The organism is Cupriavidus sp. UGS-1 (assembly GCF_021213615.1).
In the GTDB taxonomy this organism is placed as follows: domain Bacteria; phylum Pseudomonadota; class Gammaproteobacteria; order Burkholderiales; family Burkholderiaceae; genus Cupriavidus.
Genome location: NZ_JAJQJF010000020.1, coordinates 56,666 through 102,071 on the forward strand (window position 1 = coordinate 56,666; position 45,406 = coordinate 102,071).

Consider the following 45,406-nt stretch of genomic DNA (forward strand, 5'->3'; position numbering starts at 1 on the left):
GCGCTGTGCACGCATCCCGATGTCAAGGCGGTGTCCTTCGTCGGCTCGACTGCGGTCGGCACCCATGTCTACAACCTGGCCGGCAGCCACGGCAAGCGCGTGCAGTCGATGATGGGCGCGAAGAACCATGCGGTGGTGCTGCCCGACGCGCACAAGGAGCAGACGCTGAACGCGCTGGTCGGCGCCGCCTTCGGCGCGGCGGGCCAGCGCTGCATGGCGACCTCCGTGGCGGTGCTGGTCGGCGCGGCGCGCGACTGGCTGCCCGACCTGATCGCCAAGGCACGCACGCTGAAGGTTGGCGCCGGCGCCGAGCCCGGCACCGATGTCGGACCGGTGGTGTCGGTCGCGGCGAAGCAGCGCATCCTGGGGCTGATCGAGGCCGGCGTGCAGGAAGGCGCGACGCTGGCGCTCGACGGCCGCGATGTCAGCGTGCCGGGCTATCCGGACGGCAACTTCATCGGACCGACCGTGTTCACCGACGTGACGACCGGGATGTCGATCTACACGCAGGAGATCTTCGGGCCGGTGCTGGTGGTGATCGGCGTCGACACGCTCGACGAGGCGATCGCGCTGGTCAACCGCAATCCCTTCGGCAACGGCACCGGCGTGTTCACGCAGAGCGGCGCCGCGGCGCGCAAGTTCCAGAGCGAGATCGACGTGGGCCAGGTCGGCATCAATATCCCGATTCCCGTGCCGGTGCCGTATTTCAGCTTCACCGGCTCGCGCGGCTCCAAGCTGGGCGACCTCGGGCCCTACGGCAAGCAGGTGGTGCAGTTCTATACGCAGACCAAGACCGTGACGGCGCGCTGGTTCGATGACGAGACCGTGAACCAGGGCGTCAACACCACCATCGCGCTGCGCTGAACCAGCCCAACGGACCCAACGGACCCAACGGACAGGAGACCTCGATGCATATCGCCTTTATCGGCCTGGGCAACATGGGGGCGCCGATGGCGCGCAACCTGCTGAAGGCCGGCCACACGCTGACGGTGTTCGATCTCAATGCGCAGGCGCTTGCCGCCTTGCGCGACGCCGGCGCCAGCGGCGCCGATTCGCCGAAGCAGGCAGCCGCCGAGGCCGACATCGTGATCACGATGCTGCCGGCCGCGGCGCATGTGCGCGGCGTCTACACCGGCGAAAACGGCGTGCTGGCCGGCGTGCGTGCCGGCGTGCCGCTGATCGATTCGAGCACGATCGACCCGGCGACGGTGCGCGAGCTTGCGGCGCTGGCCGCGCGCCAGGGCAATCCGTTTGCCGACGCGCCGGTGTCGGGCGGCACCGGCGGCGCGCAGGCCGGCACGCTGACCTTCATGGTCGGCGCCGACGCGGCGCTGTTCGAGCGGCTGCAGCCGGTGCTGGCCGGCATGGGCAGGAACGTGGTCCGCTGCGGCGACACCGGTACCGGCCAGGTCGCGAAGATCTGCAACAACCTGATCCTCGGCATTTCGATGATCGGCGTGTCCGAGGCGATGGCGCTCGGCGCGCGGCTCGGCATCGACGCCAAGGTGCTGGCAGGCATCGTCAACACGTCGACCGGGCGCTGCTGGTCGTCCGACACCTGCAACCCCTACCCCGGCGTGATCGACACCGCCCCGGCCGCGCGCGGCTACAGCGGCGGCTTCGGCGCCGAACTGATGCTGAAGGACCTGGGCCTGGCCAACGACGCCGCCCGCGCGGTGCGGCAGCCGCTGTTCCTCGGCGCGCTGGCGCAGCAGCTGTACCAGGCGATGTGTCAGCGCGGAGACGGGCAGCTCGATTTCTCGGGCGTCATTCGGCAATACCTCGACGCCGATGGAGGCGCGGCGTGAACGCAAGAGTCGAATCGCTGCCGCCGCGGATCGAGGCCGAGGGCACCGATGAAGTCCGCTTCGAGGTCATCAACCGCGTCGGGCTGGTGACGCTGAACCGGCCGCGCCAGCTCAATGCGCTGTCGTATCCGATGATCGTGGCGCTGCGCGAACAGCTGCGGCGCTGGGCAGCGCAGAAGGATATCGTTGCCGTGGTGCTGCGCGGCGCCGGCGACAAGGCGTTCTGCGCCGGCGGCGATATCCGCGCGCTGTACGACAGTTATCGCGACGCCGCGGCCGGACGTGGCGGCGACGATGGGGAACCGCTGTACCGGCGCTTCTTCGTCGACGAATACCAGCTCGACTTCGAGCTGCACCGCTATCCGAAGCCGGTGGCCGCGCTGATGGACGGCATCGTGATGGGCGGCGGCATGGGGCTGGCGCAGGCGGCACCGCTGCGCCTCGTCACCGAACGCTCCCGCGTCGCAATGCCCGAGACCGGCATCGGCCTGGTGCCCGATGTCGGCGCCAGCCACTTCCTGTCGCGGATGACGCCCGAGCTGGCGCTGTATGTCGGCCTGACCGGCGTGACGCTCGGCGCGGCCGATACGCTGCTGTGCGGACTCGCGGATGTCGCGACCGACAGCGCTTCGCTCGTGGAGTTGGAGACGACGCTGGCCAGCATCGACTGGCCGGCCAGTGACCGTGACACGGTGCTGGCAACGCTGCGCCGGGCGCTGGTTCCGGCGTCGCCGACCACCGCGGCCGATGCCCCGCTGCTGAAGGTACTGCCTGCGCTGCTGCGACACTTCCGCGCCGACGCGACGCCCGCGGCGATCCTGCAAGGCCTCGCCGGTGAACAGGATCCATGCTGCGCCGACTGGGCCGCGAAGACGGCGACGCTGCTGCGCGGCCGCTCCCCGCTGATGACGGCCGTCACCCGCGAACTGCTGCTGCGCGGCCGCCGGCTGGATCTGGCCGACTGCTTCCGCATGGAGCTCGACGTGGTCAGCCACGCCTTCACCGACGGCGACTTCATCGAGGGCGTGCGCGCGCTGATCGTCGACAAGGACCAGACGCCACGGTGGCGGGTGGACAGCCACGATGCGGTCGCTCCCGATACGGTACGCGGGTTCTTCGTGTCGCCGTGGGAAGGCGAGCGGCATCCGCTGTCGGCACCAGCACTGAAATAGGAAAGGGCGCTCCGAAGAGCGCCCTGTATAGCCGACAAGTCTGTCGTCCCCGCGAAGGCGGGGACCCAGCGGCTTGGTCATCCCGCTCCGGCACAGGTGGAAACACCGTTCTGCCGTCCTACCGGTTACGATTCCCGCGCCTTGAAGGAAAAAGGGCGCTCCACGGAGCGCCCTTCAAGGAGGAAGTTGGGGGTCCGCTTGCCTATTCAGGCAGCTGCCGACACTGATCCCGACCTATCGCCAGCGAATATAGCCACGCTCACAGCTCGAGTCAATGGACCACCTGTCCGAACCAGAATTGGCTAGCGTCGCAGCCCTTCTCTCGGACGAACGGCTTGGAACGTTCGAGCGCTTCACCGGGTCTCGCCGCAGCGCCATTGCGCTCCATCAGGCAATGCTCAGACTTGCCGCCTCGCTGATGACGGTCACCGCCGTGGTAGAGATTGCATTGCGCAACGCCGTCTGTGCCCAGCTGACGGACCACTTCCAAACCCCGGACTGGCTCCGCATGCCGCCCGCTCCCTTTCAGTGGGACAACGAGTTGAAAGCGAAGATCCTGCAGGCCGACGCCAGCGCGCGAAAGACTGCGTACGCAAAGATGAACCTGGACGTACGGCAACAACTGGATAGACGCGCGTTCTGCGGCGGCATTGCACCGCACGGTCTTGCATATGAGCACATCCTGAGGGCCCGGCAAAAGGTCGTCAGCGTATCGATGGGACAACTGGTGGTACAGCTGACTCTGTACTTCTGGAAGCGGCTGTTTTCAACGAGCTACGAGCACACGCTATGGCGACCCGCGCTGAAGCACGTCTTCCCGGACAAATCGGTGTCGCGCGCATTGGTTGCCAGCCATCTTGAAGCGCTTTATCAGACCAGGAATCGCATTGCGCATCACGAACCTGTCTACGGACACAGGCTTCAACAAGCCGAAGCCGCTATCGACTTCATTGCACGGTGTCTGTGGCGAGGTGACATCAAAGGTGCCACCCCGCTGGAGAAGCTGCTTCAAGCAGAAATGACAGAGCTGAGAACGCGCGCCGAGTCAGCAAACCGCATCCTCGCCATGCGTGTTCCGCCGGCGCGGCCGCATTGAAGCAAGAGAGGCGCTGATGAGAGCGCCCAAGCTTGCCAACGGAGATTGTCGTCCCCCAAAGCGGGGAACCCAGCAGCTTTCAAAGACGCTGGATTCCCGCTTTCGCGGGAACGACATGCGGTACGCGAGCCTGCTCAGGGCTTTGGCGCCGTTGCGGAAGCCGCCGCCGGTGCGACCAGCCCATCGGCGCGGAACATCGCCTTGATGCCCCGCACCGCCTGCCGGATGCGCGATTCGTTTTCGATCAGCGCGAAGCGCACGTAGTCGTCGCCGAAGTCGCCGAAGCCGATGCCCGGCGATACCGACACCTTGGCTTTCTCCAGCAGCTGCTTGGCGAATTCCAGCGAGCCCAGCGCGCGATACGGCTCGGGAATCCGCGCCCAGATGTACATCGATGCCTTCGGCAGCTCCACCGGCCAGCCGGCCTCGTTCAGCCCGCGCGCCAGCACATCGCGGCGCGACTGGTATTGCGCGGCGATCTCGCGCACGCATTGCTGGTCGCCCTCGAGCGCGGCGATCGCGGCAATTTGCAGCGGCGTGAACGTGCCGTAGTCGTGATAGCTCTTGATGCGCGCCAGCGCCGTCACCAGGTCGGCATTGCCCGCCATGAAGCCGATGCGCCAGCCCGCCATGTTGTAGCTCTTCGACAGCGTGAAGAACTCCACTGCGATGTCCTTGGCGCCCGGCACCTGCAGGATCGACGGCGCCTTCCAGCCATCGAAGACGATGTCGGCATAGGCGAGGTCATGCACGACCAGGATGTCGTGCTTGCGGGCCAGCGCGATCACGCGCTCGAAGAAATCGAGTTCCACGCATTGCGCGGTGGGGTTCGACGGGAACCCGAGCACGATCATCTTCGGCTTCGGATAGCTGCCGCGGATCGCGCGTTCGAGCTCGGCGAAGAAGTCGACGCCGGGAATCAGCGGCACCGAGCGGATATCGGCACCGGCGATCACCGCCCCGTAGATATGGATCGGATAGCTCGGGTCGGGCACCAGCACGGTGTCGCCGCGATCGAGCGTGGCGAGCATCAGGTGCGACAACCCCTCCTTCGAGCCGATCGTCACGATGGCCTCGCGCTCCGGATCGATGTCGACGTCGTAGCGCTCGCGATACCAGTGCGAGATCGCGCGGCGCAGCCGCGGAATGCCGCGCGAGGTCGAATAGCCGTGGGTATTGGGACGCTGCGCCGCCTCGGTCAGCTTGGCCACGATATGCGCGGGCGTCGCGCCATCGGGATTGCCCATGCTCATGTCGATGATGTCCTCGCCGCGGCGGCGCGCGGCCATCTTGAGCTCGGCGGTGATATTGAAGACGTAGGGGGGAAGACGATCGATGCGCGCGAAGCGGCGCTGGCTCGACTGGCTCGAGCCGGGGGATGCCGGAATGGCTGACATGGTTGTCCTTGTACGTAAGCGCCCGGAACCGTCCGAGCGACGTTGGCGGTTGTCAGTGCCGCCGGCGACGATGTTAATCGGGTTACGGGCGCGCGTCCATCGCCGTCGTGCAGGCGCGATCTCGCGTTGATCGGCCCGCTTCCGTGGGAAGGAGTCCGCCGCACGTCGCGCCACGCGTATATCCCCTCTTGCTCCCAGCGTGCTTCGGCGTTAAGCTTCGCACGCTTTGTATGCAAAACTTGAACACAAAAAAAGGAGACATAGCGCGATGGATCTCGCTGCCGCCCAACTGCCGATGGTGCTCAATGGTCTGGAATGGTCGGGCTGCGCGCTCGCGATGAGCGGCTCGCTGCTGGTCGCGCTGCACAACAAGGCGTCGCGCTGGGGCTGGATCTCGTACCTGTGCTCGAACATCGTGTGGAGCGTGTTCGCACTGGTGACCGGCACCTATGGCCTGTTCGTGCAACAGCTCGGCTTCACCGCGACCAGCCTGTACGGACTCTACCGGCATACGCAGTTCCATCGGCAGGGCGGACACGCCGGCTCGCACTGAGCCGGACGCCCTCTCCGCCCTCCCCACTCCGGCCTCTTTACGCGGCTCAGTCGTCGAGCGTTTCATGCACGCCGACGGCGCCGTGCTTCCAGTAGGCCGACGCGCGGATGCGGCGCTTGTCGATGCCGCGCTCGTCGACCAGGCAGGCGCGCACGGCGCGCATCGCGGCTGCCTCGCCGGCCGCCCAGACATAGCCCTCCCCGGCAGGCAATTCCAGCCAGCGCAGCGTCGTCAGCAGTTCGTCGCCTTCGGCGCGATACAGCCAGTGCAGTTCGCAGGCGGCGTCGCCGCGCAGATCGACACGCGCCTCGCGATCGTCGACCTGGACGACCACCACCACGCGCTTGCCGGCCGGCAGTTCCTCGACCCGGCGCGCGATCGCGGGCAGCGCCGCTTCGTCGCCGATCAGCAGGTGCCAGTCGAACGCCGACGGGATCACGAAGGAACCGCGCGGCCCGCCGATGCCCAGCCATTGTCCGGGCTGCGCCTGCGCCGCCCAGCTGGCGCCCGGGCCATCGCCGTGCAGCACGAATTCGATATCGAGCTCGCGCGCCGCGGCGTCGTAGCGGCGCGGCGTGTAGTCGCGCGCGATCGGGCGCGGCTGTCCTTCAGGAAAGATCGGACCGTCGGGCCCCATCTCCGGCAGCACCGGGCGCTGCTGTCCCGGCGCCGGCAGGAACACCTTGATATGGTCGTCGAACGAGGCCGACACGAAGTCGGCGAGATCGTCGCCGGTAAAGGTCACGCGCAGCAGCGCGGGTGCGATCCGCTGCGTGCGGACCACCTGGATATGGCGGAACTTCAGCGGATGGCGGACGCGCTCGACGGTGAGCGCGGCGTCGCGGCGATCGGTGGCGTCGAAGGATGTGGCACGGTCGGTTGCGGACATGCATTACCTCGGATTGCGTGGTCGGGCGGGATGCGGCGGCACGGCGGCCGCCTCGGTGTTTTCGATATCGGCGACGGCGCGCAGCAGGATGTCGGCGATGCGCCGCTGTTCGTCAGGGGAGGCATCGGTGCGCAGCAGCAGCGCCCGCTTGAGCGCCATCCGCGCCTGCACGAATTCCGGCAACCAGCCGTTGCCCTGATCGTCCGGCTCCGGCGGCGGCCCGCCGGCCAGGGCGCGGCGCACCCATTCCATCTTGCGGGCGGCATGACGCAGCCCGTTCCACAGCAGCGCCAGCCGTTCGCGGTTGGCCTGCAGGAACTCGCGGCCCGGCCCGGCCAGCCGGTAGCACTTGCGGTTGCCGTCGACGTCGACGGCCGCGTGGCCAATCTCTTCCAGGTACGTCAAGGCGGGATAGATCACGCCCGGGCTAGGCTTGTAGAAGCCGGCACTGCGCGCTTCCAGCGCCTTGATCAGTTCGTAGCCGTGGCTGGGCTGCTCGGCCAGCAGGTCGAGCAGCAGCAGTTGCAGGTCGTCGGCGCCGAGCTTGCGGCCGCGGCGCAGGCTGTCGGCATCGGAGCCGAATCCTCCGAAAGGACCGCCGGGGCCGTGGCCGTGCCGGCCGTGATGATGGCGAGGGGGCATGGAACAGTCGCCCGTTATATCGAAAAACATATCTTACGATATAGATCGCCGCACTGAAGGTCAACCCTTGGCCCTGTTTGCGGCAGGGTCTTGTCGGCTCGGCCCTACTCCCCGAGGAACTCGGCCATGAATTCCAGCCCTTCGATATGGTCGGCCACCACCTTGGCGATCACGGCCAGCGGAATCGCCAGCAGCATGCCCCACGCGCCCCACAGCCACGTGAACAGCAGCAGCGCAACGAATACCGCCACCGGATTCATCTTGGCCATCCGGCCGGTCATCCAGGTCTGCACCACCGAGCCGATCAGCGTCGCGATCAGCAGCGACCCGCCCGCGGCCGCGGCGGCCAGGCCCAACGTGCCGAACTGCATGAAGGCCGCCACGCCGAGCGCGATCGCGGTCGCGCCGGAGCCGAAATACGGAATCAGATGCAGCGCGGCCGCCGCCAGCGCCCAGGTGCCGGCGTGCTGCAGCCCGATCGCCTTCAGCAGAAACCAGGTACAGACGCCCAGCGCGGCATTGGTGATCAGCAGCATCAGCATGTAGCGCTGGATCTGCCGATTGATCTCTCCCAGCATATGGACGTTGACCTTCTTCTGCGTCAGCGTGCGGCCCGTCATCTTGACGAACTTGCGCTTGAACATGTCGCCCGACACCAGCAGGAAGAAGGTCAGGAACAGCACCACCACGGCCTGCCCCGCCGCGGCAAAGGCGCTGACCGAACCGGCCAGCACCATGTCGTGCAGCGCCCCGGCCGGCTTCTCGATGACGACCGGGGCGCCGCGCGACAGCTGGGGCGTGCCGCCGGTCAGCACGGTCGCCGCGCGCTGGATCTTCTGCCACATCGAGTCGTCGCCGCTGAGCAGCGCCGACAGGCTGCGCGACAGCTTGCGCGCGATCTCCGGCAGCCGGTCGACGATGGCCTCGACCTGGCCCTGCAGCAGATACGCACCGCACAGCAGCACCGCGACCAGGCCCAGCAACACCAGCGTCGCGCCGATCGGGCGCGGCAGCCGCTGGCGATGCAGAGCCGATACCAGCGGATCGAGCAGATAGGTCAGGATCACGGCCAGCACCACCGGGATCACGAACGCCTTGGCGACATGCAGCGCGTACAGGCAGGCCAGCGTCGCGAGCACCACCAGTGCGAGGCTGCCGCGCTGGATCGCGACCGGCAGCGCGCGGGCGCCGGCCGGACCACGGGCCGGCTCGGCGGCCGCCGAGGATGCCGAGGCCGCCGCCGCAGGCTCGTCATCGCGCGCGTCCGCGGCGATGGCCGGGGTGCCCGGCGCCGTGTCCACAGCATTGTCCGCGGCAGCCTGCGCTGCAGGGCGCGCTGCGGATGGCGCACCGGACTGCGCAGACGGGGTGGGCGTGGCATGCATGGCGAGGGGACGGTGCGGGGGTGGCGAGTGCCGCGCGAGAGGCGCGGTACATCACTGTCAGCATAGTCGGCGGCTTGCGCGTCCCGCAGTCGGACGGCCGCCGCAAGCCGTGTAGGACAAGCGCGACAGCGTTCTCGCCGCAGCGGGGGCGCCGGGTCGCGGCGGCGGCACGGTTTGACAGTCCGTCCCGATCGGCCGATGATCCCCCGCGCCCTACGCCATTCGGCCCACCGCCTCATTTGGAGACATCGCCGTCATGCCCGACCACCGCGCCGTGCCTTCCGCTCCCTCCGACCTGCCCGTCTTGCGCGATCCGGCGGGACTCCCCACGCTGCCCCCGATCGCCGAGCCCGGCCAGCCCTGGCAGGCGATCGACACGCCGGCGCTGGTGCTGGTGCTCGATGCCTTCGAGCGCAATCTGCAGCGGATGCAGCAGGCCGCGGACCGGGCCGGCGTCGCGCTGCGGCCCCATGCCAAGGCGCACAAATGTCCGGACATCGCGCTCGCGCAAATGACGCGCGGCGCCGTCGGCATCTGCTGCCAGAAGGTCAGCGAGGCGCTGCCCTTCCTGCGCGCCGGCGTCGCCGACATCCATATCAGCAACGAGATCGCCGGCCCGGCCAAGGCCACGCTGCTGGCACGCATGGCCCGCCACGCGCGCATCAGCGTCTGCGTCGACGCGGTCGTCCAGGTGCGCGCGCTGGCCGAGGCGGCCGAACGCGAGCAGAGCGGGCTGACGGTGCTGGTCGAGCTCGACATCGGCCAGGGCCGCTGCGGCGTCGCCGACGCCGACGCCGCGCTGCGGCTGGCCGAACGGATCGCCGCGCAGCCGCGCCTGTCGTTCGGCGGATTGCAGGCCTACCATGGCGGCATCCAGCATGTGCGCGACCATGCCGCGCGGCGCGAGGCCGCGGCGCGCGCCGCCGAGCGTGCCGGCGCGGTGGCGGCCCGGCTCGCGGCGGCCGGGGCGCCCTGCCAGGTGATCACCGGCGGCGGCAGCGGCAGCGTCGAATTCGATCTGGCCAGCGGCGTCTTCACCGAGATCCAGCCCGGCTCGTACGTCTTCATGGATGGCGACTACGGCAGCAACGAGGGCGTCGCGGCGGGCGGAATCGGCGGCGGGATCGAGGGCAGCGGCGCGGCCGAAGCGCTGCGCTTCGAGCACAGCCTGTTTATCGCGACCACGGTGATGAGCACCGCGGCACAGGGCCAGGTCGTGGTGGACGCGGGATTGAAGTCGATGGCGGTCGATTCGGGGCTGCCGTGGGTATGGGAACGCAACACCGGAGAACGCAACGCCGGGGAACGCAACGCCGGGGAACGCCACGGCGGCCAGTTCGGCGGCGGCAGGCGCAGCACGCGGCTGGCCTACGTCGCCGCCAATGACGAACATGGCATCGTGCGCCCGGTGCCGGCTGCCGGCGGCGAGCTGCCGGCGCTGCCGCAGCTGGGCGAACCGCTGTGGCTGGTGCCGGGACACTGCGACCCGACGCTGAACCTGTACGACACGCTGGTCGGCGTGCGCGACGGCAAGGTCGAGTCGCTGTGGCCGATCTCGGCGCGCGGTCTCAGCCGGTAGCACCGAGCCAGCGAGGCCCGCGGGCGGGACGGCCGAGCGCAAGGAGGAGCAACATGATCGATCGCAGCGAAGCCGCCATCTCGCCCTCCCCGTGGCGCCGCAAGGCGTTCGCCGTCGCGGCCCGGCTCGCCTGCTGGACCCTGCTGGCGGCGGCCATGCCGGCGGGCATGTCCAGCGCCCTCGCGCAACCGATCCCCACACTACCCGTTTCGGCGCTCGCTCGTCCCAATGTGGTCGTGTTGCTGCGCCATGCCACCGCCCCGGGCGTCGGCGACCCGCCCGGCTTCGACCTGAACTCCTGCCCGACGCAGCGCAATCTCGATGCGAGCGGGCGCGCCCAGGCCCAGCGTCTCGGCGCGGCCTGGCGCGCCGCGGGCTTTCGTCCCAGTGCGGTGTGGGCCAGCGCCTGGTGCCGTTGCCAGGACACCGCGCGGCTGATGGACCTCGGCCCCGTCACCGTGCTGCCGCTGCTGAACTCGTTCTTTGGCGACGCCGGCGCCCGCACCGAGCAGACCGCAGAACTGTCGCGCTTCATCGATCGGCTCGATCCGCGCGGCGGGCCGTATCTGATGGTGACTCACCAGGTCAATATCACCGCGCTGACCGGGCAAGGGGCCGACAGCGGCGGCGGCGTCGTGTTCGAACTGTCGCCGGACGGACAGCCACGGCGCCTGCATCGGCTGCCCGCCGGCTGAGCCCCGCCCTACAACGTCGACCCGTGCTGATGGCGGTATTCCTGCGTGCGGCCGCCATAGCCGTACGCCGCCGCGCGGGCATCGATCACATGGATGTACGAGCAGTCGTGCACATTGCCGATCAGCTCGGACAGCGCATGGTGCACCGCTTCGAGGTAGCGCGCCTTCTCCGCCTTGGTATTGGTCTCGTCGGTGACGCTGATGTCGAGATGAAAGGCGTTGCGCCCGAGCGCGGAGAGCGGCTGGCCATCGATAAACCAGGCGTCGTGCGGCACGTACTGGACCGCCACCGCCATCACCTCGGGCTTCTTGCCGAGCACGGTACGGGTCAGTTCGGCGACGGTGGCGGCGGCCTTCGCGGTCAGCGCGGCGTTGGGGTGACCGGAAATCTGCAGTTGAAGATGGGGCATCGCGGTTTCCTCTTCGAATGGTCGTTGCATCAAATGGAAGGTGGCATGGGCCGGCCCGATACCGCCGTGCCGACCCGCCACTGACTCGATGCTAGTGTCCGCCCTGCCATCGGAAAAGCGGGAAGATGCGATACCATCCATCGGTATCGCCGAAACCAGAAGCGAACCTGGAGCAAGACATGCGCGGCTTCGATCTCGAACAATTGCGTACCTTCGTCGCGGTGGCCGACAGCGGCAGCCTGTCGGCCGCCGCGCCACGGCTGTTCCTGTCGCAGTCGTCGGTCAGCGAGCAGCTGCGCAAGCTGGAGGAGCGCGCCGGCGTGCCGCTGCTGCTGCGCGGGCGCCGCGGCGTGCAGCCCACCCCGGCCGGCGAACGGCTGCTCGGCCACGCGCGCCGCATGCTGGACCTGGACGCGCTGGCGATGCAGGACATTCGCGGCGAGACGCTGGCGGGCGAGCTGCGGCTTGCCATCACCGATTACTACCGCACCGCCGAGATCGCCGGCATGCTGCGCCGCCTGCGCGAGCGCCACCCGCAATTGCGGCTGCACGTGACCGTGATGAAGAGCGCGGCGATCGACGCCAGCGCCGACGACGACGCTTTCGATATCGGCCTGACGATGCGCGTAGCGGGAGCGCGCGGCGGCACCGGCGAGCGGCCACGCGCCGGCTTGCGGCCGTTGCGACGGGAGCCGCTGGCCTGGGTCGCCGCGCGCGGCGAAACGGCGCAGATCGGCATGCCGCTGCCGCTGGTGCTGCTGCCGGACACCTGCTCGCTGCACCAGTACGTGGTACGCATGCTCAAGCGCGCCCGTGTGCCCTACCGGGTCTCGCACTCCGCCTCCGGCGTGGCGGGATTGCAGATGGCGCTGGCGGCCGGACTCGGCATCTCGTGCCTGAACCAATCGGCGATTCCGGCCGGCGTGGCCACGCTCGATGCTGCGACGGTGTCGTCGCTGCGGCTGCCGGCACTGCCCGACGTCGAGTTCTGCCTGCTGCCGCCCCGCCGCGGCGAAGCGCCGGTGGTGCAGGCCGCGCGCGAGGTGCTGGCCGAGCAGCTCGGCTGACCGAAGCGGCGGTCTGGCGCGGCACGATGACAGTCCCGTGTCGTCACAAGGCACTGTCATATTGCACGAGTAGACTCGCAACATCGTTCCGTCATACGGACCGGCGCCGTCGCGGCCCGGCCGCTTCCCTTTCCGCCCAGCCGACCCGATGCCCCTTCCCGCCTCCGACAGTTTCGCCGAGCTCGATCTGCTGCGCGCGCTGCTGGAAGTCGGCGCGGAACATTTCGATATCGACGTGGTGTGCGAGGCCAGCAGCCATGGGCGGCGTTTTCCGGTGTATCTGGCCGGCATCGGCTCGCGCGATCCCCGCGCGCCGGCGATTGGCCTGTTCGGCGGCATCCACGGCCTCGAACGGATCGGCACGCAGCTGCTGCTCGACTATATGCGGGCGCTGCTCAAGCGCCTCGAATGGGACGAGCTGCTGCACCTGCAATTGCGCCAGGTCCGCCTGCTGTTCATGCCGATCGTCAACCCGGCCGGCATGTGGGCCGGCCGGCGCGCCAATCCGAACGGCGTCGACCTGATGCGCAACGCGCCGCAGGATGCCGAGGGACGCGTGCCCTTCCTCGCGGGCGGCCAGCGCATCGGCCCGTGGCTGCCGTGGTACCGCGGCAAGGCCGGCACGCCGATGGAGGCCGAGAGCACGGCGCTGCTGCGCGTGGTGCAGGCGCAATTGCTGACGCGGCCGCTGAGCTTTGCCGTCGATTGCCACTCCGGCTACGGCTGGCGCGACAGCATCTGGTTTCCCTACGCCCGAACGCAGGCCGCGATGCCCCATCTGCCGGAGATGTACGTGCTGAAGACGCTGTTCGAGCAGGCCCATCCGCATCACGGCTACGCGTTCGAGCCGCAGAGCCACCAGTACCTGGTGCACGGCGACCTGTGGGATTACGCCTATGACCGCACGCCCGCGCCGCATATCTTTCTGCCGATGACGCTCGAACTGGGCTCCTGGCTGTGGATCAAGAAGAATCCGCGGCAGCTGTTCTCGCGCGACGGCTTCTTCAATCCGGTCAAGGCGCATCGCACCGCGCGCGTGCTGCGCCGCCATGTCAGCCTGTTCGATTTCCTGGCGCGCGCCGCCTTCGCGCCGGCGCGCTGGCTGCCGACCGGCGCCGCGCGGCAGGCGATCTGGCGCGAGGCCAGCGAACACTGGCGCGCCCCCGCCAGCAGGCCGGCACGATGAGCGACTGGATCCTGCTGCGCGGCCTGACGCGCGAGGCGCGCCATTGGGGCCAACTGCCGGCGGCGTTGCGGCGCCGCGGCGCGCTGCGCGACGACGATCGGCTGACGATGCTCGATCTGCCGGGCAATGGCGAGCAAGCGGGCCGGCGCTCGCCGGCGTCGGTGGCCGACGTCGTGGCCGAACTGCGCGCCGATGCGGCACGGGCTGGGCTGCGCCCGCCGTACCGGCTGCTGGCCATGTCGCTGGGCGGCATGGTGGCGACCGCGTGGGCGCAGCGGCATGCCGACGAGATCGAACGGCTGGTGCTGATCAACACCAGCATGCGGCCGTTCGGCGCGCCGCATCAGCGCATGCGTCCCGGCGCATGGCCAGCAGTGCTTGGCCTGATGCGTTCGTGGCACGACGGCGCCCGCTGCGAGGCGATCATCCATCGGCTGACCTGCGCCCGCACCGATGCGCTCGAATCCGATCTGGCATGCTGGACCGCGATCCGTGCCGACGCCCCGGTCAGCCGCGCCAATGCGCTGCGCCAGCTCGTGGCGGCGGCCCGCTTCCAGGCCGGCACCGCGCCGCCGCGCTGCGCGACGCTGCTGCTGTCGTCGGCGGCCGACCGGCTGGTGTCCCCGGCCTGCTCGGCGCGCCTGGCGGCGGCGTGGTCGGTCCCGCATCGCGTGCACCCCTGGGCGGGACACGACCTGCCGCACGACGATCCGGATTGGGTCGCACGCGAGGTCGCCGGCTGGATCGGCTTCCAACGAGGCTAGGCATCGCTCCCGGCGCCGACCTCCGGGGCGGCCGCAACGGAGCCGTCGGCGTGCATGTCGTCGAGCAGCGCCATGCCCGCGGCGACGAACGACGGCAAGTCCGGCACGCGGCATTGTCGACCGAGTGCTTGCAGCAGGCCGTCGGCGGTCAGCGCGCCGCCCGCCTGCCCGATCTCGTGCAGCAGCTGCCAGGCAAGCGGACTCAGCTCCGAGAATCGCACGTCGTCGTCGGCCGTCCTGCGCACCAGCAGAAAGGTCCCCAGTGCCGGCGGCTGCGACGGCCGATACGCCGGTCCGAGCCGATGCACCGGCCAGCGATACGCCAGGGGCCAGGCCAGCGGGCACAGTTGCAGCGGCCGGTCCAGCGCCGGAGTGCGGGTCGCGGCCGACGGATCCGCCGCGAGCGGTCGTGCGTCGCTGTGGAGCAGCGCCATTTCCACCCACTCGTAATGCGCGAGCTCGGCGAGGAACGGCCGCCGCATCGGCGCCGGCAAGGCTTCGATGTCGAGCGTATCGACGAAGGCGACGAACTCCTCGGCAATCTCGCCGAAGCGCGGCGTGTGCGAGCGGTGGTCGCGCAGGAAGCGCTCCACCAGCCAGCGCCAATGCTCGGCTCCCAGCAAGGACACCAGTACCGGAAAGGCCCCGCCCAGCAACGACACCAGGTTGCCGGTCACCAGTTCGCGATAGATCCGCACGCGGGCGGGGTCCATGCCCGCCGGCGACGGATGGCGCGACGGATCGCGCAGGTGGCGCGCCAGGTCCATCTGCTGCTGCATCGAAGTGCGGGCGATCTCAGCCATGGGCCATTCTCCTCGCTGCGCCACCGGCGCGGGCCTGCAGTTCGCGGATATATCGCAGCTCGCTGGCCAGCTCGGCATAGTCGGGGAAGTTGAAGTCGCGCTCCAGCACGGTCGGGTGCACGCCGAAGCGGGCATAGGCGTATTCCAGCAACGCCCATACCTCGCTCTTGACCGCGGAGCCATGCGTGTCGATCTTCAAGTCATCGGCTTCGTCGTAATGACCGGCCACGTGATAGGCGGCCACCCTGCCCGGCTCCAGCGCATCGAGGAAGGCATAGGGATCGAAGCCGTGGTTGATCGCGTTGACATGGACATTGTTGACATCCAGCAGCAAGGCACAGTCGGCCTCGCGCAGCACGGCGTTGGTGAAGGTCGCCTCGTCCATGTCCTGCCGCGGGGCGGCGTAGTACGACACGTTCTCGATCGCCATCGTCCTGCCGAGGATCTGCTGCGCACGGCGAATGCGGGCGGCGACATGTTCGATGGTCTCCGCGGTGAATGGCAGCGGCAGCAGATCGTAGAGATGCGCGTCGTCGGTGCAGTAGCTCAGGTGCTCGCTGTAAAGCGGCACGCGGTGGCCATCGAGAAAGCTGCGGATCTCGTTCAGCAGCTCTTCATCGAGCGGCGCGATGCCGCCGAGCGACAGCGACAGGCCATGGCAGTAAAGCGGATACCGCGCGGCCAGACGGACCAGCGCCTTGCCATAGGCGCCACCGACGCGCAGCCAGTTCTCGGGAGCCAGCTCGAGGAAATCGAAATCGCCGAGCGGCGCCTGCTCCAGCTGCGGGATCAGGGCCCTGCGCAGTCCCAGGCCGACGCGGGCGGATGCGGAGCGAGGTGAAAGGACGGACGAACGGATCGGCACCGACACGGTGAATCTCCTTGGCAATCGATAGAGGACACGGGGCCGCCGAGACCCCGTTGCCACGCTTGCGCATCCGCGCCGCACCGGTTCGCGTTCCGGCCCGGCGCGGCGCGGCGCCGCTACATGCGACGACTACTTCTTCAGCTTGGCAAACAGGTTCTTCGGTACCGGCTTGCCGTTGGCCTGGTAGGTGGCGCGCAGATACTCGTAGGCCTCGGCCTCCGAGATATTGCCGTCGTGGCTGATGTCGATCTTGTCGAACTCCGCGGCACGCGTGGGCGCCACCGCCAGGAACTCGGCGCGCGAGACCAGGCCGTTCTTGTCGGTATCGGTGCGCGAGAACGAGGCATCGCCGCACTTGCCTTCGCCGCATTTACCTTCACCGCACTTGCCTTCGGCTTGCGCACCCTTGCTGGCGCCGCGCGACACGCGCGTCGTTTCGGCACCGCACTTGCCCTCCCCGCACTTGCCTTCGGCCTGGGCACCCTTGCTGGCGCCGCGCGGTGCACGCTTCGTTTCGGCACCGCACTTGCCTTCGCCGCATTTGCCCTCGGCGGCCTTGCCGTCGGCCGCGGCGACCAGATAGCCCTGCGCCAGCGGTTGCACGGCGAAGACCGGTCCGTTCAGCAGCACGCTGCCTGCCAGCGCGGCACCAAGCAGGCCGAGCGTCGTCTTGCGGGAGGAATGAGCATGTGACATGGTGGATCTCCTGAATCAATGCACGCGGACGTGCGGGTCTGTGCCACGGGATGTGGCGAACAAAATCGGTTCGATTGGGGTGATGCTGTGTACGGCGGGCTTTGCGTATCGAAGCGCCCCGTATCGATCGGCGGGATGGGGAGACCGTCAGCGCCTGGCCCGGCACAGGACAGCCAGCGCAATGCCGATGGCGATCAGCGCGCCACCGGCCCACGGCAGCAGCAGCGCAATCGGCAGCCCGAGCAGGATCAGCAGGGCGGACCAGACGGCATGGCCGGCATCGCTCGTCGCGACGGCCGGCAGCGCTTGACCATGCGTCCACCGGTGCATCAGCAGGCCGTCCAGGCTCAGCGGGCCGGCTCCGCGCAGCAGCAACGGCAGCAACATGATCAGATACAGCAGCGGCAGCTTGAAGTTGCCATAGCCGTTGTCGGTGACGGCGTAGCCCTGCCACAGCTCGGCGAGGCCTGCCCACTCCGTCGGCCAATGCACGGCATAGGTGGCGACCACGGTCAGCACGATCAGCGCGTAGGCGACGAACCGCGTGCCCAGGCCCAGCAGCAGTGCGGCGGCGCCCAGCAGTTCGAGCCAGGTCGCCAGCGTCCAGTTGAGATTGGCGCTCAGCAGCGAGAACGGCGGCGGGAACTGCCCGGCAAGCTGGTCGAACCAGTTTTCTCCCAGCAGCTTTTCGCGGCCCGATTCGAAGAACTCCCAGGCGAGGATCGCTCGCAGGCCCAGCGGCGCGAGCCAGTGGCCGGCCGCATCGATGCGGGTCATCAGAGGGGTGGGAACAGGCCGGTCTTGCACAGTGCGCTCCTTGAAATGGCGTCGTGGATTCGATGTCGCTATTTCAGGGTGGGTGTGTATCGCCGATGTGTTTGTCGCAGCGCGGGATTGTCACGAAGTTGCATCGCAAGCCGTGCCAGATACAGTGCAATACAAAGCGCGGGCCTTCCCTACAGCTCGCGCGCATCCACCCTGGTGCCGTTGCGCTTGCCGAGCTCAAAAAAAAACCGGATCGGCCTGCCAGGCGACAGGTCGATCCGGATCGGGCACCGCAGGACGCAGCCAACGCCGCCGCTATGGCGCGAAGCGCGTGAACACGTAGTCGCGGTCCTTGACGCGGGCCGCATGGCAGGCGAAGCAGGTCTGATGCTGGGCCGCGTCCACCGCCACGCCGTTGACGAAGCGCCCGAAGCCCCAGCCTCCGGTCGACGCATACCGGCGCGAGTCCTTGACCATCACTTGTACCGTGGTCGGCTGTCCCGGTATCGTCGCGGGTTCGAAATCGGGCGATGGCTTGCGCTTGTAGGCCAGCTTGACCAGCACGGCCCCGTCGGGAAAGCGTTTCGCGGACCGTTCGATCGCCTCCATCGCTTCCGGATTGCCGAGCACCACGCGCAATTCATCGAGCGGAGCCGCCTCCTCGGCCGGCGCGATCAGCTGCCATTTTCGGTAGCCCGGCGGGATCGTCACGCCGTAGATCGGCGATGCCGACGGCCTGGCGCTCTGCTGCCCGGTGGACGGCTGCGGGGCCGGCTGTTGCCTGGGCACCGTTTCGCTTGCGCCGTGGACCGGTGGCTGCGCCAGTGCATGCTGGCCCAGGGCGGCGCAGGCCAGCAGCGCGAGGCCGGGGATAGCCGCTGCGATTCGGAGTCGTTGCATGCACGTTTCCCCGGCTCAAAGCTTGACAACCTGCAGCACCGCGTCGGCGAACGCGCGCGGCGCTTCCTGCGGCAGGTTGTGGCCGATGCCGCCACCAACGTCCCGATGTTGATATTTGCCGGTGAACATGCCGGCGTACGCGGCGGGCTTCGGATGCGGCGCACCGTTGGCGTCGCCTTCCATCGTGATGGTCGGCACCGAGATCTTCGGCGCGGCCGCCAGGCGCTTCTCCAGCGCATCGAATTGCGGCTCGCCCTGCACCAGGCCGAGGCGCCAGCGGTAGTTGTGGATCACGATGGCGACGTGATCGGGGTTGTCGAACGACTGCGCCGACCGGCGGTACGTCGCGTCATCGAACTTCCACTGCGGCGAGGCCAGTTGCCAGATCAGCCGGTTGAAGCCGTCGAGGTTGGCCGCGTAGCCGGCGGCGCCGCGTTCGGTGGCGAAGTAGAACTGGTACCACCATTGCAGCTCGGCCTCCGGCGGCAAGGGCTTGCGGTTGGCTTCCTGGCTGCCGATCAGATAGCCGCTGACCGACACCAGCCCGAGGCAGCGCTCCGGCCACAGCGCGGCGACGATATCGGCGGTACGGGCGCCCCAGTCGAAGCCGGCGATGATGGCCCTGTCGATCTTCAGCGCATCCATCAGCGCGATGACATCGACCGCGAGCGCGGCCTGCTGGCCGTTGCGCGGCGTGTCGGCCGACAGGAAGCGGGTCGAGCCGTAGCCGCGCAGGTAGGGCATGATCACGCGATAACCGGCCTTCGCCAGCACCGGCGCGACGTCGACGAAGCTGTAGATGTCGTAGGGCCAGCCGTGCAGCAGGATCGCGACCGGGCCGTTGGCCGGACCGGCCTCGGCATAGCCGATGTTCAGCGTGCCGGCGTCGATCTGGCGAATCGCGCCAAGCGAAGCGCTGCCGGGGAACTGGCCCGCAACGGCGGCGGCTTGCCGTGCCGGCCCCGCGTGGGCCACGCTGCCCAGGCCCAGCTCCAGCAGGCCGATGCCGGCCAGCGCCGTGGTCGAGCCCAGCAGGCGGCGGCGTTGTGCGTTCACGGTGTTTGACATGGTCGTTTCTCCGATCAGGTGGGTGAGAAACGCCAGTAGACCGCCGCGCGGTATCGGCGACGTGTCGGCAACCGGCCCGCCGCGCATCGCCGTGTATCGCCCCGCTGCGTCGATACACGGCGATACAAACCCGCTGCTTGACGGCGGAATCGTCAGACCGCGCAGGGCTTAGCGCAGGGCCTGGCGGAGGGCGGTGCCATCGCCCGGCGTCGCGCCGGAGAATCCGGCCTCCCGCGCCACCTCGGCATCGACCAGCCCGATGCTGCGCCAAATCTGCTGCGCCTGCTCGCGTACCGCAAACTGTCGCGCCCGCACGCCGGCGATCCCCGCCATCGCATCGCGCAGGGCCTGCGTGCCGGTGTCGTACAGCGCCTCGCGGATGTCCAGCAGCTTGCGGCACACGGTCCACGCTCTCAGGCCGGCCCGCTGCAGCGCGTCCCCGAGGCGATGCAGTTGCGGCTCGGTCAGGCGAGCTCCGGCACGCGTCAGCAGTTCGTCCAGGCGGGCCGCGATTGCCGCGGGAAACGCCTCGCGCTCGCGCTGCCGCGCCACGGTGCGCAGGTTGTGTACCAGCGAACCGACCGCGGCATCGATCTGCCCGGCTTCGCTGCCGCGGTCGAGCAGCAGTTCCGTCAGCGTCTTTGCGGCGATCGGTTGCGAGCCGTGCTTGCGTGCGTTGCCGGCGGGACTCGGCGCGGTGCCGGCGGCCTCGTCCGGCCCGGTGTCATGGGACAGGCTCGACCGCGGTGCCGGCCGCGCGATGCCAAGCTGCGCGCAGATCACGACCAGCGCCGTGTCTCGCTCGCGCAAGCGCAGTGCATCGGCATGCTGCGCCATCACCGCCCCGGTCAGCCTTCCTGCCTCCAACGCCTCGCACAGCGCTGCGGCGGCGTCGACCCATTGCGCCGCCAGGGCGTGCGTGACCGCGGGATCGCCGTTGGCCATCTCGAAACGGCACAGCGCCTCGATCGAGCGGCGGAACATGTCGAAGGCGTTGGCGGCATGGCAGCCACCGGCGACGAACTGGCGATCGCGCGGGCGCCGGCTGACCCAGTCGTCACGCAGTCGGGCCAGGTCGAGGACGCCCTTGCCGTCGCGAACCTTTGCCAGCGCGTGGTGCAGCTGCGTCAGCACGTGCCGGATGCCGGCCGGCGGAACGATCCCGTCCGGCTCGAACGCACGCAATGCTTCCCTGGCTTTCGTCTCGATCATGTCCTTCGCCAGGATCACGTCCGTATCGCCCGCCGCGTGGGCGTTGCCGGCTGCCTGGCACCAGCCCACCATCGCCAGCAGGGTGTCCCTGGAGCAGCCGCGGCAAAATGCCTCGAGCGCGTCCGGCGCCAATGGCGCCAGGCTTTCGACGATCGACTTCGTGGTGTCCCGTTCCGACAACGGCGGTGGCGTGGAAACGTAGGTGATCCGAGGCGACGGGTGGGTGCGGGCCCGTTCCGTACGCGGGCCGCGCCAGAAGAACAACGTGCGGACAAGCCGCGACCAGAGGCTGGTTCGCGGGCTCTGGGTATCCCGCGTCAAGCGTACGGCTGCGGCGGCTGCGGGCCGCGGCTTGTACCTGACGCCCAGGCACTGGCCGATGTATCTGAATACGACTGGCAACAACATCCGATCCCCCATACACAACTCCGTTAAAAAAAGCTCCGCGCGCGGCATAGGCCGATGCCGCGTCGTTTCCACATGTCCTGGCATTGGGCTTGGGGTCAGGCTCGGACCCAATCGAGCTGCAAGCCGCTGCCGCCGTCAGGCGCGGGGTCGGTTGCAAAGAGTCGCCGGAACAGGTCGGCCGCCGCGGCGGCCTCGGCCGCTTGTCCGGATGCCGGCGACGCTGCGGCTTTGCGCTTCGCCGCGGACTCCGCTTGCGGGGGCATGCGCACGGTCAGCAAGGCAGCCAGACCGTCGTAGGCCGCGACCCAGTCGCGCAGCAGCCGGCGCTGCGCGGCGAGCGCGCTGGCGGCGCGGGAGGTGCCCTCGTCCTGCGGCAGGTTGGCCCGCGCGGAGCGATCCACCATGGTGCGCAATGCGAGCAGCGTTGGCGTCGTGATCCACCGATGCAGACTGGCAATGTCGCTCGGCTTCGACGCAGTGAGCCGCGTCGCCAGCGCGTCCTGCAGCAGGCCGTCGCGCGCGGCCTCCGAGGCCTGCCGGTCCAATGCGCCGCCCGCGGACGGCGCGCTTTCCACGAGCTTGCGTGCGCAGGCGCCGAGCGCAGCGAGTTCCGCGAGAAGGACCGCATCGTCGGCGTGCCGGTTCGCGTCGGCCGCACAGTGCCTGGCATGCCGGCAAAGCCTGTCGAGCGTGTTCGCTGCCACGCTCGACAGCGTACTGCCCGCGTGCAGCACCGGAGCCAGTTCCGGGCCGAGTCCCGGGCACTGGCGCAGAGCGATCCGCTGCGCGGGGCTCAGCCCGTGACCGCCCTCGAGCGCCAGCCGGTATAACGCCGCGCGCAGTGCGGGCGGGAAGGGATCGGCAGCCGACGTTGGCTCGCAGGTGCGGGCCAGCATTTGCAGATGCGCCAGCAGGAGGTCGACCTGGTGGACCGCGGCCTGACGATCCGGCAGGCGGTCGCTGTTGATCATCGCGACGAGGTCCCATGGAGGGCCGCCGACGATCGCGCGAAGCGCGGCGTCGGCCCGTTCCCGCATCGACGCATGCTCGCGGCCGTAGGGCGTCGCCTCCAGCGCGCCGATCAGTGCTTCGACCGCGCGCTGCAGCGTGGGGACGTCCGCGTCTGCCGATGCCCCGCTCCGCAGGCGATCGCGCAGCGCATGCGCCTGTGCAATGGCGCTGCTGCCCTGTGCCGAAGCGGCAAGCGGGCTCGACGAGGCGAGCGGGCCGGCGGGCCTGCCATCGGCCAGCAGCTCGTCGAGCAGCGCAATCGCAGCGGCGCGATCGCCGGGCAGCCCCGTGGCGAGACGTTCGGCGAGCGGCACGCCGGTACGCCGGCGCAGCAAGCCCAGTGCCGCGTCGACATGGCTGGCGGGATCGGGTGCATCGAGCGGGACGCGCGTCAGCACGGGTTCGGCTGTCAGCGGCGGCTGGAGCAGCGCCAGCGCGGCGCATGGATGCATTGGGTCCAGCGCGGGATCGGCGCGTCGGCCATCAGGGTGGAATTGCCCGGGTTCGGAACGCAACAACGGCTGACCGGGCGGACGGCCGAGGGAGGAGAAGGAAGATGGAAACACGATGACGGTCGCCTCGGCGGTCGAGCGGAAAGGCGCAATCTAGCGCTCCCGTGCGGGCCTGCTGTCGAAGCGGATCCGACGCTGTAGAAACTCGCCGACGTACCGCGATCCATGTTTCAGAATCTATACGGACAGCCTCGGTGCGCCAATTCGCAGCGCATGTCGGTGCCGTAGCGGACTGACGTTTGGCATTGAGGCCGGGCGCTGGCGCTCGCCCCTATCGCTGCGCCGTCGCAAGCCGCAGCGCGAGGCCGGCGAAGACCGTGCCGGCGAACCAGTTCAACGCCCGTCGCGCCCGCGGCGAGCGCAGCAGCAAGGTGCCGAACAAACCCGAGAACCACGCGATCGCGCCGAATACCAGCAGCGTCGCGAGCATGAACACCGCGCCGAACACTGCGATCTGCATCGCGATCGGTCCCTGCGCCGGCGAGACGAATTGCGGCAGGAAGGCGAGGAAGAAGATCGCGACCTTGGGATTGGTGACGTTCATGACCACACCACGTCGATACATCTGCCAGCCGTCGCCCGCCCGCTCGCCCGCCTGCACCGGCGCATCGACCGGCGCGCGGAACGCCTGCCACGCCAACCACGCCAGATACAGCGCGCCGCAGATCTTCAGCACGGTGAACGCGGTGGCCGACGCCGCGAACAGCGTCGCCAGTCCGAGCGCGACCGCGGTGGTATGGACCAGCAGGCCGGTGCACAGGCCCAGCACCACCGTCAAACCGGCGCGCGGGCCGCGCATGGCCGACTGCAGCAGCACGAAGACGTTGTCGGGACCGGGCGCCAGGCCAAGCAGCACTGCAATGCCGAAGAAGGCGATCAGCGTATCGAGCGTGGGCATCTTGTCTCCTGGCAGGCTGGAAGGCTGGCGGGCCGGTAGCGCGGTCAGACCAGCGGGCGGGATGGATCGGCGCTATCCGCGCTATCCGCGCTATCCCCGTTGTCCGCGTCATCTGCGGACATCGGCGCGCTCGCCTGGCCGCCGGCCATCACCAGCCGGTTGCGGCCGCCGCGCTTGGCCGCGTACAGCGCGACATCGGCCGCCGCCACCAGCTCCTCGATCAGCGGCGAGTCGGGAACGCGCGACACCGCGCCGACGCTGATGCTGAGGAACGGGTGAGAGGGATCGGCGCCGACATGCGGCATCTGCAGCGACCGCACCGCCTGCAGCATGCGCATGCCGATGGCGCGGGTACGCTGGGCGTCCGCCTGGTGCAGCACCACGGCGAATTCCTCGCCGCCGACGCGCGCGCAGAAACTGGCGGCCTCGTCCAGCGTCTGCGCCAGCGTGGCGCCGATCGCACGCAGACATTCGTCGCCGCGCAGATGGCCGTAGATGTCGTTGTACTGCTTGAAGAAGTCGACGTCGATCAGCATCAGCCCGAGCGGCGTGCCACTCTCCTGCGCGGCGGCCAGCAGCACACCGGCCTCGCGCTGGAAGAAGCGCCGGTTGAACAGGCCGGTCAGCGGGTCGCGATACAGATCGCCTTCGATGCGCAGCAGCTTGTCGACGGTCTCGTTGAGCCGCACCGCCAGATTGGAATTCTCCTCCACCAAGGCATGCTCGCGCGTGCGAAACGCGCTGACATCGCGCACGAAGACGATGCGGCCGATGACCCGGTCGTCCAGGTTTCGGACCGGTTCGACCGTCAGCTCGTAGTCCGGGACACCGGCCACATAGGGCCTGGTCGCCATCCATGAAGCGGGCGCCGGGTCGCCGCGCCGCAGCCCCGGCAACATGCGCTGCGCGGTGCGGTTCAGATCCGCGATCCGCTCGCGGTCGTCGACGATGACGCAGCCTTCGCGCAGCGCATCGAACACGCGCAGCCGCGCATAGTGACCGACGTCCCCCAGATGCGGCCGAAGCGCGCACAGCCAGACCAGCAGCGCCATCACCGAGAACGTCGCGGGCGTCAGGTCGCCGCCGAGCGCAGTCGTCCAGCCGCGCAGATAGGCAACGTTGGCAAGCACCGGCAACAGCAGGCCGGCGATCAGCAGCGCCCTGCCGCCCGGCGGCAGCTTGCCGCGCGGGCGCGCCTTCACGAGGAAATACAGGCTCGCCAGCAGCAGTCCGTAGCTGTAGGCGGCCAGCGCCCAATAGGCCGGGCCGTGCGAGAACACGGCGCGCGTATGCAGGCCAACGCCACCGAACCACTGGACCTGCGGCCAGACCAGGCCGTGGCGTTCGTTGGTCAGCACCAGCACCATGCCGGCGACGCCGACCGCCAACGCCAGCGTCATCCAGCCGCGGCCGATCACATGGTCGGGACGCGTCAGCCGCACGACCGACAGCAGCCAGCCCACCGGCACCATCAGGATGCCCGGATACTGGAGCTTGGCCCAGAGGATGCGTTCGGCGACGTTGGGAGCCTGGATTTCCAGCATGCGCCCGGCGCACCAGATGCCGGCGCCGACCGCCAGCAGCAGGAAGGCCCGCACGGTGGGATCGTCGCGCCGCGGCCAACTGGCGATCGCGATCGCGGCGCACACCAGCAGTGCGCCGGCCATCAGCAGAATCAGCAGGGAGATCGCCATCGGGCAGGATTGCAGCATGCATCGCCCGGGCGGGCAACCGCTGCAGCACAGGAGTGGGTATCGGGGTCCGCGGGATGGCGGACCGGAGGCGGCGCCGAACTGCCGGTCGAGATCGACCGGCGGCGGGAATGGAGATCGGGGTGCGGCGCCGCCGCGCTCAACCGGCCGCGGCTTCTGCCGGCAGTGGAGCGGCGGATGCGGACGCGCCGGCCGGCTTGCCCACCGCGGCCAGCAGCATCTGGGCCGCCGCCTCCCAGCGTTCGGGCGAGCGGAACAGGCGTGCCGAGATCAGGCCGCTTTGCAGTGCGCCGAAGATCACCATGGCCAGCTCGGAAGCCGGGATCGGCTGGGCCGGCGCACCTTCGGCACGGGCCTGTTCGATCATGCCGGTCAGCAGGCGTTCGTGCAGCAGGAAGAAGTCCTTCAGCACCGCATGGACCGCCTCCGGCAGGCACTCGGTTTCGGTCGCCAGCATGCCGCACATGCAGATCTGGTCCGGGTCGAGCTTGCGGCGCCAGCCGTTCAGGTAAAGCTCGGCGCGCTCGACCGGGCTCAGCGCCGGGTCGATATGGCTCAGTTCCTCGGCGATCTTTGCCGTGTATTGCTTGGTCGCTTCCAGCGCCAGATCTTCCTTGCAGGGGAAGTAATAGTGGATGCTGGACGTCTTGACGCCGACCAGGTCGGCGAGGTCGCGATAGCTGAAACCATTGAAACCGCGCCGGCGGATCAGGGCGAAGGTGTGGTCGAGCAGTTGCTCGCGGACGGATTGCGCTTTCATGACGCCACTTTATCTACCAACAGATAGGTTAGCAATGAGGGATAGCCCCGGATTGCCGGCATGTCTGCCGTGCTGGCGTCATGCAAGATGCGAGCCCATGCGCGCCCTCAAGCAGGCAACACCTGCGCGATCGCCGTGACGAGCCAACCACTTGCCCCGCAGAGCAACAGCCAGCCGGACACAATCAGAACACTGTCGCGAATTCCCATGATCGACTCCTGAAAACAAGCCGGACCGCGGTACGGGGGCCCGGCCACGATGATGGCCGCGGGCCTGACGCCCGCCGCGGACTCAGGCGCGAGCGCCGTCGGTGTAGGTATCGACGCTGCGCGCACCGTCGGTGTACGAGTCGAAGCGGCGCGACGGCGAGGCCGACACGCCAGTGCGATCCAGGCCGGCGCTGCGGAAGCTGTCGGTGAACGGATCGGTCTTGCCGACGCGGGCGCCTTCGGTGAACGGGTCGAACTTGCCCGCACGCGCGCCCTCGCTGTAGACGTCGAACTTGCCGGTGCGGGCACCCTCGCTGTACGGGTCGAACTTGCCGGTACGCAGTTCGTAGCCGTAGCGGTCGGCCGGCACGCTGCCCGCGGACGCGGCGGTGGCCTGGCCCGCGACGGTTGCGGCGGCCACGGTGGCGATGGCGATCAGGGTCTTGGCGAACTTGGCTTGCATGATGTTTCTCCTGGCTTCGTTGGACCGGCGGGGTTCTCGTTCAAGGTTCCGCGTCAGTCCTGGCAACGGTGACACCGGCGCTTTCCGTGACAGTGATTATCTACTCGTAGATAGACAACCATTGTCAAAAAAATAGCCTCGGCGGCTCGGTAATGCTGCTGGACCTGCAATGCGTTGAGCATTCAGGGCTTCAACGGACTGCGGCTTCCATGCGTTGCATGTTATCTATCGATAGATAGATAGTCAAGAAAAATATTGTGGCGCCCCCTAGCAGTCGCATCGAGAGGTGCGCCACGTGAAGCCAAGCTCATAAATTGGCGTGTCCCGCTGCGGCACACCGGACAATCTACCCCGCTCCGCCGCGATCCGACAATCGGGCCGGGCGCGCGGTTGTGGGCGATCCGCGACGGATGCGGTCCGCCGCACATGGCCGACGTGCATTGGCGTCTATATTGGATCGCATGGCCTGAGAGGTTTTTCGACCACAAGGATCATCGAGTCCAGTACGGGAGGTACACCGCCATGCGTTCGCTTGCATCACTGTTCATTGCACCCAGCCCGGAAAAGATCGCCGCCAAGGAGCTGCAGGACATGCGGCTTGCACTGTTCCAGGCCGAACGGCGGCTGCTGGAGGCGCAGATGCAGGTCGACTACTACCGCGACATGGTCGGCTTTCTGGAGGAGGTGGCCAGCGCCGGGGTCGAACAGGTGGTCGACAAACGCCGCGCCAGCGAGGCCGCTGCGGCCGAGCACGCCGAGCTGGCCGAGGCCGCCGTTTCGCACACCGTGCCGGTGCCGCCGCAGACGGCCACGCCGCCTTCGCGCATCGCACCCGGGCTGACCACCGTGCCGATCGTCCCCTCGGCGGCCTGATCCCTTGCCTTCAGCGGTGCGCCCCGGGGCGGGTGCGCGCCGCATCTGTGCGATACTGCGCAGCCGCGCTGCCTGGCGCCGTTGCATTCGCAAAGTGCGGATGCCGGCGTTTCCCTGAGGGCATCGCACGCCATCCCCTCTCGATGCCGTCCAGTCCCTCCCCAGCGCGCCGTTGACCCTCGCGCCCTGCCATGACCGAAGCCTTCTACGCCGCCCCATCCGCCGCCGACGCCCCCATCGAAATCGAAACCGCACCGGAGCCACGCTTTGCCGTGATCTGGATGCACGGCCTGGGCGCCGATGGCGGCGATTTCGTGCCGGTGGTGCCCGAGCTTGGCTTGCCCCCGAGCGCTGCGGTCCGCTTCGTCTTTCCGCACGCGCCGCTGATTCCGGTGACCTGCAACGGCGGCTATATCATGCGTGCCTGGTACGACATCGTGTCGCTCAACGACGCGCGCCGCCACGCCGACGAGAGCGGCATCCGCGCGTCGCGGGAAACGATCCGCGCGCTGATCGCCCGCGAGAACGCGCGCGGCATCCCGAGCTCGCACATCGTGCTGGCGGGCTTCTCGCAAGGCGGCGCGATGGCCTATCTGGCCGGACTGACCCATCCCGAGCCGCTGGCCGGCATCATCGCGCTGTCGACCTATCTGGCCTCGCCCGCGCTGCTGGACGCCGAGGCCGCGCCGGCCAACGCCGCCACGCCGATCTTCGCCGCGCATGGCGCGCAGGACGACGTCGTGCCGCTGGCGCTTGGCACGCAGGCGCGCGACCTGTTGCAGCAACGCGGCTATCCGCTGACGTGGCAAACCTATCCGATGCCCCATTCGGTCTGCCTCGAGGAGATCGCCGACATCGGTGTCTGGCTTGGCCAGCGGCTGGCGTCGGCCGGCGCCGGTTCCGCGGCTTGATACCGCTGCCGCTGCCGCTGCCATTGCCGTTGCCCACTCGCATCGACTGACCGCGCCAATTTCCGTTCGTCGGGCACACCACCGCCCATCCGATTCGTTTTCCGATGTCAGCGACTCCTTCCGCTCCCCTGCTCGATTTCGATACCCGCAAGGCGCTGCTTTTCGCGCTGGCCGCCGAGCGCCTGTCGGCCTATTACGAGCATGGCAAATGGATGACCGACGCGCAGGGCGCGACGCTGGCCGCGCAATGGCTGTCGCGTTCGCGGCTGCAATTGGCGCTGAGCGAGCGCCGGCTGCTGTCGGAGCTGAGCGATCGGCTGGCACGCCAGCTCGCCGAGACGCTGTCGCGCGCGGCCGGGCTGTACGCCGCGCATGAAATGATGGAAGCGCTGGACCCGAACTATCAATCGGCCTTCGCGCACGACATGCTCGACGAATGCGAGCGGCTGCTGCGCGAAAACGGCGTGCAGGACTGAGCCGCCCCGCTCTACCGCCCCGGATTCAATCGGCGAGCTTGCGCAGCGCCTCGTAGGCGGTGGCCAGGTGGTAAGGCGTGGTCGACGGCATCTCGCCGCGCAGCACCGCGTCGTCGGGGCCGATGCATTCGTGCCAGCCGCGCGCATGCAGGAAACGGCCAGGGAAAGCCGCCAACCATCGCGCCAGCGCGGCGCGTCCCTCTTCGTCGCCACGCAGCGCCAGCGCCCGCGCGTATTCGGTCTGCGCCCAGATCCGTTGCGTCGCATCGATGATGTGCCCGTCGGCGCCTAGCGCCGCGGCCACGCCCTCGGTCTGCGGTGCCACGCCATGGCGCTGCGCGAACGCACAGCCGCGCGTCAGCGACTCGCCCAGTTCGCAGGCGCCGAACACCGACGGCGCCATCGCCAGCAGCGAATACCACTCGAACTGGTGGCCCGGCTCGATGCGGTTGTCGGCCGTGCCCAGCGGCAGCTCGGCGACGCAGCCATTGGCCGGATCGACGAAAGTCCGCTGGACCTGCTGCGCGATCTCCCGCAGGCGCTGCACATACCACTGGTCGGCCGTGGCCTCATAGGCTGCCAGATAGGCCTCGGTCAGATGCATCACCGGGTTCTGCAGCACCGCCTCCCGCTCGACGGTGAAGTCGCGCGCCAGCGCGGCGTGGTACAGCCCGTCGGGAATGCCAAATTTCGTTTCGATCAGCGCGACGGTATCGTCCAGCACCGCACGAGCGTCCGCATTGCCGCTGCGGCGCCAGTACGCAGCGCAGGCGAACACGACGAAGGCGTGCGTGTACAGGTCCTTGCCGGTATCGAGCGGCGCGCCGCCGGCGTCGATGCTGTAGTACCAGCCCCCGTCCGGGTCGGCGAACCGCCGGCGCAGCGCGGCGAACAGCGTATCGGCATGCGCGATCCGGTCGGGCTGGCGCGAAAACACGTAGAGCTGCCGCGCGCACGCCATCGCCCGATAGCGCTGCACCGGCAGGGGGCTGGCATCGTGCCCCGCCAGCGCCTCGTAGGGCAAGCCGATCGATTCGTGCCAGCCGGGGCCGGTCCACAGCGGCAGCACCGTGGAGTCGTAGTGCGCCAGCAGCGAGGCGACGGCGGCGCCCAGGTCGGCGGATGTGTTCGAAGCGGCGGAGGAGGAAATGCGGCTCATCGAGACAAGGAGGTCGGCGGCGGGGCACGGGCGGGGGCACGCGCAAGCGCAGAAGATACTGTAAATGCCCACGAAACAAAAGCGGCGGACCGGACGGCGCCCCAGGCCGAATTCCCGCGGCTCAACTGCTACGATGAATCAGGTAGCAAGGGGGGCCCCGCCATGCCGAACACATCCCTGTCCCTGTCCGACCAGCACCGTACCGTGGTGCTGCACGTGATCGAGCTGCAGCCGCAGGCCTACACCTGGCAGATGGTGCTCGAGGAACACTGCGGCAGCGCCGACTGCGACTGCATCATCGAGGCGCACGCCGAATGGCCCACGCAGGCCGAGGCGCAGGCGGCCGGCTGGGCCGAATGCAATCGGCTGCTGAACGGCCCCCGCGTCGCCACGGAACACTGAGCCGGGGCGCCGGCGCTTGAACGCCGGCCGATATGCACTACGCTGAAGACGTCGGGTCTCCGCCCGACGCGGGTCTGCTGCGCGCTCGCGACCTGGCTTGACGGCACCTTGCCGGCAGGGCGCAGACGCCGTCGGCGTCTCACTGGACCCGATCCGACCGACTCTCACCACGACGGGAGACCCCCACTGGCCACCGGCGCCGCGGCGCACCGGCAAGCGGGGCTGTTCCGCTCGCAGGGAGACCGCCATGGAAAAGCCAGTGATCAGTCCGCGCCGCTTCGTCGAGATGGTCAATGCGCGGCTGCCCAGCCATCCGCTGTATCGCGAAGGCATGCACGTGTACGCGGTACCGCGCCATGCCGAACATCCGCGCAGCCTGGTCTGCGTGGGCCCCAGGGGCACGGTGGGCGTCTGTACCGCGATCGAGACCATCGTGCGCAACGAATACGATGTCGAGCCGGACATCCCGCGCGAGTGGCATCACGACATCCCGCCCTGCGCGCCGAATATCCGCCGCGCCCATCTTCCGGCGCAGGCACGCCAGTCCTGACCGCGTGCCCTGCCCGGTCGGCGCCGTCAAACCTCCGCCGCCTCGGCCGTCTCGCGGGTTTCCCGGGCGGCCCGGCCCGTGCCGGTATCATCCTCCGGCGTCAGCTGCATGAAGATCCACGCCGACGCCGACGTAATCAGCCCGACGCAGACGAAGGTGGCATGAAACGCCGGCAACGGTCCGGCCTGCGCGTGCTCCTGCAATACGCGGTTGAAGGTGCCCAGCAGCGCGCCGGCCGAAGTCACCGCCAGGCTCATCGCCAGCATCTGCACCATCGACAGCAGGCTGTTGCCGCCGCTGGCGCTGGCGCCGCCGAGGTCTTTCAGCGTGACCGTATTCATCGCGGTGAACTGGATCGAATTGACGGCGCCGAACAGCGCCAGCTGGCACAGCACCAGGGGCAGCGGCAGCGTCGGCGAAATCAGCCCGAACGAGGCGATCACCAGGCCCACCACGAAGGTATTGGTCACCAGCACGCGCCGATAGCCGTGCCGCTCGATCAGGCGGGTCGCCACGCGCTTGGACAGCATGCCGGCCGCGGTCACCGGCAGCATCATCAGGCCGGCGTACAGCGGCGAGTAGCCAAGGCAAACCTGCAGCGTCAGCGGGATCAGGAACGGCATCGCGCCATTGCCGGTGCGCGCGAACAGATTGCCCAGCAGGCCCACGCTGAAGCTGTGGATGCGGAACAGCGTCAGCGGAAACAGCGGCTGCGTGCGCCGCGCCGCGTGCAGCGCGTAGGCGGTCAGCGCCGCCAGGCTGGCGATCAGCAGCATCAGCACGGTGGCGTGCTCGAAGCCGAAGTCCGCCAGGCCGTCGAGCGCGAAGGAGATCGTCACCATCGCGGTCGCGAGGAAGGCGTAGCCGGCGAGGTCGAAGCGGCCGGTCTCGGCCAGGCGGCTGTCCGGCATATAGCGAAGCGTCGCCAGGCCGCCCAGCAGCCCGACCGGCACGTTGATCAGGAAGATCCAGTGCCACGATAGCGCCTGCGTCAGCCAGCCGCCCAGCGTCGGCCCGATCAGCGGGCCGATCATGCCGGGGATGGCGACGAAGCTGAGCGCCTGCAGGAACTGCTCGCGCGGAAAGGTCCGCAGCACCGCCAGCCGCCCGACCGGCAGCAGCATTGCGCCGCCGACGCCCTGCACCACGCGCGCCGCCACCAGGAACGGCAGGCTCTGCGCATAGGCGCACAGCAGCGAGCCCAGCACGAACAGCGCGATCGCCAGCTGGAAGATCCGGCGCGTGCCGAAACGGTCGGCCAGCCAGCCCGACGCCGGGATGATCACCGCCATCGTCAGCGAGTACGCGATGATCACCGACTGCATCCGCAGCGGACTCTCGCCGAGGCTGGCCGCCATCGCCGGCAGCGCGGTATTGACGATGGTGCTGTCCAGCGTCTGCATGAAGAAGCCGACCGCGACGACCCACAACATCACCTTGCGCGTGCGGGCTTGGCTGTCCTGGGTGGGCGTCATGCGGCTGCAATTCCATGGAGACAAGTCAATACAGCACCATACGCCACATCGTTGCGGTACGACAAGGCCGGCAGCCGGCCCGCCGTGCGCGTAGGACGCGGACCGATGCCGCCGGCGCTGATCGCTGCCTAGACTGGCCGATGTCCCGACCCCAAAGGACCCAAGGAGGCAGAGATGAACAAGGCTCGCATGACCACGCTGGCCACGCTTGCCGGCGTCGCCAGCGTTGGTGCGGCACTGCTGCTGGCCGCGCGCTCGCGCGAACCCGTGCGCAACCCGCACGTGCCCGAGCCGGACAAGGATGTGGAACTGGACCCTTACCTGGGGCGCTGGTACGAGATGGCGCGCTACGACAACCACTTCGAGCAGGGCGCCGACGCGGTCACCGCCGAGTACAGCCTGCGGCCGGATGGATTGCTCGACATCGTCAACCGCGCCGGCCGCGACGCGACCGGCAAGCCTCGCATCTCGCGCGGCAAGGCGCGCGTGGTGCCGGATAGCCGCAACGCCAAGTTCAAGGTGTCATTCTTCGGACCGTTCTATGTCGGCGACTACTGGATCCTGGACCACGCCGAAGACTACAGCTGGTCGATCGTCGGCGAGCCGTCGGGGCGCTATCTGTGGATCCTGACGCGCGCCCGCGACCCGGAGCCGGCACTGCGCTCGCAACTGCTGCATCGGGTCGCCGAGCTCGGCTACGACGTCGACGCGCTGCGGATGACCGAACACGCGACGCTGCAGGAAGCGCCGGCGCCCGCGGCGCCGGCCTGAGGCAGCCCGAGCCGCCGGCTTCGCCGATGCACCGATCGCGAAGCCGGCGTGCGTGGCTCAGTGCCAGCGGCCGTGGTCGCGCCAGCGCGCCTCGCGGTAGCCGTCGTGGCGGTGCCAGCCGCGGGCGTAGCCATACGGCGGGCCGTAGCGGACCGGCGCGGGAGCGACCACCACCGGGCGGGGCGCCACGACCACCGGCGCCGGCGCATAGGCGACCGGGGCCGGCGCATAGACAGGCGCGGGAGCATAGACCGGGGCCGGCCGGTAGACCGGGGCCGGCGCGACCACCACGCCCGGCACGCCGACGCCGATATGGATGTCCACCCCGGCATGCGCCGCGGCGCTGGCTGCCAGCATGGCACCGCCCACAGCGGCCATTGCGAGAATCCGTTTCATGGCTGTCCCCCTGAGGAACCGTTGAACATGGGCGTACTGTATGCGGCGGCGCCGTAATATTGGCCTCGGGAAGTGTTGCATTTGTGACGCTGTATTACGCGTCCGGATGTCCGCTGCGGCGCGTCGATGGTCGCGGCTACTTTTGCGGGATCGGCAAGAAAGCAGAAAACCCGTCGGCAAATTGCCTGCGAGGCGAGAACAAACCCGGCCTTCGCATCGTCAAACGGCTATCCCCGTCACAGGAGAACCTCGATGAAGACACTGACTCTTGCATCCGAATCGTCCTGCCTTGGCCATTCCGGCCGCACCGACCCTCGCCGCCACCCGCACCGCCCTGCCGGTCGCCTCGCCCGCTTCGGTGCCGCCGCGCTCGGCGCGCTGGCCTTCAGCGTCCCCGCCCTGGCGGCGGACCTGACGCCGCAGACGGCTGGCCCCTTCACCTATGTTTGCGGCGGCGTAGCCGAAGACGAGCAACAAGCGATGCGTGCCGAGGCCCGCAACTACGACATGGGCCTGCTGATGACCGAAGGCCCGCGCGGCGAATACCTGTCCGATGTCGATATCACGCTGTCGCGCGGCGGCAAGCAGGTCGCCAACTTCCGCTCGACCGGACCGCGCTGCCTGATCAAGGGGCCGAAGGGCACTTACCAGGTCACCGCGGACTATCAGGGCAAATCCAAGCGCACCACGCTGAGCGCCGGGCAGCGCAACAAGCAGTTGCGCTGGTAGGTCCGGCCCCACGATCATCGTTGCGTACGGCGGCCTGCGGGCCGCCGCTGCATTGGCGCGCTCGAATCCCCCGGTCTCAGCGCAGATACCCCGCCCCGCGAAACCACTCGACCGCATCGCGCAGCCCTTCCCGATACGGCCGCGGCCGGTAGTCCAGTTCGCGGCGCGCCTTGTCCGAGCTGAAGTACATCCGGTAGCGCGACATCGCCAGCCCGTCGACCGTCAGCAGCGGCTCGGTGCCGCGCCGCCGCGCGATCGCCTCGGACAGATGCGCGAACGGGATCAGCGGCCAGCGCGGCAGCGGCACCAGCGGCCCGCGGCGGCCGGTCAGCTCGGCGATATCGCGCAGCATCTGCCGCAGCGGCACGTCCTCGCCGCCGAGGATATAGCGCTCGCCGATGCGTCCGCGTTCGAGCGCGAGCCAATGCCCCTGCGCGACATCGTCGACATGCGCGAGGTTGAGGCCGGTATCGACGAAGGCCGGAATGCGCCCGCTGGCCGCTTCGACGATCACGCGGCCGGTGGGCGTAGGCCGGATGTCGCGCGGCCCGATCGGTGTCGAGGGATTGACGATCACGGCTGGCAGCCCGCCCGCAATCTCCCGTTCGACCGCGCGCTCGGCCAGCACCTTGCTGCGCTTGTACGCCCCGATCGCCTGCTGCGGCGACAGCGTGGCGGTCTCGGTGACCGGCGCGGCCGCGCCCTGCACGCGCAGTGTGGCGACGCTGCTGGTATAGACGACCTTTTCGACGCCGCAGCGCCGCGCCGCGGCCATCATCGTCTCGGCGCCGACCACATTGGTGCGGACGATTCCCTCGGGCTCGGGCGCCCACAACCGGTAATCCGCCGCCACGTGGAACAGATAGCGGACCCCGCGCATCGCGCGCTCGACCGATTTCGGGTCGCACATGTCGCCCTCGACGATACGCACCGGCAAGCCTTCGAGATTGCCGCGCGGGCTGCCGGCGCGAACCAGCACGCGCACGCGCCAGCCGTGCGCGAGCCCTTGCCGCGCCACCGCCGAGCCCAGAAAACCCGATGCGCCGGTCACCAGAACGTCGTCGTCGATGCTTTCCATCGGGCTCTCCATCGTTGCTGTCGATCGTGCGGTCGATCGGGCGGTCGATCAGGCGGTCGATCGTGCCGCCCCTGGCGCCGGGCAGAGGCGCTGACGCGGGTATATAGTAACCACCGTACGACGGGAAGCGACGCTTCCCGGACACCGATGGCGCTGTGTCGACAGGGTATTGCCAGGGGGAACGTCTCCATGCGGGTGATTCTGGCTCAGCCGCGCGGCTTCTGCGCGGGCGTGGTAAGAGCGATCGAGATCGTCGATCGCGCGCTGGTCAAGCACGGCGCGCCGGTCTACGTGCGGCACGAGATCGTCCACAATCGCCATGTGGTCGACACCCTGCGCGACAAGGGCGCGCGTTTCGTCGAGGAGCTCGACGAGGTGCCGGCCGACGCGGTGACGATCTTCAGCGCGCACGGCGTCGCGCGCAGCGTCGAGGAAGAAGCCCGGACGCGCCAGCTGCATGCGATCGACGCGACCTGCCCGCTGGTGATCAAGGTCCACAACCAGGGCCGGCAATACGCGGCCAGCGGCCGCATCGTGATCCTGATCGGCCATGCCGGCCATCCCGAGGTGGTCGGCACCATGGGCCAGATTCCCGGCCGCGTGATCCTGGTACAGAACGAGGCCGAGGTCGCGCAGCTGGACCTGGCCGCCGATACCCCGCTCGCCTATGTCACCCAGACCACGCTGAGCGTCGACGATACGCGCGGCATCATCGCGGCCCTGGAACGGCGCTTCCGCGATCTGGTCGGACCCGATACACGCGACATCTGCTATGCCACGCAGAATCGCCAGAGCGCGGTGCGCGAGCTGGCCACGCAGGTCGACGTGCTGCTGGTGATCGGCGCACCCAACAGTTCGAATTCCAACCGCCTGCGCGAGATCGGCAGCGAGAGCGGCGTGCCGTCCTATCTGATCGCGGACGGCAGCGAGCTCGACCCGGCCTGGGTGCGCGATGCCGCCGTGGTCGGCATCACCGCCGGCGCATCGGCGCCGGAGGCGATGGTCGAGGACGTGCTGGCCGCGCTGCGCCGGCTGGGCACGGTCGAAGTCAGCACGATGAATGGCCGCGAGGAAAACGCGCAGTTCCGGCTGCCGGCCGAACTGGCCGGCGTCACGATGGCCTGAAGCCGCCGGGCGCAGCGCGATCCCGCCCAGGCATCCATCCACCCACATCGAAGGAGGAAGCGCGCCTTGGCCATCCCCCTGCTCCAGGTCGCCCGCGTCGGCGCCTATGTGGTCCGCCAGCGGCTGGCCGGCCGCCAGCGCTATCCGCTCGCGCTGATGCTCGAGCCACTGTTCCGCTGCAACCTGGCCTGCGCCGGCTGCGGCAAGATCGACTACCCCGAGCCCATCCTGAACCAGCGCCTGTCGCTCGACGAGTGCCTGGCTGCAGTCGACGAATGCGGGGCGCCGGTGGTGTCGATCGCCGGCGGCGAGCCGCTGCTGCACAAGGAGATGCCGGCCATCGTCGAGGGCATCGTCGCGCGCCGCAAGTTCGTCTACCTGTGCACCAACGCGCTGCTGATGGAGAAGAAGCTCGACGCCTACCGGCCCAGCCCCTATTTCGTCTGGTCCGTGCACCTGGACGGCGATGCCGGGATGCACGACCGCGCGGTCTGCCAGCCCGGCGTCTACGAGCGCGCGGTCGCCGCGATCCGCGCCGCCAAGCAGCGCGGCTTTCGGGTCAACATCAATTGCACGCTGTTCAACGATGCCGACCCGGAGCGCGTCGCCCGCTTCTTCGACTCGGTCAAGGCGATGGGCGTGGACGGCATCACCGTCTCGCCAGGCTATGCCTACGAGCGCGCGCCCGACCAGCAGCATTTCCTGCACCGCGGCAGGACGCGCCAGCTGTTCCGCGACATCCTCGCGCGCGGCCGGCGCGGCCGCCAATGGGCCTTCAGCCAGTCGACGCTGTTCCTCGATTTCCTCGCCGGCAACCAGACCTACCGCTGCACGCCCTGGGGCAATCCCGCGCGCACCGTGTTCGGCTGGCAGCGTCCCTGCTATCTGCTGGGCGAAGGCTATGCGGCGACGTTTCGAGAGCTGATGGAGGACACCGACTGGGACGCCTATGGCACCGGCAACTATGAGAAATGCGCCAACTGCATGGTGCACAGCGGCTACGAGGCCACCGCGGTCGCCGATACCGTCGCGCATCCGCTGAAGGCGATGCGCGTGGCGCTGCGCGGCGTGCGCACCGATGGGCCGATGGCGCCCGATATTCCGCTGGACGGACAGCGCCCGGCCGAGTATGTGTTCTCGCGCCATGTCGAGATCAAGCTCGAGCAGATCCGCCGCGGGGCGGCGGAATCGGCCGATTCGGCCGATTCCGGCAACGCCGCCCGCGCGCCAGAACCGGACCGCCGGGCCACGGCCCTGCATTGAACGCGCATGGACTGGGCGAGACTGGCCGGCGCCATCCTGACCGTGCTGGCATCGGGCTATGCCGCGGCGGCGTGGTGGGCCAGCCGCCGCCCCATCGCTGCGCCACTGGTGCGAAGCGATGACGGCCTCGCGCCGGTGACGGTGCTCAAGCCGCTGTGCGGCGACGAGCCGCGCCTGTACCGCAATCTCGCGACCTTCTGCCGGCAGCGCCATCCGCGCTTTCAGCTGGTGTTCGGCGTATCGGAGGCCGACGATGCCGCGCTGGCGGTGGTCGAGCGATTGCGGCGCGCCTTCCCCGACTGCGATATCGCCGTGGCGATCGGCGCGCAGGGGCCCGCGGCGGCACGGCCGAACGTCACCCCCATCAATCCGAAGGTCGCCAACCTGATCGCGATGCTGCCGCTGGCACGCCACGAACGGCTGGTGATCGCGGACAGCGATATCGCGGTGCGCGCCGACTATCTGCGGCGCGTCACCGCGCCGCTGGCCGATCCGCGCGTCGGCATCGTGACCTGCCTGTATCGCGGCCGGCCGCTGCGTGGCGCATGGGCGCGGCTCGGTGCCCAGTTCATCGACGAGTGGTTCGTCCGCGCGGTGCGCGTCGCGCAGGCGGGCGGCAGCCAGCGCTTCGGCTTCGGCGCGACCATCGCGTTGCGGCACGAGGTGCTGCTGCGGATCGGCGGCTTCGCGGCCGTGGCGGACCGGCTCGCCGACGACTACTGGCTCGGCGAGCTGACCCGCCGGCAAGGCTTGCTTACCGTGCTGTCGGACGTGGAGGTCCGCACCGATATCGCGGAAACCACGCCGCGCGCGCTGTGGTCTCACGAATTGCGCTGGCTGCGGACGCTGCGCGCGCTCGATCCGGCCGGCTTCGCGCTGGTCTTTCTGACCTTCACCTGGCCGATGCTGGTGTTGGGGCTGCTGCTGGCGCCCTCGCGTGCGGTCGTGCTGCTGGCCGCGCTTGGGGTGCTGGCCCGCTCGGCGCGCTGCCGCGATGCCGGCGCGGCGCTGCGCGCGCCGTGGCGCGATACGCTGCTGCTGCTCGAATGGACGGTCGCGATGGCGGGACGGCAGGTGCGCTGGCGCGGTGCGCGTCTTGCCATCGAGTGGACGCGCGATGGGATGGCGAGCGCCGCTGCCCTCTCCCCCGGCCCCTCTCCCACAGGTGGGAGCGGGGAGAACACCAGTGGCCCGTCTCCGAAGCAGCGGTTTGCTGCCCTCTCCCCCGCCTCCTCTCCCGCAGGTGGGAGAGGGGAGAACATCGGGAACTCGTCTTCTGGCTCGAGGTTTGCTCCCCTCTCCCGCTTCCGGGAGAGGGGCTGCGGGAGAGGGCCAGCCCACGCAAACAAAACAAGCCCGCGACCGCAACACCCTTCCGTCTCACGGAGGCCCCGATGAAGACCCTGTTCCTGCAAGCGCCCTCCTTCGATGGCTTCGATGGCGGTGCCGGGTCGCGCTATCAGGCCAGGCGCGAGATCCGCTCGTTCTGGTATCCGACCTGGCTGGCGCAACCGGCGGCGCTGGTGCCGGACAGCCGCCTGCTCGACGCACCGGCCGACGGCCTGAACCTCGAGCAGACGCTGGCCATCGCCGGCCAATACGAACTGGTGATCGTGCATACCAGCACGCCGTCGTTCCCGGCCGACGTGCGTTTCGCGCAGGCGTTGAAGGCGCGCTATCCGGCCATCCGGCTCGGCATGGTCGGCGCCAAGGCCGCGGTCGACCCCGGCGGCACGCTGGCCGCCAGCGAGGCGATCGACTTCGTCTGCCGCGAGGAATTCGACTACACCTGCCGCGACGTCGCCGCCGGCCTGCCGTTGCCGCGGATCGCCGGGCTAAGCTATCGCGCCCCCGATGGCGCGATCGAGCACAACCCGCCGCGTCCGATGATCGAGGACATGGACGCGCTGCCGTTCGTCTCGCCGGTCTACCGGCGCGACCTGAACATTCGCCACTACTTCATCGGCTATCTGCTGCACCCCTATGTCTCGATCTACACCGGCCGCGGCTGCCGCTCGCGCTGCACGTTCTGCCTGTGGCCGCAGACGGTCGGCGGCCATCGCTACCGCGTGCGGTCGCCCGAGAACGTGCTGGCCGAGGTCGAATGGATCCGGCGCAATATGCCGGAGGTGCGCGAGATCATGTTCGACGACGACACCTTCACCGACTTCAGGCCGCGGGTGGAGGAGATCGCGCGCGGGCTTGGCAGGCTGGGCGTGACATGGTCTTGCAATGCCAAGGCCAACGTCCCCTACAGCACGCTGAAGATCATGAAGGACAACGGCCTGCGGCTGCTGCTGGTCGGCTACGAATCGGGCGACGACCAGATCCTGCTGAACATCAGGAAGGGCCTGCGCACCGATATCGCGCGGCGCTTCACCGAGGACTGCCGCAAGCTCGGCATCACCATCCACGGCACCTTCATCCTCGGCCTGCCGGGCGAGACGCGCGAGACCATCGAGAAGACCATCGCGTTCGCACAGGAAATCAATCCGCATACGATCCAGGTCTCGCTGGCCGCGCCCTACCCCGGCACCGCGCTGTACCGGCAGGCGCTCGACAACGGCTGGCTGGCGGACGACAAGGTGATCCCGCTGGTCAACGATCGCGGCGTGCAGCTGGCGGCGATCAGCTATCCGCATCTGTCGCGCGACGAGATCTATCACGGCGTCGAGACCTTCTACCGCCGCTTCTATTTCCGGCCGTCCAAGATCTGGGAAATCACCCGCGAAATGATGGGCAGCTGGGAAATGACGCGGCGCCGGCTGCGCGAGGGCGTCGAGTTCTTCCGCTTCCTGCATACCCACGAGGCCTGATTCTGCCAAGCCCGATCCCGCCAACGCCACCGACAAGGACCGCACCGAACGCAGCGGCCGCGGCAGCCGCCGCCGCGGCAACGCGCCGCACGCGCCCACGCGCGCTGATCGTGACCGCCGACGACTTCGGGCTGCATCCGGCGGTCAACGAGGCGGTCGAACTGGCGCATCGGCACGGCGTACTCGACGCCGCCAGCCTGATGGTCGGGGCGCCGGCCGCGGCCGACGCCGTCTCGCGCGCGCACCGGCTGCCGACGCTGCGCGTCGGCCTGCACCTGGTACTGGCCGACGGACCGTCGGTGCTGCCGCCGGCCGCGATCCCGGACCTGGTCGACGCCGCCGGCCGCTTCGGCAGTGCGATGGCGCGCGACGGGCTGCGCTTCGTGCTGTCCGATTCGGTGCGCCGCCAGCTGGCCGCCGAGATCCGCGCGCAGTTCGCCGCCTTCGCCGCGACCGGTCTCGCGCTCGATCACGTCAATACCCACAAGCATTTCCATCTGCATCCGACCGTGTTGTCGCTGATCCTGGCCATCGGCCGCGACTACGGCCTGCGCGCGATGCGGCTGCCGCGCGAGGCCGGCGCGCCGTGGTGGCTGCGCCCATGGCTCGCGCTGCTGCGCCGGCGCCTCGATGCCGCCGGCATCGCGCACAACGACTATGTGATCGGTATCGCCCGCAGCGGCGCGATGGACGAACCGGCCTTGCTGGCCGCCCTGCGCGCGCTGCCGCCCGGCGTAGGCGAACTCTATCTGCATCCGGCCACCGAATCGGGCGAGCGGATCGCGCCGTCGATGCGCGGCTACCGCCATGCCGACGAGCTGGCCGCGCTGCTGTCGCCGCATGTGCGTACCGCGCTGGAACGGGCGGCACCGCGGCGCGGCGGCTTCGCCGACCAGCTGCCCGCGCGCATCGGCGACGGCGGGCCCTGTGCGTCGCCGGGGTGGCCCCGATGAAGCGGCTCGGACTGCTGGCCGGCCTGATCGGGCTGATCGCGCTGGGCGCGCTGATCGTGCACCAGGGCGTGGGCCAGATCGCGGCCACCGTCGCGCGCGCCGGCTGGCCGCTGCTGTGGCTGCTGCCGGTGCACGGCGTCGCGATCGCGCTCGATGCGCGCGCCTGGCAGGGGCTGCTGCGCGCCGCGGCGCCCATGGCCCGTCCCGGCATGCTGTTCCTGTGGTGGGTCGCCAGCGTGCGCGAGGCCGTCAACCGGCTGCTGCCGACGGCCAATGTCGGCGGCGAGCTGGCCGGCATCCGGCTGGGCAGGCTGCAGGTCGGCGACACCAGCGCGGTCACCGCCAGCGTGGTCGTCGAGGTCATGGTCACGCTGTTTTCGCAGTACCTGTACTGCGTGATCGGCGTGCTGTTGCTGATCGCCGCGATCCCCGGCGGCCATCAGGAACAGCGCGCGCTGACGATCGGCGGCGGGCTGCTGCTGTCGCTGCCGTTGCCTGTCGCGTTTGCGCTGGCGCTGCGGCATGGCGCGCTGTTCGCGCGGCTCGAACGGCTGGCGCGGCGCCTGCTGGGCGAGGAACACCGGATGGTCGATGCGATCGCCGGCGCCGACCTCGGCGCCGGCCTGGACCAGCGCATCCGCGCGCTGCTGGGACGCCTGCGCACGCCGGTCGCCGCCGCGGTCTGGCAGCTGCTGGGGCTGACCGCCGGCACCGTCGAGACCTGGTTCGCGCTGCGGTTGCTCGGCCATCCGGTGTCGTTCGGCGAGGCGCTGGCGATCGAGTCGTTGACGATGGCCGCGCGCAATATGGCCTTCTTCGTGCCGGGCGGGCTCGGCGTGCAGGAGGCGGTGGTGATGCTGCTCGGACAGCTGCTGGGCATCGACGCGCAGACCGCGCTGTCGCTGGCGCTGGTGCGGCGCGCGCGCGAGGTGCTGTACGGCGTGCCGGCGCTGCTGTCGTGGCAGTGGTTCGAGGTGCGCCGCTGGCGCGACCGGCATGGCAAGCCCGGCTCGGCCGCACGGGGCCGTCCGCGATGAGGCGCCGCGCTTCAGCGGCTGCCGGCCTGGCGCGCGTTGTGGTCGGTCAGGTAGCGGATCAGTCCGTCGATGCCGTCACGCTCGACGATGTCGGCGAACTGGCGGCGATAGACCTCGATCAGCCACGCGCCCATCATGTTGATGTCGTAGATCTTCCAGCCGTCGACGCCGCGCCGCAGCCGATAGTCGATCTGATTCTCGTCGCCGGCGGTGATCACGCGGGTGCGCACCACCACGTCGTCGGCGTTGGCGCCGGCCTGCGCCGGCGTATAGCGGAACTCGACGTCCTGGCCGCGCAGCTGCGACAGCGACAGCGCATAGGTGTGGACCAGCAGCGTGCGGAACTGCTCGACCAGCTGCTGCTGCTGCACCGGATTGGCGGTACGCCAGGCGGGACCGAGCGCCAGCCGCGTGGTGCGCGCGAAATCGGTGTACGGAAGGAACTGGCGCCGCACCACGGCCACGACGCTGGCCTGGTCGCCGGCGCTGGCCGCGCGATCGGATCGCACCGCGGCGATCACGCCTTCGACGGCGGTGCGGACCTGGCGGTCGGGCGCGGCCCGCTCGGCGGCGTTGGCAGGCAGGGAACAGATCAGCGCGGGCACTGCGATGGCCAGCGCGGGAATCGGCGAATGGGGACGGATATGGAACATGATCGGCAATCCGGCTGCATGGCAAGGCGAGCGATCGAGTATAGCCCCGCGGCGGCGGCCGTTGCAGCGCCGGCTGGCAAGGCCTTGCCGACATGCTGACCGCGGCCATCACCCGCCTGGTGATGCTGGCCACGGCGCGCGCCTGGCTGACCATCGCGCTGGCGGCCGTGGTCTGCGCCGGCAGCGGCTGGTACGCGGCGCGGCACTTCGCGATCAATACCGATATCGGCCGGCTGCTCGATCTCGACGCGCCCTGGGCGCGCTACGATGCCGCGCTGAACCAGGCCTTCCCCGACCGCGATCGCCTGATCCTGGCGGTCGTGCAGGCACCGGTCCCCGAGCTGGCCGAGGCCGCCGCCGATGCGCTGGCGCAGTCCTTGCGCGAACAGCCGTCGCACTTCGAGGCGGTGCGCCAGCCCGGCGGCGGCGCCTTCTTCGCGCGCAACGGCCTGCTGTTCGTCGATACGCCGGCGCTGGCCCGGCTGACGCGCGACCTGACCGATGCGCGCCCGCTGCTGAACGCGCTGGCGCGCGATCCGAGCCTGCGCGGGCTGGCCGATACGCTGTCGGTCTCGCTCGGCCTGCCGCTGCAGATGGGCCAGGTCACGCTGGCACAGATGGCGCCGCTGCTCGCACGCAGTGCGATGACGCTGGAACAGGTGCTGGCGGGCCGGCCGGCGGCGCTGTCCTGGCGCACGCTGGCCGACCCGACGCCCGCGGCCGGACCGGCGCTGGCCTTCGTCGCGGTCAGCCCCGTACTCGATTACGGCGACCTGCAGGCCGGCGCCGATGCCTCGGCCGCGATCCGCGCCAGCGCGGCGCAGCTGCAACTGGCGCAGCGCTACGCGGCCGAGGTGCGGCTGACCGGGCCGCAGGCGCTGGCCGACGACGAGTTCGCCTCGGTGGCCGACGGCGCCGCGCTGAACGGCGCGGTGACGGTGCTGGTGGTGATCCTGATCCTGTGGCTGGCGCTGCGTTCGGCGCGGCTGATCGTCGCCGTGCTGCTGAGCCTGTTCGCGGGCCTGGCCGTCACCGCCGCGCTCGGCCTGGCGATGGTCGGCGCGCTGAACATGATCTCGGTCGCGTTCGCCGTGCTGTTCGTCGGCCTCGGCGTGGACTTCGGCATCCAGTTCGGCGTGCGCTACCGGGCCGAGCGCCACGATCGCGACCATATCGTGACGGCGCTGGTCCATACCGCGCAGGCGCTGGCGATTCCGCTGTCGCTGGCGGCGGCGGCCACGGCCGCGGCGTTCTTCGCCTTCCTGCCGACCGACTATCGCGGCGTGGCAGAGCTGGGGCTGATCGCCGGCGTCGGCATGTTCGTCGCGTTCTTCACCACGGTCACGCTGCTGCCGGCGCTGATCCGCGTGCTGCAGCCCGACGGCGAGACGGTCGCGCCGGGCATCCGCTGGCTCGCGCCCGCCGACGACTTCTTCGAGCGCCATCGCAAGCCGGTGCTGTGGGTCACCTGCGGTGTCATCGTGGCCGCCTCGCCGCTGCTGACGCAGCTGCGCTTCGACTTCGATCCGCTGAACCTGAAGGACCCCGCCTCCGAATCGATGGCGACGCTGCGCGCGCTGAAGGACGCGCCGCAGGCGGGCACCGAGGATGTCAGCGTGCTGGCGCCGTCGCTGCAGCAAGCGCGCGCGCTGGCGGCGCGGCTGGCGGCGCGGCCGGAGGTGGCGCGCGTCACCACGCTCGACAGCTTCGTGCCGGCCGATCAGGACGCGAAGCTGCCGTTGATCGCATCGGCCGCGCAGGCGCTGCTGCCCGCGCTGACGCAGCCGGCCGCGCCGCCGTCCACCGACGCG

46 protein-coding genes (1 of these 46 only partly in view) are annotated in these 45,406 nt (G+C 69.4%); 24 read left to right on the forward strand and 22 right to left on the reverse strand.

All coding sequences use genetic code 11. The features are described from left to right. From LRR16_RS21065 to LRR16_RS21080, 4 genes are all read left to right on the forward strand, one after another. Positions 1-864: the 3' portion of a CoA-acylating methylmalonate-semialdehyde dehydrogenase gene (locus LRR16_RS21065; RefSeq protein ID WP_232207014.1), read on the forward strand. 660 nt of this gene lie to the left of the window's left edge; the window shows 864 of its 1,524 coding nt (coding positions 661-1,524); the start codon falls outside the window, past its left edge; the stop codon is at positions 862-864. Positions 865-908: 44 nt separating this feature from the next. After that, positions 909-1,808 (forward strand): 3-hydroxyisobutyrate dehydrogenase, encoded by a 900-nt coding sequence (mmsB, locus tag LRR16_RS21070; RefSeq protein WP_023263814.1) that lies wholly within the window; start codon positions 909-911, stop codon positions 1,806-1,808. Further along, on the forward strand, positions 1,805-2,980 hold the full coding sequence (locus tag LRR16_RS21075; protein WP_232207015.1) for an enoyl-CoA hydratase/isomerase family protein: 1,176 nt from the start codon (positions 1,805-1,807) through the stop codon (positions 2,978-2,980). The genes mmsB and LRR16_RS21075 overlap by 4 nt, the downstream gene beginning before the upstream one ends. A 274-nt stretch (positions 2,981-3,254) precedes the next feature. Then, complete coding sequence (locus LRR16_RS21080) at positions 3,255-4,076, forward strand: hypothetical protein (RefSeq protein WP_232207016.1); 822 nt, start codon at positions 3,255-3,257, stop codon at positions 4,074-4,076. Positions 4,077-4,210: 134 nt separating this feature from the next. Here LRR16_RS21080 and alaC read toward each other — a convergent pair whose 3' ends face one another. Next, positions 4,211-5,473 (reverse strand): alanine transaminase, encoded by a 1,263-nt coding sequence (gene alaC / locus LRR16_RS21085; RefSeq protein ID WP_232207017.1) that lies wholly within the window; start codon positions 5,471-5,473, stop codon positions 4,211-4,213. 268 nt (positions 5,474-5,741) lie between these two features. On the opposite strand from alaC, the gene LRR16_RS21090 reads away from it, so the two are divergent. Further along, positions 5,742-6,026 carry a nicotinamide mononucleotide transporter gene (locus tag LRR16_RS21090; RefSeq protein WP_006577853.1) on the forward strand — a complete coding sequence of 95 codons (285 nt, stop codon included), beginning with the start codon at positions 5,742-5,744 and terminating at the stop codon, positions 6,024-6,026. A gap of 46 nt (positions 6,027-6,072) precedes the next feature. Here LRR16_RS21090 and LRR16_RS21095 read toward each other — a convergent pair whose 3' ends face one another. The 3 genes from LRR16_RS21095 to LRR16_RS21105 form a co-directional block, all read right to left on the reverse strand. Beyond that, on the reverse strand, positions 6,073-6,915 hold the full coding sequence (locus LRR16_RS21095; protein ID WP_232207018.1) for a siderophore-interacting protein: 843 nt from the start codon (positions 6,913-6,915) through the stop codon (positions 6,073-6,075). Positions 6,916-6,918: 3 nt separating this feature from the next. Then, complete coding sequence (locus LRR16_RS21100; protein ID WP_232207019.1) at positions 6,919-7,557, reverse strand: PadR family transcriptional regulator; 639 nt, start codon at positions 7,555-7,557, stop codon at positions 6,919-6,921. 104 nt (positions 7,558-7,661) lie between these two features. Beyond that, positions 7,662-8,858 carry an AI-2E family transporter gene (locus LRR16_RS21105; RefSeq protein ID WP_231906406.1) on the reverse strand — a complete coding sequence of 399 codons (1,197 nt, stop codon included), beginning with the start codon at positions 8,856-8,858 and terminating at the stop codon, positions 7,662-7,664. Between the two features lie 340 nt (positions 8,859-9,198). Between LRR16_RS21105 and LRR16_RS21110 the strand changes: the two genes are divergently transcribed. Next, positions 9,199-10,521, forward strand: coding sequence for a DSD1 family PLP-dependent enzyme (locus LRR16_RS21110; protein WP_232207020.1), 1,323 nt, complete (start codon positions 9,199-9,201; stop codon positions 10,519-10,521). Positions 10,522-10,574: 53 nt separating this feature from the next. Further along, positions 10,575-11,216 (forward strand): histidine phosphatase family protein, encoded by a 642-nt coding sequence (locus LRR16_RS21115; RefSeq protein ID WP_232207021.1) that lies wholly within the window; start codon positions 10,575-10,577, stop codon positions 11,214-11,216. 8 nt (positions 11,217-11,224) lie between these two features. Here LRR16_RS21115 and LRR16_RS21120 read toward each other — a convergent pair whose 3' ends face one another. Next, the gene (locus tag LRR16_RS21120) at positions 11,225-11,626 is read right to left on the reverse strand and encodes a hypothetical protein (RefSeq protein ID WP_006578881.1); all 402 of its coding nucleotides are present in this window, start codon (positions 11,624-11,626) and stop codon (positions 11,225-11,227) included. A gap of 179 nt (positions 11,627-11,805) precedes the next feature. On the opposite strand from LRR16_RS21120, the gene LRR16_RS21125 reads away from it, so the two are divergent. From LRR16_RS21125 to LRR16_RS21135, 3 genes are all read left to right on the forward strand, one after another. Beyond that, positions 11,806-12,693 (forward strand): LysR family transcriptional regulator, encoded by an 888-nt coding sequence (locus tag LRR16_RS21125; protein ID WP_232207022.1) that lies wholly within the window; start codon positions 11,806-11,808, stop codon positions 12,691-12,693. 148 nt (positions 12,694-12,841) lie between these two features. After that, positions 12,842-13,879: a M14 family zinc carboxypeptidase gene (locus LRR16_RS21130; protein ID WP_064573876.1), complete on the forward strand. Its 1,038-nt coding sequence runs from the start codon at positions 12,842-12,844 to the stop codon at positions 13,877-13,879. Beyond that, a complete protein-coding gene (locus tag LRR16_RS21135) occupies positions 13,876-14,643 on the forward strand; it encodes an alpha/beta fold hydrolase (RefSeq protein ID WP_064573878.1) in 768 nt (255 codons plus the stop codon). The genes LRR16_RS21130 and LRR16_RS21135 overlap by 4 nt, the downstream gene beginning before the upstream one ends. Here LRR16_RS21135 and LRR16_RS21140 read toward each other — a convergent pair. The 12 genes from LRR16_RS21140 to LRR16_RS21195 all read right to left on the reverse strand — a co-directional run bounded on the left by LRR16_RS21140 (position 14,640) and on the right by LRR16_RS21195 (position 26,928). Continuing rightward, positions 14,640-15,446, reverse strand: a complete 807-nt coding sequence (locus LRR16_RS21140; RefSeq protein WP_232207023.1) for a DUF2063 domain-containing protein — start codon at positions 15,444-15,446, stop codon at positions 14,640-14,642. The two genes, LRR16_RS21135 and LRR16_RS21140, sit on opposite strands and share 4 nt — an antisense overlap. Then, the gene (locus LRR16_RS21145; RefSeq protein ID WP_232207024.1) at positions 15,439-16,317 is read right to left on the reverse strand and encodes a DUF692 domain-containing protein; all 879 of its coding nucleotides are present in this window, start codon (positions 16,315-16,317) and stop codon (positions 15,439-15,441) included. Before LRR16_RS21145 ends, LRR16_RS21140 begins: the two co-directional genes overlap by 8 nt. Positions 16,318-16,443: 126 nt before the next feature. Further along, positions 16,444-17,010, reverse strand: coding sequence for an EF-hand domain-containing protein (locus LRR16_RS21150; protein WP_232207025.1), 567 nt, complete (start codon positions 17,008-17,010; stop codon positions 16,444-16,446). Positions 17,011-17,157: 147 nt separating this feature from the next. Then, entirely contained in the window at positions 17,158-17,787 is a 630-nt protein-coding gene (locus LRR16_RS21155; RefSeq protein WP_232207026.1) for a DoxX family protein, read from the reverse strand. A gap of 303 nt (positions 17,788-18,090) precedes the next feature. Next, positions 18,091-18,675, reverse strand: a complete 585-nt coding sequence (locus LRR16_RS21160) for a cytochrome P460 family protein (protein WP_232207027.1) — start codon at positions 18,673-18,675, stop codon at positions 18,091-18,093. 15 nt (positions 18,676-18,690) lie between these two features. Then, positions 18,691-19,743, reverse strand: a complete 1,053-nt coding sequence (locus LRR16_RS21165; RefSeq protein WP_232207028.1) for an alpha/beta fold hydrolase — start codon at positions 19,741-19,743, stop codon at positions 18,691-18,693. A 168-nt stretch (positions 19,744-19,911) separates the two neighbouring features. After that, positions 19,912-21,411, reverse strand: a complete 1,500-nt coding sequence (locus LRR16_RS21170) for a hypothetical protein (RefSeq protein ID WP_232207029.1) — start codon at positions 21,409-21,411, stop codon at positions 19,912-19,914. Positions 21,412-21,458: 47 nt separating this feature from the next. Beyond that, the gene (locus LRR16_RS21175) at positions 21,459-22,940 is read right to left on the reverse strand and encodes a hypothetical protein (RefSeq protein WP_232207030.1); all 1,482 of its coding nucleotides are present in this window, start codon (positions 22,938-22,940) and stop codon (positions 21,459-21,461) included. A gap of 217 nt (positions 22,941-23,157) precedes the next feature. Then, the gene (locus LRR16_RS21180) at positions 23,158-23,784 is read right to left on the reverse strand and encodes a LysE family translocator (protein WP_006577703.1); all 627 of its coding nucleotides are present in this window, start codon (positions 23,782-23,784) and stop codon (positions 23,158-23,160) included. A gap of 44 nt (positions 23,785-23,828) precedes the next feature. After that, the gene (locus LRR16_RS21185) at positions 23,829-25,478 is read right to left on the reverse strand and encodes a histidine kinase N-terminal 7TM domain-containing protein (protein ID WP_232207031.1); all 1,650 of its coding nucleotides are present in this window, start codon (positions 25,476-25,478) and stop codon (positions 23,829-23,831) included. A gap of 157 nt (positions 25,479-25,635) precedes the next feature. Beyond that, on the reverse strand, positions 25,636-26,256 hold the full coding sequence (locus LRR16_RS21190; RefSeq protein ID WP_006577701.1) for a TetR/AcrR family transcriptional regulator: 621 nt from the start codon (positions 26,254-26,256) through the stop codon (positions 25,636-25,638). A gap of 291 nt (positions 26,257-26,547) precedes the next feature. Then, a complete protein-coding gene (locus tag LRR16_RS21195) occupies positions 26,548-26,928 on the reverse strand; it encodes a hypothetical protein (RefSeq protein ID WP_232207032.1) in 381 nt (126 codons plus the stop codon). A gap of 522 nt (positions 26,929-27,450) precedes the next feature. Here LRR16_RS21195 and LRR16_RS21200 point away from each other — a divergent pair. From LRR16_RS21200 to LRR16_RS21210, 3 genes are all read left to right on the forward strand, one after another. Further along, positions 27,451-27,801, forward strand: a complete 351-nt coding sequence (locus tag LRR16_RS21200; RefSeq protein ID WP_006577699.1) for a hypothetical protein — start codon at positions 27,451-27,453, stop codon at positions 27,799-27,801. 191 nt (positions 27,802-27,992) lie between these two features. Then, positions 27,993-28,712 carry an alpha/beta hydrolase gene (locus LRR16_RS21205; protein WP_232207033.1) on the forward strand — a complete coding sequence of 240 codons (720 nt, stop codon included), beginning with the start codon at positions 27,993-27,995 and terminating at the stop codon, positions 28,710-28,712. 104 nt (positions 28,713-28,816) lie between these two features. Next, positions 28,817-29,188 carry a hypothetical protein gene (locus tag LRR16_RS21210; protein ID WP_064573897.1) on the forward strand — a complete coding sequence of 124 codons (372 nt, stop codon included), beginning with the start codon at positions 28,817-28,819 and terminating at the stop codon, positions 29,186-29,188. Positions 29,189-29,213: 25 nt separating this feature from the next. Here the strand turns inward: LRR16_RS21210 and LRR16_RS21215 are convergent, their stop codons facing one another. Further along, a complete protein-coding gene (locus tag LRR16_RS21215; protein ID WP_232207034.1) occupies positions 29,214-30,347 on the reverse strand; it encodes an AGE family epimerase/isomerase in 1,134 nt (377 codons plus the stop codon). A gap of 162 nt (positions 30,348-30,509) precedes the next feature. Here LRR16_RS21215 and LRR16_RS21220 point away from each other — a divergent pair, with 162 nt between their 5' ends. Together LRR16_RS21220 and LRR16_RS21225 are read left to right on the forward strand one after the other, a co-directional pair. After that, complete coding sequence (locus LRR16_RS21220; RefSeq protein WP_006577695.1) at positions 30,510-30,749, forward strand: hypothetical protein; 240 nt, start codon at positions 30,510-30,512, stop codon at positions 30,747-30,749. Between the two features lie 247 nt (positions 30,750-30,996). Continuing rightward, positions 30,997-31,299, forward strand: a complete 303-nt coding sequence (locus LRR16_RS21225; RefSeq protein WP_006577694.1) for a hypothetical protein — start codon at positions 30,997-30,999, stop codon at positions 31,297-31,299. Positions 31,300-31,325: 26 nt separating this feature from the next. Here LRR16_RS21225 and mdtD read toward each other — a convergent pair whose 3' ends face one another. Then, entirely contained in the window at positions 31,326-32,774 is a 1,449-nt protein-coding gene (gene mdtD / locus LRR16_RS21230; RefSeq protein ID WP_232207035.1) for a multidrug transporter subunit MdtD, read from the reverse strand. A gap of 174 nt (positions 32,775-32,948) precedes the next feature. On the opposite strand from mdtD, the gene LRR16_RS21235 reads away from it, so the two are divergent. Further along, positions 32,949-33,545 carry a lipocalin family protein gene (locus tag LRR16_RS21235; RefSeq protein WP_023265134.1) on the forward strand — a complete coding sequence of 199 codons (597 nt, stop codon included), beginning with the start codon at positions 32,949-32,951 and terminating at the stop codon, positions 33,543-33,545. A 57-nt stretch (positions 33,546-33,602) separates the two neighbouring features. On the opposite strand, the gene LRR16_RS21240 is transcribed toward LRR16_RS21235, so the two are convergent. After that, positions 33,603-33,941 carry a hypothetical protein gene (locus tag LRR16_RS21240; protein ID WP_232207036.1) on the reverse strand — a complete coding sequence of 113 codons (339 nt, stop codon included), beginning with the start codon at positions 33,939-33,941 and terminating at the stop codon, positions 33,603-33,605. Between the two features lie 252 nt (positions 33,942-34,193). On the opposite strand from LRR16_RS21240, the gene LRR16_RS21245 reads away from it, so the two are divergent. Continuing rightward, a complete protein-coding gene (locus tag LRR16_RS21245; protein ID WP_232207037.1) occupies positions 34,194-34,670 on the forward strand; it encodes a hypothetical protein in 477 nt (158 codons plus the stop codon). A 76-nt stretch (positions 34,671-34,746) separates the two neighbouring features. Here LRR16_RS21245 and hpnA read toward each other — a convergent pair whose 3' ends face one another. Further along, on the reverse strand, positions 34,747-35,748 hold the full coding sequence (gene hpnA, locus LRR16_RS21250) for a hopanoid-associated sugar epimerase (RefSeq protein WP_232207038.1): 1,002 nt from the start codon (positions 35,746-35,748) through the stop codon (positions 34,747-34,749). A gap of 189 nt (positions 35,749-35,937) precedes the next feature. Here hpnA and ispH point away from each other — a divergent pair, with 189 nt between their 5' ends. The 6 genes from ispH (at position 35,938) to LRR16_RS21280 (ending at position 42,942) form a co-directional block, all read left to right on the forward strand. Further along, positions 35,938-36,873, forward strand: coding sequence for a 4-hydroxy-3-methylbut-2-enyl diphosphate reductase (gene ispH, locus LRR16_RS21255; protein WP_232207039.1), 936 nt, complete (start codon positions 35,938-35,940; stop codon positions 36,871-36,873). 66 nt (positions 36,874-36,939) lie between these two features. After that, entirely contained in the window at positions 36,940-38,136 is a 1,197-nt protein-coding gene (gene hpnH, locus LRR16_RS21260) for an adenosyl-hopene transferase HpnH (protein ID WP_232207040.1), read from the forward strand. Between the two features lie 6 nt (positions 38,137-38,142). Continuing rightward, positions 38,143-39,534, forward strand: coding sequence for a bacteriohopanetetrol glucosamine biosynthesis glycosyltransferase HpnI (hpnI, locus tag LRR16_RS21265; protein WP_232207041.1), 1,392 nt, complete (start codon positions 38,143-38,145; stop codon positions 39,532-39,534). After that, positions 39,531-40,952, forward strand: a complete 1,422-nt coding sequence (hpnJ, locus tag LRR16_RS21270) for a hopanoid biosynthesis associated radical SAM protein HpnJ (RefSeq protein WP_232207042.1) — start codon at positions 39,531-39,533, stop codon at positions 40,950-40,952. Before hpnI ends, hpnJ begins: the two co-directional genes overlap by 4 nt. A 110-nt stretch (positions 40,953-41,062) precedes the next feature. Further along, the gene (gene hpnK / locus LRR16_RS21275) at positions 41,063-41,905 is read left to right on the forward strand and encodes a hopanoid biosynthesis-associated protein HpnK (protein WP_232207043.1); all 843 of its coding nucleotides are present in this window, start codon (positions 41,063-41,065) and stop codon (positions 41,903-41,905) included. After that, positions 41,902-42,942 (forward strand): lysylphosphatidylglycerol synthase domain-containing protein, encoded by a 1,041-nt coding sequence (locus tag LRR16_RS21280; protein ID WP_064573910.1) that lies wholly within the window; start codon positions 41,902-41,904, stop codon positions 42,940-42,942. Before hpnK ends, LRR16_RS21280 begins: the two co-directional genes overlap by 4 nt. Positions 42,943-42,953: 11 nt before the next feature. Here LRR16_RS21280 and LRR16_RS21285 read toward each other — a convergent pair whose 3' ends face one another. After that, positions 42,954-43,595 carry a phospholipid-binding protein MlaC gene (locus tag LRR16_RS21285; RefSeq protein ID WP_232207044.1) on the reverse strand — a complete coding sequence of 214 codons (642 nt, stop codon included), beginning with the start codon at positions 43,593-43,595 and terminating at the stop codon, positions 42,954-42,956. 92 nt (positions 43,596-43,687) lie between these two features. On the opposite strand from LRR16_RS21285, the gene LRR16_RS21290 reads away from it, so the two are divergent. After that, a partial coding sequence (locus tag LRR16_RS21290; protein WP_232207045.1) for an MMPL family transporter occupies positions 43,688-45,406 on the forward strand: 1,719 nt, incomplete at its 3' end.

What these genes read in the sequence shown, in the direction of transcription:
- mmsB (WP_023263814.1), top strand. Translation starts at nt 909, where the DNA reads ATGCATATCGCCTTTATCGGCCTGGGCAACATGGGGGCGCCGATGGCG.
- LRR16_RS21080 (WP_232207016.1), top strand. Translation starts at nt 3,255, where the DNA reads ATGGACCACCTGTCCGAACCAGAATTGGCTAGCGTCGCAGCCCTTCTC.
- alaC (WP_232207017.1), bottom strand. Translation starts at nt 5,473, where the DNA reads ATGTCAGCCATTCCGGCATCCCCCGGCTCGAGCCAGTCGAGCCAGCGC.
- LRR16_RS21090 (WP_006577853.1), top strand. Translation starts at nt 5,742, where the DNA reads ATGGATCTCGCTGCCGCCCAACTGCCGATGGTGCTCAATGGTCTGGAA.
- LRR16_RS21095 (WP_232207018.1), bottom strand. Translation starts at nt 6,915, where the DNA reads ATGTCCGCAACCGACCGTGCCACATCCTTCGACGCCACCGATCGCCGC.
- LRR16_RS21100 (WP_232207019.1), bottom strand. Translation starts at nt 7,557, where the DNA reads ATGCCCCCTCGCCATCATCACGGCCGGCACGGCCACGGCCCCGGCGGT.
- LRR16_RS21110 (WP_232207020.1), top strand. Translation starts at nt 9,199, where the DNA reads ATGCCCGACCACCGCGCCGTGCCTTCCGCTCCCTCCGACCTGCCCGTC.
- LRR16_RS21115 (WP_232207021.1), top strand. Translation starts at nt 10,575, where the DNA reads ATGATCGATCGCAGCGAAGCCGCCATCTCGCCCTCCCCGTGGCGCCGC.
- LRR16_RS21120 (WP_006578881.1), bottom strand. Translation starts at nt 11,626, where the DNA reads ATGCCCCATCTTCAACTGCAGATTTCCGGTCACCCCAACGCCGCGCTG.
- LRR16_RS21125 (WP_232207022.1), top strand. Translation starts at nt 11,806, where the DNA reads ATGCGCGGCTTCGATCTCGAACAATTGCGTACCTTCGTCGCGGTGGCC.
- LRR16_RS21130 (WP_064573876.1), top strand. Translation starts at nt 12,842, where the DNA reads ATGCCCCTTCCCGCCTCCGACAGTTTCGCCGAGCTCGATCTGCTGCGC.
- LRR16_RS21135 (WP_064573878.1), top strand. Translation starts at nt 13,876, where the DNA reads ATGAGCGACTGGATCCTGCTGCGCGGCCTGACGCGCGAGGCGCGCCAT.
- LRR16_RS21140 (WP_232207023.1), bottom strand. Translation starts at nt 15,446, where the DNA reads ATGGCTGAGATCGCCCGCACTTCGATGCAGCAGCAGATGGACCTGGCG.
- LRR16_RS21150 (WP_232207025.1), bottom strand. Translation starts at nt 17,010, where the DNA reads ATGTCACATGCTCATTCCTCCCGCAAGACGACGCTCGGCCTGCTTGGT.
- LRR16_RS21155 (WP_232207026.1), bottom strand. Translation starts at nt 17,787, where the DNA reads ATGACCCGCATCGATGCGGCCGGCCACTGGCTCGCGCCGCTGGGCCTG.
- LRR16_RS21160 (WP_232207027.1), bottom strand. Translation starts at nt 18,675, where the DNA reads ATGCAACGACTCCGAATCGCAGCGGCTATCCCCGGCCTCGCGCTGCTG.
- LRR16_RS21165 (WP_232207028.1), bottom strand. Translation starts at nt 19,743, where the DNA reads ATGTCAAACACCGTGAACGCACAACGCCGCCGCCTGCTGGGCTCGACC.
- LRR16_RS21170 (WP_232207029.1), bottom strand. Translation starts at nt 21,411, where the DNA reads ATGCCGCGCGCGGAGCTTTTTTTAACGGAGTTGTGTATGGGGGATCGG.
- LRR16_RS21180 (WP_006577703.1), bottom strand. Translation starts at nt 23,784, where the DNA reads ATGCCCACGCTCGATACGCTGATCGCCTTCTTCGGCATTGCAGTGCTG.
- LRR16_RS21185 (WP_232207031.1), bottom strand. Translation starts at nt 25,478, where the DNA reads ATGGCGATCTCCCTGCTGATTCTGCTGATGGCCGGCGCACTGCTGGTG.
- LRR16_RS21190 (WP_006577701.1), bottom strand. Translation starts at nt 26,256, where the DNA reads ATGAAAGCGCAATCCGTCCGCGAGCAACTGCTCGACCACACCTTCGCC.
- LRR16_RS21195 (WP_232207032.1), bottom strand. Translation starts at nt 26,928, where the DNA reads ATGCAAGCCAAGTTCGCCAAGACCCTGATCGCCATCGCCACCGTGGCC.
- LRR16_RS21200 (WP_006577699.1), top strand. Translation starts at nt 27,451, where the DNA reads ATGCGTTCGCTTGCATCACTGTTCATTGCACCCAGCCCGGAAAAGATC.
- LRR16_RS21205 (WP_232207033.1), top strand. Translation starts at nt 27,993, where the DNA reads ATGACCGAAGCCTTCTACGCCGCCCCATCCGCCGCCGACGCCCCCATC.
- LRR16_RS21210 (WP_064573897.1), top strand. Translation starts at nt 28,817, where the DNA reads ATGTCAGCGACTCCTTCCGCTCCCCTGCTCGATTTCGATACCCGCAAG.
- LRR16_RS21215 (WP_232207034.1), bottom strand. Translation starts at nt 30,347, where the DNA reads ATGAGCCGCATTTCCTCCTCCGCCGCTTCGAACACATCCGCCGACCTG.
- LRR16_RS21220 (WP_006577695.1), top strand. Translation starts at nt 30,510, where the DNA reads ATGCCGAACACATCCCTGTCCCTGTCCGACCAGCACCGTACCGTGGTG.
- LRR16_RS21225 (WP_006577694.1), top strand. Translation starts at nt 30,997, where the DNA reads ATGGAAAAGCCAGTGATCAGTCCGCGCCGCTTCGTCGAGATGGTCAAT.
- mdtD (WP_232207035.1), bottom strand. Translation starts at nt 32,774, where the DNA reads ATGACGCCCACCCAGGACAGCCAAGCCCGCACGCGCAAGGTGATGTTG.
- LRR16_RS21235 (WP_023265134.1), top strand. Translation starts at nt 32,949, where the DNA reads ATGAACAAGGCTCGCATGACCACGCTGGCCACGCTTGCCGGCGTCGCC.
- LRR16_RS21240 (WP_232207036.1), bottom strand. Translation starts at nt 33,941, where the DNA reads ATGAAACGGATTCTCGCAATGGCCGCTGTGGGCGGTGCCATGCTGGCA.
- LRR16_RS21245 (WP_232207037.1), top strand. Translation starts at nt 34,194, where the DNA reads ATGAAGACACTGACTCTTGCATCCGAATCGTCCTGCCTTGGCCATTCC.
- hpnA (WP_232207038.1), bottom strand. Translation starts at nt 35,748, where the DNA reads ATGGAAAGCATCGACGACGACGTTCTGGTGACCGGCGCATCGGGTTTT.
- ispH (WP_232207039.1), top strand. Translation starts at nt 35,938, where the DNA reads ATGCGGGTGATTCTGGCTCAGCCGCGCGGCTTCTGCGCGGGCGTGGTA.
- hpnI (WP_232207041.1), top strand. Translation starts at nt 38,143, where the DNA reads ATGGACTGGGCGAGACTGGCCGGCGCCATCCTGACCGTGCTGGCATCG.
- hpnJ (WP_232207042.1), top strand. Translation starts at nt 39,531, where the DNA reads ATGAAGACCCTGTTCCTGCAAGCGCCCTCCTTCGATGGCTTCGATGGC.
- LRR16_RS21280 (WP_064573910.1), top strand. Translation starts at nt 41,902, where the DNA reads ATGAAGCGGCTCGGACTGCTGGCCGGCCTGATCGGGCTGATCGCGCTG.
- LRR16_RS21285 (WP_232207044.1), bottom strand. Translation starts at nt 43,595, where the DNA reads ATGTTCCATATCCGTCCCCATTCGCCGATTCCCGCGCTGGCCATCGCA.